Source organism: Streptomyces sp. SX-6 (assembly GCF_059089585.1).
Genome location: NZ_JBTHHU010000007.1, coordinates 228186 through 285655 on the forward strand (window position 1 = coordinate 228186; position 57470 = coordinate 285655).

The following is a 57470-nucleotide window of genomic DNA, read 5'->3' on the forward strand; positions in this document are numbered from 1 at the left end:
GGCCTCCTTGTTGCTTGCCTTGGTGATCTTCGGATGTGCACCAGGCTGCTGCCGCCGTACCGGAAGCGACAACTTTCGTTGCTGTATCGGCAACTCGGGTCACTGCCGTTCCGCCCCCGCGGCCAGGGGGCCGCGCCGCAGCAGGGCCCGGGTCGGGAGCCCCGTGGCGGCGAGGGCGAGCAGTACGGTCGCGGCCGCGAGCGGCAGGGCCGTGCCGGCCGGGATGTACGGGTCGGCGCCCGTGATGCCGCGGGTGATCGGCACCAGCGTCGTCCAGGCGATGGCGCCGCCCACGAGGAGTCCGGTGGTGACGACGAGCAGTGCCTCCCAGCGCATCATGCCGCGCACCTGGCGGCGCGTGGTGCCGGACAGGCGCAGCAGCGCGACCTCGCGGCGGCGGTCGAGCACGGTCATGACCAGGGTGTTGGCCGCGGCGACGGCGGCGAAGCCGCCGAGGACGGCCGCCATCACGTTGTTGGCCCAGGCGTTGAGCTCCTGGTTGCGGTCGGCCTGCGCGGCGAAGCCGGCGGCGTCCGTGACCCGGGTGCCGGGGGTGCCCAGTGCCTGGAGGCGGCGGGCGACGTCGGCGCGGTCGGCGCCGGGGGCATCGCGGACCAGGACCTGGGAGTCGAGGGCGGTGGAGGAGTGGGCGGCGACGGCGGCCCGGGGGAGCAGGATCTCGCCGAGGCCCAGGCCCCGTTCGTAGGTGGCGACCAGCTTCGGCCGGACCGACGTGCCGTCGCCGAGCCAGAGTTGGACGGTGTCGCCCGGCTTGACGTGCATACCGCGGGCGAGGGAGGCGTCGAGGGCGACCGTGCCGGTGCCGAGAGCGCCGAGGGAGCCGCTTGTGACGCCGAGGTCGAGCACCCGGGGCAGCTCGGCCGGGTCGCCGGAGACGCCGAGGGCGGTCGCGGGCAGCAGGACGCCGCTGGTGCGGTGGACCGCACCGGTGCGCAGGACACCGACGGCGGCCTCCACGCCGGGGACACGGGCGGCCCGGTCCGCGACGGCGGCCGGCAGGCCCGGGCCGTCGGGGGCCAGGACATGGTCGGCGACGATGCCGGTGCGGACATGGTCGTCGGCGACATGCCGGATGGTGCTCTGCAGGAAGACGAGCGTGCCGCAGAAGGCCGTCACCATGGCGATCGGGGTGATGGCGGAGGCCAACCGGTGCGCGTGCGCCCGGGTGTTGTCGGCGGCCAGCGAACCGGACGCGCCCGCGGAGCGCAGCGGCAGACCCAGCACGGTGGTGCACAGCCATGCCAGCGGCGGGCCGAGCAGGGCGACGGCCACCAGGAAGCACATGACCACGCCGAGCGCCGTGTTGGCCGCGTTGTCACCGCTCTGTCCGTTGGCGACACCGGCGAGGACGACGCCGCCGACCGCGGCGGCCAGGCCGAGGGCGGTACGGATGATGCCGGGACGGCGGCGTTCGACGGCGGCCTCGCCCAGCGCGAGGCTGGGACGGAGCTTGGCGGGGCGGCGGGCGGCGACGTAGCCGGCGATCAGCGCGGACACCAGGGTGGTGCCGATCGCCACCACCATCGGCACGACACCGATGTCGAGGGACACCTGCCCGGGGACGGCCCCGCGGTCGACGAGCTGGTCGAACCACCAGGAGGCCAGGGCCAGTCCGGGCAGGATGCCCAGGGCACCGGCGACGGGGGCCACGATCATCGCCTCGGTGGCGACGGTGCGGCGGATCTGCCGCGGGGTGGCACCGATGGCCCGGAGCAGGGCGAACTCGCGGGAACGCTGGCCGGTGGCAAGGGCGATGGTGCCCATGACGACGAAGACGGCCGTCATGACGGCGATGCCGCCGAAGGAACCGCCGAGCCCGGTGAGGACCGACTTCGCCTCGGTCAGCGCCGGCTCCTCGGCCCGTCCACGGGCGTCCCCGGTCAGGACCTGTGCCTTGTCGTCGACGGCCTGGCGGACCTCGTGGGCGAGGGCGGTGCCGGACGTGCCGGGGCGGGCCCGTACGGCGATCGCGTCCGCCGAACCCGGGTGGCCGGAGATCCGGTCCGCCGTGCGGTCGGCGAACCAGACGGCCGCACCGCCCTTGCCCGCCGGGGCGAGGCCCGAGACGCGGTAGGCGGCGATGCCGCCGGGGGCGACGAGCGAGACGCTGTCACCGGTGGCCAGGTGCGCGGCACGGGCGGAGGCGGCGTCGAGGACGACCTCGCCGGAGCGCGGGGCGCGGCCCTCGGCCAGGGCCGCGGTGCCGGAGGCGGTGTCGAGGCCGACGGTGGCGTAGGACCGTCCGGTCCAGGTCCCGTCCTTGGACGCGGTGCCCGACTGGACGGGGAAAGAGGGATCGGGCACGGCCGACGCCACGCCCGGCCGGGACGCTATCTTCGCGGCCAGCGCGGCGTCGACGCGGGGGCGGTCGGGCAGCGCGGCGTCGACGGTGTACCGGCCGTCGCCCTTGCCCGCGGTGATACGGACATGGGTGTCCCCGGCGACCACCACGGGGGTGTGCTCGTAACGCACGGGCGTGACGTGCGCGGTGACCCCGGTCTGCAGCAGAACACCACAGGCGGTGATGATCGCGGAGCTGAACAGCAGCGCGACGAGACTGCCCGCGAACGAGGCGGGGCGGAAGCGCACGGACGCCCGTGCGAGGCCGTTCATCATGCCGTCGCCCCCGCGTAACGGCCGCCGTGCGCGGCGGACTTGGCGGTCAGCACGACCATCCGGTCGGCCACGGTCTGCGGATCGGGCCGCAACAGCTCGTCGGCGAGAAGGCCGTCGGCGAGGAAGAGCACCCGGTCGGCGTGCGAGGCGGCCACCGGGTCGTGGGTGACCATGACGACCGTCGCGCCGAGCGCGTCGACCGCCCTGCGCAGCAGGCCGAGGACCTCCTGGGCGGAACGGGTGTCCAGCGCGCCGGTCGGCTCGTCGGCGAACACCACCTCGGGCCGGGTGATCAACGCCCGTGCGATGGCGACCCGTTGCTGCTGTCCGCCGGAGAGCTGGCCGGGACGGCGCCTGCCGTACCCGTCCAGCCCGACCTCGGCCAGCAACTCCTGCGCCCGCCGCCGGTCCTGGCGCTCCCCGGCGAGACGCTGCGGGAGCAGGACGTTCTGCAGCACGGTCAGCGAGGGCAGCAGGTTGAACGACTGGAAGACGAAGCCGACGCGGCTGCGCCGCAGCTTGGTCAGCCGGTCCTCGTTCAGCCCGGTGATCTCCTGGCCGCCCAGCAGCACCTGCCCCGCGTTCGGCCGGTCGAGCCCGGCGGCGCACTGCAGGAACGTGCTCTTGCCCGACCCGGACGGACCCATCACCGCCGTGAAGCTGCCGCGCGGCAGGGCGAGATCCACACCCCGCAGGGCGTGGACGGCGCCGTCACCGCGGCCGTAGGAGCGCCGTACAGCGCGTAGCTCGACCGAGGGGCCGTGCCCCGGGTACTGCTGGGTGGGTTCGGGGCCGCCGCGCGCCGCCATGGTGTTGCCTTCCTTTGTCCGTCGTGGTGCTTACAACGGTAGAAAAGACCAGGTCAACGGACCATGGAGGCAGCCGGGCAGTGTGGGGTGGGGTTTTCCCCACCCGCCACGCTCAGATCGCGTAGGGCGCCGGGTTCGGTGCGACGGGCCCCTGGTGCGCCTTCTCGTTCTGGAGGGCGGTGAGTCTGCGTACGAACAGTGCCGCGAGGACGGCGGCCGCGATGTCGACGACATCGGAGACGATCAGCACGCCGGTGGCGCGCCGGATCTCCTCGAAGGTATGGGCCCGGTCGTACATCCGCTCGCCCGCGCGGCTCAGGCACAGGGTGGCGATCCACAGGCCCCACCACCAGTTCATGACCGCGCGCGAGGCGTGGCGGAGGGAGCCGTCCGGCTCGTACGGCAGGCTCGCGTCCCAGATGTCGTTGGCGATCTTCTTCGGGAACCAGAAGTTCACCACCGGCACGATCCAGCCCCAGACCGTCCAGCCCCGGCGCATCCGGTGCCCGTCCGGCCGGAAGACCTCCGCGTTGGTCCGCACGCGGTGGAACCACACGATGAAGACGACGGCGGCGGCGATCAGTGCGAGCGCCTGCGCGATTCCGGCGATCGCCTGGAGCAGGTCGGCCCGGTCGGCGTCGCTCTGCGCCACGGTGCCGATGCCGTTGTCGATCCCCACGCTCGTCAGGCTGATCATGTTGAACCCGGCGAAGAGCGAGAAGACGTCGGTCAGGGCGCAGAGCCCCAGCAGTATGACGACGGCCCGCGCGAGCCCTTCGGGGGAGGACAGTCGCGGAGCGGGGGCGTACGGCTGGGGGTGGGGGTACGCGTGGGGATACGCAGGCGGTGGCATCGGCGGGATTCCTGCCCCTTCGCATGCGGCGCAACGCCCCGAAGCGCTCACGGCCGGCGCCGTCCGGCAGTTTGAACACAGCATGAAATGACCCCTTTTGAAATGGTTTAGGCGTGTGGTGTGTGCGATGCACCGGATCAGTGACGCGTATGGGGCCCATGGGGTTGTACGGCCACTGCCAGCCGGGGCAGCGTTCGTCCGGGGATGGAACCGGAGGGGGAGGAGCCGATGCGCGTGGCACCCATGGCCAGGTAGAAGGCCTCGGCGAAGGGGTCGGAGTCGATGGTGAGACGGGTGAAGCCATTGCCGTCCGCGGTGGCGACGGCGTGCTCGAAGAGGCGTCGGCCGACCCCTTGCCCTATGGCGTCCGGCTCGATGAACAGCATGCTCAGTTCGCCTTCCGGCGGGCTGCCGTCCAGCATGACGAAACCCAGGATCCTGCCGTCCGCCTCGGCGACGGCGGTTGTCTCGATCATCGAGGCCGAGAGGGTCAGCTCGGCCCGGCAGGCTGCCATGAAGGCGTCGTCGTAGCCCCAGTACGCCTTGGACCGGAGTGCCAGATCGCTCAGGGTCCCGGCTTCGTGCGTCTGCGCGGCTCTGATCAGCATGGCCTCGGTCTATAGGGCCGTACCCGTCGCCGCAACGGATTTCCGTGAGTGTTCGCTCCGTTACGGGAGTGCGGTAGAGTGCTGCGCCCAACTCCTGTGGCGGGAGCACGACATGCGCGAAGCGGATCTGTCGGCACTTCCCGGAACCCTGCGGAAGGCTCTTGCGGAGCCGGCCCGCACGTTGGACTCGCTCGACCGGATCGAGCACGTCATCTTCCTGATGCAGGAGAACCGGTCGTTCGACCACTACTTCGGCTCCCTGCAAGGCGTCCGCGGATTCGACGACCCCGACGCCATCACCCTGTCCACCGGGCGCTCGGTGTTCCACCAGCCGGACCCGCAGCACCCCGACGGCTATCTGCTGCCCTTCCACAACGACACGACGACCACCAACGCCGCGCGATACCACGGCACTAGCCACTCATGGCCCTCGCAGCACCGGTCCTGGAACAACGGCCGCATGGACAACTGGGTGCCCACGCACCGCGCCGCGGACGGGCCGGTCAAAGGCCCCTTCACCATGGGCTATTACACGCGCGACGACCTGCCGTTCCATTACGCGCTCGCCGACGCCTTCACGGTCTGCGACCGTTTCTTCTGCTCGGTGTTCGGCCCCACCCATCCCAACCGCGTCATGGCGATCAGCGGCACCATCGACCCCGACGGCCGACTCGGCGGCCCGGTCGTGGACAACCACTCCACGGGGTTCCGGTGGACCACGTACCCCGAGCGGTTGCAGGCAGCCGGCATCAGCTGGCGGTACTGCACCGCCAACCCGCTGGACACCGACATCGGCTGGTTCAAGGCGTACCAGGACGCCCGGCCGGGCGACGCGCTGTACGACAACGCCATGGTGCCGATGTCGCCGTCGGACGTCGCCGATGTCATCCGCAGAGACGAACTGCCCTCGGTCACATGGCTGGACGCGCAGTACCTGCCCTCCGTCTACGGGCTGCACGAGGCCGCCGAAGCACCCGAAAACCTTCCCGCGGGCGGCGCCGAGTACATCTACACCGTTCTCGACGCCTTGGGTTCGCGCCCCGATGTCTGGGCCAGGACCGTCTTCGTCATCAACTACGACGAGAACGACGGCCTGTTCGACCACGTACCGCCGCCGACCCCGCCCCCGGGGACGCCCGGGGAGTGGGTCACCGTCTCGCCGCTGCCCTCCGGTGCGGAGGGGATCGCCGGGCCCGTCGGGCTGGGCCTGCGTGTCCCGGCGCTGGTGATCTCGCCCTGGAGCCGCGGGGGGTGGGTGTGCGGCGAGACCTTCGACCACACCTCGACGCTGAAGTTCCTCGAACGGCGCTTCGGTGTGGCCGAACCCAACATCAGCGCCTGGCGCCGTCGGACGGTCGGAGACCTGACGTCGGCACTGCGTCTGTGCGACGCCGACCCGTCCTTCCCCGAACTGCCGGACCCGGCACCGCTCTACGCGCGCGAGGAGCAGGAGGCGGCCACGCTTCCTCCGCCTACCGTGCCGGTCGACCAGCGCATGCCGCACCAGGAACCCGGCTGCCGGCCGCACACGCCGCACGCGTCCTAGCGGCGGTCAGCGGGTGGGCGGGAGCCGGGCGAGGAAGACCTCGAAGGCGGTCGGTTCGACCTTGTTGACCCCGGAGAACGGGAAGTCCATCTCCTTGATGGCGATCAGCGAGAACGCGATGATGCAGGTGAGGGAGAGCACCATCGCCAGATGGGCCCAGGTGTTGGAGAGGCCGAAGAGGAAGGCGAAGCCCACGGTGAGCACCGCTCCGCCGAGCAGGGCGATCCACAACAGGGTGGGCACCACGTCCTCGATCTCGTTCAGGCGGGCCCGGCGCATGCTGGCCAGCGTCTCCGCATCGGCGACCGCATGGTCGTAGATGACCTGTTGCTGGGCGTCGGCGGGCTTGTAGGAGAGGACGGAGTCCCGGATCCCGTACATCAGGTCGGTGGCCTCCGGATCGCTCTTGTGGTCGCGCAGCATGGGCCACTCTTTGTCGATCACGGCATGCGCGTAGCGCAGCGTCTGCTGTTCCAGTTTGGCCCCCTGGGGGAGGGGCATCTGCCGGGACATCCAGTAGACCCCCGCCAGGGAATCGGCCTCCTTGAAGGTGCTGGCCTTGGCCGCGTCGGTGTTCTCCCAGACGGTGACGACCACGAACGCCAGCAGTACGGCGTACAGGACGCCGACGACGGCGTAGATGAAGCCCGCCACGTCGTTGTGGGGCTCACGCTTCGTGTGCGGTACGTGGCGGCTGAGCAGAAAGGTCACGGCGGAGACCAGGATCAGCGATCCGGCGAGTATGGCCAGGTCGACCCAGTTCACGGCTGGTTGCCTCCGAGGGCGTTGGCGCGATCACGGCTCGAACGGTGCGACGGAGCGGCCGACTTGGCATCGGCACCGGACCAAGTTCGCCCACCCCGGAGGGTGATGAACAGCGACTCCCGCCCACTTCCCCCGTAAGCGTGAAGAGACGGCGGCAAACCCGGTATTGCGTCCGGCCGGACGCAATACCGGGCTCGACTCTCTCAGCGGGCGCCCGCCGGGTTGGCGTCCTCGCCGAGGTACGTGCCGTATCCCTCGGCGACCAGCGGGCCGTCGAAGACCAGCACCTCGTTGACCAGACCGCCCTTCTGGTTGCGGTAGTTGATGACCAGACAGCCCACGCCGGCGTAGCTGCCGACCACCTCGAACCGAAGGTCGGGGATGCGCCGCAGGCCCTCGGCCCAATAGGCCCGCAGCGCGTCCTTGCCGCGTATGACCCCGTCGCCGCCGAGCAGTTGTGCCGCCACCGGCGACCGGAACGTCACGTCGTCGGTGAAGTGCGCCAGCACGGCTTCCACGTCGTGCGCGTTCCACGCCTTCGCCCAGGAGTCGGCGAATGCCTGTGCAGTTTCATGATCCATCCACGCATTATGCCGTTATGAGCAGCTTTCGCTCTCCCACAAGTCGGTGCTGTGGGCGCCGACGAGAGCGCCGATGCGGGTGAGGACGTAGCCCGCGGGCTGCGGAGGGAGGCGGCGTCCGTCGCGCAGCCGCAAGGAGACGAGGTCGTCGGCGGCTTCCTTCGCGCCGACGACGGCCTGGTACGGAACCAGGCGGGCCTCCCGGACGCGTGCGCCCAGAGTGCCGCGCTCCGGTCCGGCGATCTCGGCGCGCAGCCCGCGGTCGAGGCAACGGCGGGCGAGCGCCTCGGCGTTCGGCAGCTCGCTGTCCGAGACCGGGAGGATCACCAGCTGGGTGGGGGCGAGCCAGGCGGGGAAGGCGCCGCCGTGCTGCTCGACGAGATGGGCGACGGCCCGTTCCACGCTGCCGATGACGCTGCGGTGGACCATGACGGGACGGTGCTTCGCGCCGTCCGGGCCGATGTAGTGCAGGTCGAACCGCTCGGGCTGGTGCAGGTCGACCTGGACGGTGGACAGGGTGGACTCGCGGCCGGCGCTGTCGGCGACCTGGACGTCGATCTTGGGTCCGTAGAACGCCGCCTCGCCCTCGGCCGCCTCGTACGGCAGCCCCGAGCTGTCGAGTACCTCGGTCAGCAGGGCGGTGGAACGCTCCCACAACTCGGGCGCGGCAACGTACTTGCCGCCCGAGCCCGGCAGGGAGAGCCGGAAGCGGGCCGGGTTGATGCCCAGCGCCCGGTACGCCCGGCGGATCATCTCCAGGGCGCTTCGGGCTTCCTCGGCCACCTGGTCCATGGTGCAGAAGATGTGCCCGTCGTTGAGCTGGATGGCCCGTACGCGGGTCAGCCCGCCGAGCACGCCCGACAGCTCCGAGCGGTACATGCCGCCCAGCTCGGCCATGCGCAGGGGCAGTTCGCGGTAGCTGTGGGAGCGGGAGCGGTAGATCAGCGCGTGGTGCGGGCACATGCTCGGCCGCAGAACGACCTGTTCATCGCCCAGGTCCATGGGCGGGAACATGTCGTCGCTGTAATGCGACCAGTGCCCGGAGAGCTCGTACAGCTCGCGCTTGCCGAGCACGGGGGAGTACACATGCCGGTAGCCCGCGCGGCGTTCCTCGTCGCGGATGTACTCCTCCAGGGCATGGCGCACGGTCGCGCCGTCGGGCAGCCAGTACGGCAGCCCCGCGCCGATCAGCGGGTCGGTGTCGAACAGGCCCAGTTCGCGGCCGAGTTTGCGGTGGTCGTGCACGGCGGTCACGGCGTTCATGGCGTTCATGGCGGTCTCCTCGCGGGTGGCGGAGCGAGTGACCGGACCACGACGAAGCCCCGGGGCACTCGCCCCGGGGCTTCGGATCAGATCAGGTCGTCTGTCAGCGCGCCGGGACACTCTCCGGCGTCGTCGTGATCATGGCAGCGCGCTTCATGCGGGGAACCGTAGCAGAGGCCTCGCGGTGCGGTCGCGTCGTTATCGCTTCCCCTCGATGACCTCCGTCGGCCCGCCTTGGCCTGCGGGAACTCCTTTTCTGTCCGATTCTCGACTCCCTGACCGCGGGTAACTCACGTAGCGTCTGCGCGCGTCAGGAGAGGAAACCGAACGACCGGACGGGGGAGATTGTGTTCACTGGGGGCGCTGGGTGATGCCTGGGCAAGGCTGTCAGGGATCAGAATGCCAACGCCACGGATCCCCGGGCGGGTTCGCGTACACAACGTCCTCTCCGTGAAGCAGACGCGGGATGTCGGCTCCGCCACCGGGCGGGCCCCTTGCGTCTGAATGCTTCCGTGACCCCTTCCCCTTCACGAACCGGTGTGGAAAGCAGTCGCCCGCGCTGATGCCCGCTCCCATGGGATGCCGCAGGGTGCGGTGCGCCTTCACACCTTCGTACTGAATCGCTGCCGTTGAGACGGCGCGAGTTTTCCAGAAAGGCTCGAAATGACTTCGTCCGGCGTGCGCGCTGCCCGCCTGCCCTTGTCGGCGGCGCAACGCGAAGTGTGGCTGGCGCAGCAACTGGCGCCCACAAGCCTGCGCTACCGGGTCGCGGAATACCTGGACATCGCTGGTGCGATCGACACCGCGTTATTCGAAACGGCTCTGCGTGGTGCCGTCGAGGAGGCCGAGTTCCTTCGCGTGCGGTTCTTCGAGGAGGACGGGGAGAGTTGGCAGGTCGTCGAACCTTGCGCCGACTGGCATTTCACGGTCCTGGACCTCAGCGGCGAAGCGGATCCGCGTGCTGCCGCCGAGGCGTGGATGCAGGCCGAGACGGAACGGCCGATGGATCTGGGGCGCGACACTCTGTTCTCGTTCGCCCTTCTCCAGGTCGGCCCGCAGCGGTTCCTCTGGTACCAGGGCTACCACCACATCGCTGTGGACGGGTTCAGCCTGGCGCTCTTCGCGCAGAGGGTGGCCGAGTCGTACACCGCCCACGCCGCCGGATCCCGGGTCGCGGGCACCCCCCTTGCCCCCCTGAGCGCTCTGCTGGACCAGGACGCGGCGTACCGGTCCTCGGAGCAGTACGCCGGGGACCGGCAGTACTGGATGGAGCGCCTGGCCGACCACCCCGAACCGCCGCGGCTGGCCAACCGCCCGATCCGTCCGGCAAGCGCCCGGATCCGCCACTCGGCAGTTCTGCCCCGGGAGACGGAAGCGCGGTTGCGGGAGGCGGCGGACAAGGCCGGCGTCCGCATGGCAGCCGTCGTGATCGCTGCCGCGGCCGCCTTGACACACCGCCTGACCGGAGCGCCCGAGGTCGTGCTGGCTCTGCCCGTGTCGGCCCGGCCCGGCAGCGCCCTGCGCAGGATTCCCGGTATGGCCTCCAACGTGCTGCCTCTGCGCCTCGAGGTGTCTCCGCACACCACGCTCCGGGACTTGACGAGGGAGGCGGCAGGCGAGATCCGGCGCATTCTGCCGCACCAGCAGTACCGGATCGAGGACATGGTCCGGGACCTGGGTCGTCCCGGTGACGCTCATGAACTGACCGGGCCGCAGGTCAACTTCATGTCCTTTCCGTACGACCTGCACTTCGCCGGGCACCCGGCCACCGTCAGGAATGTGTCGACCGGGTTGTTCGAGGACCTGGGCATCAATGTGTTCGACCACGGCGGGGCCATTCTCATCACGCTCGACGCCAATCCCGATGTGTATGACGAAGACGAACTCGCCGCCCATTGCCGGCGGTTGTGCGTGTTGATCGAGAGCCTGATCAGCACCCCGGACCTGCCCGTGGGCGGGGTCGATGTGCTCAGTGCCGAGGAGCGGCAGGGGGTGTTGTCGGCCGGGTCGGGTGTGGTGCGTGATGTGCCGCGGGCGGTGTTGCCGGAGTTGTTCGAGGCGCAGGTTGTGCGTGATGGTTCGGCTGTTGCGGTGGTGTGCGGCGATGAGTCGTTGACGTATGCCGAGCTGGATGGTGCTGCCAATCGTCTGGCGCGGTTGTTGGTGGAGCATGAGGTGGGGCCGGACGGGTTGGTGGCGTTGGCTCTGCCGCGTACGCCCGAGCTGGTGGTCGCGATCCTGGCTGTGCTGAAGGCGGGGGCGGCGTATCTGCCGCTGGATGTGGATTATCCGTCCGAGCGGCTCGTCTTCATGGTCGGTGACGCCCGGCCCGCTCTCCTCCTGACCGTCGACGAACTCGCGGACAAGCTCCCCGGGTTCGATGTTCACCGGGTGGTGCTGGACGATCCGCTGACGGTCAAGCGGCTGGCCGACCTGTCCGGTGCCGTGGTGGCGGACGAGGAGCGGGTGGCACCCCTGCTTCCCGCGCACCCTGCCTATGTGATCTACACCTCCGGCTCGACCGGTACCCCCAAGGGCGTCGTGGTCACTCACGCCGGACTGCCCCACCTCGCCGGCGCACAGATCGAGCGCTTCGGCGTGAAGGCCGACAGCCGGGTGCTCCAGTTCGCCTCCACCAGCTTCGACGCCGCCGTATCCGAGATATGCATGACGCTGCTCTCGGGAGCGAAGCTGATTCTGGCCTCGCGTGACCAACTGCTGCCGGGGGAGCCGCTCGCGGACACCTGCACCGCGTTCGGCGTCACGCACGCCACCTTTCCGCCGAGCTCGCTGGCGGCGGTGACGCCCGGCAGCCTCCCCTCCGGGATGACCTTGATCGTCGCCGGTGAGGCATGCCCGGCCGCGCTGGTCGACACCTGGGCGCCGGATCACAGGATGATCAACGCCTACGGTCCCAGCGAGACCACCGTGTGCGCGTCCATGACCGACGCCCTCATACCCGGTTCCGGCGCACCCACGATCGGCCGTCCCAACCCCAACACCCGCGTCCACCTCCTCGACTCGAGCCTGCAGCCCGTTCCTCCGGGAGTGGCGGGTGAGCTCTATGTCGCCGGACCCGGGCTCGCGCGCGGCTATCTCGGCCGGCCCGGTCTCACTGCCTCGCGTTTCGTCGCCAATCCCTTTGCCGCCGGCGGCGAGCGCATGTACCGCACCGGTGACATGGCCCGCTGGCGCGACGACGGCCGGCTCGAGTACCTCGGCCGTAGTGACGACCAGGTCAAGATCCGCGGCTTCCGTATCGAACCCGGTGAGATCGAGTCCGTCCTCGCCGCCGCCCCCGGCGTCGCGCAAGCCGCGGTTGTCGTACGCGAGGACCAGCCCGGCAACCACCGGCTCGTCGGCTACATCACCCCCGCCACAGACATGCCCGAACTGGCGGCTTCGGTGCGTAACTTCGCCGCCGAGCGGCTGCCGCGGCACATGGTCCCGGCGGCCGTGGTGGTGCTTCCCGAGCTGCCGGTGACCGGCAGCGGAAAGCTCGACCGGCGTGCCCTGCCCGCCCCCGAACCGGCGGCCGGGACCTCGCGGCGTCCGCTCACTCCCGCCGAACAAGTCCTGTGCGATCTCTACGCAGATGTCCTGGGTGTCCCCGAGGTCGGTGCCGAGGACGACTTCTTCGACCTGGGCGGACACTCCCTGCTGGCCACCCGGCTGATCTCCCGGATCCGCACCACCCTCGGGGCGGAACTGCAACTGCGCACCCTCTTCCAGGCCCGCACACCGGCCCGGCTCGCCGAGGAACTCCACCGGACCCACGAAGCACGCCCCGCGCTGGTGCCGCAGGCGCGTCCGTCGCAGTTGCCGCTGTCGTTCGCCCAACAGCGGTTGTGGTTCCTGCACAAACTGGAAGGTCCGTCGGCCACTTACAACATTCCGCTGGCCGCCCGGCTCTCCGGCGAACTGGACGTCGACGCGCTCCGTGCGGCGCTGGCGGACGTGGTCGAACGCCACGAAGCCCTGCGCACCGTCTTCACCGAGGTGGGCGGCGTACCCTGCCAGCGCGTTCTCGAGGGCGCGGATGCCGTCCCGCCGCTGACCGAGGTGAAGCTGAGCGAAGCGGAGCTCGACAGCGCGGTGGCCACTGCGGCGGTTCACCCCTTCGACCTCGCCGGCGAGCTGCCGATACGGGCAACTCTGTTCACGCTGGACAGCGGCGACGATCACGTCCTGATGCTGGTGGTCCACCACATCGCCGCCGACGGCTGGTCGATGCGCCCGCTGTGGCGTGACCTGTCCGCCGCCTACGGCGCCCGCCGTGACAGCCGAACTCCGGACTGGGCGCCACTGCCGGTGCAGTACGCGGACTACACACTGTGGCAGCGCGAGCTCCTCGGGGAAGCCTCGGATCCGGACGGCCTCTGGACGAAGCAGGTGGCCTACTGGAAGGAGGCGCTGGCGGATCTGCCGGAACGCATCGAATTGCCGGCCGATCGCCCTCGCCCGGCACAGGCCTCCTACCGCGGGCAGATGGTCTCCTTCCAGTGGGACGCCGAACTCCACACCGCTCTGGCGGAGTTGGCCCGAACCTGCCAGGCCAGTGAGTTCATGGTCGTCCAGGCCGCGTTGGCGGCGCTGCTCTCCCGGATGGGAGCGGGCTCCGATGTCCCCGTGGGCATCGGCATCGCCGGCCGCCTGGACCAGGCCGCGGAGAGTCTGGTCGGGTTCTTCGTCAACACCCTGGTCCTGCGAGTGGACACCTCCGGCTGGCCCAGCTTCCGGGAACTGGTGGGCCGCGTACGGGAGAAGAGCCTTCAGGCCTACGCCCACCAGGACATCCCCTTCGAGAGCCTGGTCGATGTCCTCAACCCTGCTCGCACCCTCGCCCACCAACCGCTGTTCCAAGTCGCGTTCGCCTGGCAGAACGTGCCGCAGGGAGAGCTGTCCCTGCCCGGTCTGGAGACCACGGTCAGGCCGGTGTTCACCGGTACGGCCAAGGTCGACCTCTCCTTCCACCTGACCGAGCAGCACACCGCCGACCGGGTGCCGTCGGGTGTCGAGGGCTTCGTCGAGTTCAGCACCGACATCTTCGACGCGGCCACGATCGAGGCGTTGGTGGTCCGCCTGCGGTTGCTGCTGGAAGCGGCCGTGGCCGATCCCGACCGGTCTGTGGGCGGGGTGGATGTGCTCAGTGCCGAGGAGCGGGAGGGGGTGTTGTCGGCTGGTGCGGGTGTGGTGCGTGATGTGCCGCGGGCTGTGCTGCCGGAGTTGTTCGAGGAGCAGGTGTCGCGTGATGGTTCGGCTGTTGCGGTGGTGTGCGGCGATGAGTCGTTGACGTATGCCGAGCTGGATGGTGCTGCCAATCGTCTGGCGCGGTTGTTGGTGGAGCATGGTGTGGGGCCGGATCGTCTGGTGGGGCTGGCTCTGCCGCGTACGCCCGTGCTGGTGGTCGCGATCCTGGCGGTGCTGAAGGCGGGGGCGGCATATCTGCCGCTGGATGTGGACTATCCGTCCGAGCGGCTCGTCTTCATGGTCGGTGACGCCCGGCCCGCTCTCCTCCTGACCGTCGACGAACTGAGCGGCAGGCTCCCCGAGTTCGGCGTTCGCCGGGTGGTGATGGATGATCCGCTGACTGCCAAGCGGCTGGCCGACCTGTCCGATGCCGTGGTGACGGACGAGGAGCGGTTGGCACCCCTGCTTCCCGCACATCCCGCCTATGTGATCTACACCTCCGGCTCGACCGGCACCCCCAAGGGCGTTGTGGTCACTCACGCCGGACTGCCCCACCTCGCCGCCGCGGAGACCGAACGCTGGGGAGTGGGGCCCGGGAGCCGGGTGCTGCAGTTCGCCTCCACCAGCTTCGACGCCGCCGTGTGGGAATTGCTGGTGCTGTTGTCCGGCGCGAGCCTGGTTCTGGCCTCGCGTGACCGGTTGCTGCCGGGGGAGCCGCTCGCGGACACCTGTTGCGCGTTCGGCATCACCCACGCCATGTTGACGCCGAGCTCGCTGGCGGCGGTGACGCCGGGCAGCCTCCCCACCGGGACCTCCCTGGTCGTCGGTGCCGAAGCGTGCCCGCCCGGTCTGGTCGACGCCTGGGCACCGGGCCACAGGATGATCAACGCCTACGGTCCCACCGAAGCCACCGTGTCCGTGACCATATCCGACCCCCTCGTCCCCGGTTCCGGTACGCCCGCGATCGGCCGCCCCAACCCCAACACCCGCGTCTACGTCCTCGATTCGGGCCTCCAGCCCGTACCCCCCGGGGCGGCGGGCGAGCTGTACATCGCCGGACCCGGGCTCGCGCGCGGCTATCTCGGCCGTCCGGGCCTGACCGCCCAACGCTTTGTCGCCAATCCCTTTGCCGGTGACGGCGAGCGCATGTACCGCACCGGTGACATGGCCCGCTGGCGCGACGACGGTCAGCTCGAGTACCTCGGCCGTAGCGATGACCAGGTCAAGATCCGCGGCTTCCGTATCGAGCCGGGCGAGATCGCATCCACCCTAGCTGCCCACCCCGGGGTCGCGCAGGCCGCGGTTGTCGTACGCGAGGACCAGCCCGGCAACCACCGGCTCGTCGGCTACGTCACCCCCACCGCCCCCACGGCAGACGCCGACAACCCGCACAGCACGGAACACGTCGACGAGTGGCGGGACATCTACAACTCGGTCTACGGACAGGAACCCGATGCCGTCCCGCTGGGGGAGGATTTCTCCGGGTGGAACAGCAGTTATGACGGCGGGCCCATCCCGCTGGACCACATGCGTGAGTGGCGGCAGGGCACCATTGAGCGCATCAGTGCACTCGAGCCGCAACGGATTCTGGAGATCGGCGTGGGCAGCGGGCTGCTCTTCGCCCATCTGGCACCGCACTGCGAGACCTACTGGGGTACGGACATTTCCTCCGCGGTGATCGAGCGCCTCGGCCGGCAGATCTCCGGCCGGCCCGACTTGGCCGACCGGGTGCATCTGCACTGCCGGGCCGCCGACGACTTCAGCGGTCTGCCCGCCGGCTTCTTCGACACGATCGTCGTGAACTCGGTGATCCAGTACTTCCCGCACGCCGACTATCTGGCCGAGGTACTGGGCTCGGCGATCGAGCTTCTCGCCCCGGGCGGCCGGATCTTCGTCGGCGACGTACGCAATCTGCGGCTGGCCCGCTACCTGCGCACGGCGGCTCAGCTCCACCGCACGACCGCCACCGCGCAACCGGCCGACGTGCGCCGGGCAGCCGAGCACGATCTGCTCTTCGAGAAGGAACTGCTCATCGCGCCGGAGTTCTTCACCGGCCTGCGCTCACAGCTGCCCGCTGTCGCTGCCGTGGACATCCGTCTCAAGCGGGGCCGGAACCACAACGAACTCACCCGGCACCGCTACGACGCCATCCTCCACAAGAGCCCCGAAACCCCGGTTCCCGCCGTCCCGGCCCAGGAGCCCATGACGTGCCTGGCCTGGGGCGGAGAGCTGGGCAGCACAGAGGAGTTGAAGGACTTCCTGGCAACCCGGCGCCCCGCCGGACTGCGCATATCCGCCGTCCCCAATGCGCGGATCGCCGGTGAAGCGGCCGCATGGCGCGCGGTCCACGCCGCTCATCCGGTGGCGGAAGCACAGCGCGAACTCAACAGCTCCGAGCACCCGGGAAGCGTCGACCCCGAGACGGTGCACCAGTTGGGCGAAGAACTCGGCTACCGCACCATCACGACCTGGTCCGCCGAAGCCGACCACTTCGACGCCGTGTTCCTCGATCCTGACCACCCGGCCGGCGGAATACCCGTCGAGGCCTACCAGCCGACGGTCGTCCCCGGTGCTGCCCTCACCAACCACCCCTCGGCCACACAGCAGTTGGCGGCACTGGCGGCTTCGGTGCGCGACTTCGCCGCCGAGCAACTGCCCCAGCACATGGTCCCGGCGGCCGTGGTGGTGCTCCCCGAACTGCCCGTGACCGTCAGCGGAAAGCTCGACCGACGGGCGTTGCCCGCCCCCGAACCGGCGGCCGGTATGTCACGGCCTCCGCTCACCCCCGGTGAACAAGTCCTCTGCGACCTGTACGCACAGGTCCTGGGCGTCCCCGAGGTCGGTGCCGAGGACGACTTCTTCGACCTGGGCGGGCACTCGCTGCTGGCCACCCGGCTGATCTCCCGGATCCGCGCCACCCTCGGGGCGGAACTCCAACTGCGCACCCTCTTCCAGGCCCCCACACCGGCCCAACTCTCCAAGGAACTCAACCAGACCCAGGAAGCACGCCCCGCACTGGACACCCTGCTGCCCCTGCGCGAGCGCGGCAGCCGCCCCCCGCTGTTCTGCGTACATCCGGCCAGTGGGATCAGCTGGCCCTACGCGGGACTGCTGAGCCACCTCGGCCAGGACCGTCCGCTGTACGCCTTGCAGGCACGGAGGCTGATGGACCCGCAGGCTCTTCCCGCGACCCTGGAGGAGATGGCGGCCGACTACGTGCGTCTTCTGCGCACCGTCCAGCCGTCCGGCCCCTACCACCTGCTCGGCTGGTCCTTCGGCGGCATGGTGGCGCACGCCATGGCCACCCGGCTCCGGCAGGAGGGGGAGGAGATGGCGCTGCTGGTCATGCTCGACACCTATGTCCGTGCCGAGGAATCCGTGCCGGGAGTGCCCGAGGGCGGTGAGCAGCAGATCTTCGGACTCCTGCTCGACGCGGCCGGCTATCGCCGCGAAGACCTCGAGGGGAAGGACCTCACGCGCGACGTCGTGGCGGACCTTCTGCGCCGGACCAATCTCCTCCCCCCGGAGATCCTGGAGGACAGTGCCCTGACCGGCATGATCGACGCCTACAGCCACAACATCGGCCTGCAACGGAAGTTCACGCCGGAGCGGTTCGACGGCGATCTGCTGCTGTTCACCGCGGCATCGTCCGACACGGGCCCGGCCGTCACCGCGAAGGACTGGGAGCCGTATGTGGCCGGCACGGTCACCGCGCACCCGATCGTCGGCGAACACCACCATCTGATGCGGCCTCAGTCCCTGAGCCACATCGGACCGATCCTGCGTGCAGCGCTCGACCAGACCACCCAGAACTCTTCCACTCCCAGGAGCTGAACCATGAGCAACCCCTTCGACAACGAAAGCGGCACCTACGTCGTCCTCGCCAATGAGGAGGGACAACACTCCTTGTGGCCCGCTTTCGCCGAGACCCCCGGCGGCTGGAGCATCGTCCACCCGGAAGGGTCCCGTCAGTCCTGCCTCGCCTACATCGAGGAGCACTGGACCGATCAGCGGCCCAAGAGCCTGGCCGAGGCCATGAACGGCGCTGCCACCGGCTCGTGATGAGGTGATCCCCGGCGGCCGCCGACGGCTTGTGGAAGCGTCGGCGGCCCCCGCTTGTCCGGGGAATGATCCGTGGTGTAAACCTCGTACATCACCTCCTTTCAAAGGACTGTTCGTGACGCTTGGCATGGTTCTCGGCTGATTACGCCTCTCGCGCTTCGACGCGGGAGCGTGGTTTCGCATGCCCTGACGCACGCACCTTTTTCTTCTCCCTCGTCGAAGTGCTCTCCGTGCCCCTGCACGTTCACATCACGAGGAGAGCGTCGTGTCCACGACGTCGATACCGCATGAGCCCGAAGCCCGCTGGCACTCCGAGAACGGAACCCCCATGCCCCGCCGGGTCGTTGTCGCCGACGACCGGATGACGGCGGCCACCGCCCACCGCATGGCCTGCGAGGGCACCGCGTTGCTGTGGCGGGGCGACTTCCACAATGCCCGGCAGCTGCTGCTAGCCATGGGCCGCCGCATCGACCGCAAGCCCCCGCGGCCTGGTAGCAGTCCCGCCGAGACCTTCCACCTGCACCGCAGGGCGCGGGCGCACCGTGCGCGGGTGCTCGGCATGGTGCTCGTACGGCTGGAGGAGGACCACACCCTGGCGCTGCGCAGGGCGCCCGATGTCCGTCGTGCGTGCGCGGAGGCGTACGGTCCGCCGCGTCACGCCACCGTGGTCTCGCTCAGGGAGCTGCTCGGGGTGATCGGGGCGCGGCAGTGGCGTGACAAGGGGGTCCAAGTGCCCGCTCTGCGGGCCCGGATACACCCGCACTACGGGGTGTTCTCCCCGGTCCGGGGCGAGTACGTGGACCTGGTGGCGAAGGCGCCGCTGCCCGTGGTCCACCGCACGGCGTTCGACCTCGGTACGGGGACCGGCGTGCTGGCCGCCGTTCTGGCCCGGCGGGGAGTCGGCCGGGTGGTGGCCACCGACATCAACTCACGGGCCCGTGCGTGCGCCCGCGAGAACGCCCGGCGGCTGGGGTTCGGCGGAAGGATCGACGTGGCGGCGGGACCGGGGCTGTTCCCCGAAGGCCGCGCCGAGCTTGTGGTGTGCAACCCGCCCTGGCTGCCCGCCCGTCCGGCCTCCGGCCTCGAGCAGGGTGTCTACGATCCGGGCGGCGCGATGCTGTACGGGTTCCTGGACGGGCTCGCGGGCCATCTGCTGCCGGGCGGCGAAGGGTGGCTGATCCTCTCGGACTTGGCCGAGCACCTCGGGCTCAGAGCGCGCGGCGAGCTGGCGTCCGCCATCGAGGCGGCGGGCCTGCGCGTCGTGGACAGGATCGGCGTCAGGCCCAGGCACCCGAGGGCGGGCGACATCACCGACCCCTTTCACGTCGCCCGGGCCGCCGAGGTCACCTCGCTGTGGCGGCTGAGCCCGTGAAAGACGCTTCCCTCGGCACGCGGACTGCGCCATTCTGCCGCCCATGCGGACAGAGCTGAGCGAACAACTGGGCATCGAGCACGCCATTTTCGGCTTCACGCCCTTCCCCGCCGTGGCCGCCGCCATCACCCGCGCCGGAGGGCTCGGCGTGCTCGGCGCGGTGCGCTACCGCGCACCGGCCGACCTCGCCCGCGACCTCGACTGGATGCAGGAGCACACCGACGGCAGACCCTACGGGCTCGACGTCGTGATGCCCGCCCGGAAGGTCGAGGGCGTGACCGAGGCCGAGGTCGAGGAGATGATCCCGGACGGACACCGCCGGTTCGTCCGGGAGACCCTCGCCCGGTACGGCGTTCCCGAGCTCCCGGAGGGCGAGGAAGGCTCGTGGCGCATCGTCGGATGGATGGAGGAGGTCGCCCGCAGCCAGCTCGAGGTCGCCTTCGACTACCCCGTCAAAGTGCTGGCGAACGCGCTCGGTTCACCGCCCGCCGATGTGATCCGGCGCGCCCACGACCGCGGCGTCCTTGTCGCCGCGCTCGCGGGCAGCTCCCGGCACGCCCTGCGGCACGCGGCAGCGGGGTGCGACATCGTCGTCGCCCAGGGGTACGAGGCGGGCGGTCACACCGGCGAGATCGCCACGATGGTGCTGACGCCCGAGGTCGTACGGGCCGTCGACCCGCTGCCGGTGCTGGCCGCGGGCGGTATCGGCAGCGGCGAGCAGATCGCCGCGGGGCTGGCGCTCGGAGCGCAGGGGGTGTGGCTGGGGTCGGTCTGGCTCACCGTGGAGGAGGCAGGGCTGGGTTGCGAGGCGCTGACGGCCAAGCTCCTCGCGGCCGGTTCCGGGGACACCGTGCGCTCGCGGGCCCTCACCGGCAAGCCGGCCCGCCAGTTGCGGACGGCCTGGACCGACGCGTGGGACGACCCGGCCGGGCCGGGCGCTCTGCCGATGCCGCTCCAGGGGCTGTTGGTCGCCGAGGCGCTGTCCCGGATCCGGAGGTACGAGGCCGTACCGCTGCTCGGCACTCCGGTCGGCCAGATCGTCGGACGGATGGACTCCGTACGCGGGGTGCAGGCCGTGGTCGACGACCTGACGGCGGGATTCGAGCGGGCTGTTGACCGCATCAGCCGCATCGCCGGGCGGGTGTGACGCACGAAATCAGCACGGAATCAGCACGACATCAGCACGGAATCAGCCCGTCCAGGGGCGCTTCCCGGCCGGGGGCGCACATCGCGCTCCGGGCTCTGGCTAGATATGTGACGTCTAGTCAGACGCAAGCGGAGGGAACCGTGATGAACGGATTCATCGCCAAGAGCGCCACGACACTTGTCGCCCTGTCCGTCGCGGCCGTGCTCGGCACGGCGGGAGCGGCACAGGCGCAGACGCACACGCAGAAGCAGACGCACACGCAGACCTCGGCCGACGCGGCCAGAGCGAAGGCGAGAACCGACGGCCGCGCGGTGTGCTACCGCGCCCACGTCGCCGGCATCGGCTGGCAGAGCCCGGTCTGCAACGGGGATGTCGCGGGCACCACGGGCCAGAGCAGGGCCATCGAGGCGCTCGAGATCACGACCTACGGCGTCGGCGGCATCTGCGCGCAGGCGCACGCCGCCTACATCGGATGGCAGAACGTACGGTGCGGCGCGGACGGCCAGACCGTCACCGTGGGCACCACGGGCGAGTCCCGGCGGATGGAGGCCCTCTGGCTCAGCGTCTCCACCGGCACCGTGGGCGCCCAGGCGCATGTGCAGAACTACGGCTGGATGGGCTGGCAGAACGGCAACCCGATCACCGTCGGTACGACGGGGGCATCCCTGCGGCTCGAGGCGGTCCAGATCACGGTCTGACGCCGTCCCGCACGCGATGCGCCGCGCTCCGGAAGAGCGCGGCGCATCCGTGTCCGTCAGTACAAGGTCAGTGCTCGCTCACGCGCACCACGCGCAGGTGCGGGGAGGCCATGATGTCCTTCTCGCAGAACCGGCCCTTCACCATCCGCCCGGCCGAGAACAGCTCGGTCTGGTCGCTGTAGTGCGGGGATGTGGGGTCGGTGGACTGGGAGTAGGTCAGCAGCGTACGGGCCACGGGGCAGGGGCCGCCGTCGAAGCCCACCGCCTGGATGTAGCTCGAGCCCGAGTTCACCTCGGTGTAGGCGCCGTGCTTCGCGTCCCACTGCGCCTGGATGATGTTCCAGATGCCCAGGGCGTTCGAGCTGCCGGGGATCGGGATGCGCTTGCCGTTGCGCACCACGAACTGGTGCTTGCCCAAAGGCGCGTCGAGCGGCACGCCCGCCGTGCGCAGCGCGGAGACCGTGTCGGCCAGCGCCCGGGCGAATTCCGGCGCGGCGGTGTTGGCCGAGCGCGGGGTGGTCACCGGGGACTTGGGGGAGAAGGGCACCCGCCACAGCTTGTCCTGGGGCACGGAACCGCTGAACGTGCGCCAGAAGCGGTCGAAGAGCAGTGCGCCCTTGCTCGAGGTGCGTACGGTCCTGTCCCAGTGGGCGATCACGCCGCAGGCCGCGGAGATGTCAACGTCCTTGCCCTTGCTGTCCTTTGCCTTGCCGCCGGGCAGCTTCGCGCAGGCCTTCGCCGTGTCGGCGGCGGCCAGGTCGCCGATGGGGGCGCGGTTGGCGAACTGCTGCCGCTCCAGGTCGGCCACGGTCAGCCTGCCGCGCTTCGCCATGGCCGACACATCCTCGATCGCGCCGCGGGTGCGCGGCGCACGGGGCGTGCCGATGTCGCCGAAGACCCTCGGGTAGCCGGTGAGCGGACGGTCCGCGTTGGCGAGCCAGGGGCTGTTGTTGGAGTTCTCGGCGTAGGGCGCGTCGACGAGGGTCGGCATCGAGGACGGTCCGAAGATCCCGGGCTGCAGGGCATCGGCGTCCTTGCCGGGGACACAGCCGCTGCGCGAGCCGTCCAGCACCGCGAGCCCGGAGCCCGGATAGATCTCGCGGCCCAGGGGAGTGGAACAGCGCCGGGCGAGGTCGTCGGTGATGCGCGGCAGGACCTGCGACTGGGTGTAGAGGCTGTGCCCGGCCGAGTCCGCGGCGACGGTGTTCACCCAGGGGAGTCCCTGGGCGCGGGCCAGCGCCTTTCGTACGTCCGCCACGCTGCGGGCCTTGCTCAGGCCCAGCGAGGCGTCCACGAAGCGCAGTTGGGACGCGTTCGGGTCGGACAGGACGTACGCCGAGGTTCTGGTCCACGGCAGGGGCATGTCCTTGCCCAGCGTGGTGACCACCGGGCCGTAGCGGGTCCACCACTCGGTGCGGGTCACCGGGGTGACGCGGCCGTCCTTGCCCCGTACCGGCACAGTGACCTTGCGTTCGGTCATCCGCTCCCGCTTGCCGTCGACGAGATAGGCACGCGGGTCGCCCGGGGCGGTCTTCACCTCGAACAGGTTGACCGGCACGCCCGTGGCGACGGTGTGGCTCCAGGCGTTGTACGCGTTGTGCCCGATCGAGATCATTGGATCGCCGAGCAACGAGCCGCCCGAGACGTTCAGTTCGCCGGGGATGGTCAGTTGTGACTGCCAGAAGCGGCGGCCGCCGTGCCAGGGGTAGTGGGGGTTGCCGAGCAGCAGGCCGCGCTTGTTCGCGGTGACCGCGCCGGAGAACGCCACGGCGTTGGATCCCAGGTCCGCGTCCGGGTCGGCGAACACCTTCCGGGCGGCAGCGGCCGGGTCGGCGGGCAGCGCGGTACGGGGCGCGTCCTTGCCCGGCGGCTGTGCGCCCGGCGGCTGTGCGGAGGTGATGCTGTCCGCCAGCTGGCCCTGTCCGGCCAGCACGCTGACCGCGTAGGCGCGCCGCGCGACGTCGAGGGAGGTGACGGGGCGGACCCAACCGGCGCCGCGGCAGGCCGGATCGGTGATCCGGTTCTGCTTCAGCCAGGCGTTGTAGCCGGCGGCCCAGCCGCGCATTAGGTCCCTGGCCTGGCGGCTCGGACCGGCCGGTGCGGGCTGGTCGAGGAGCTTCTCCACGGTCCGTGCGTCGCGGATGCCGTGGAAGAACACATCGCTGGCGAGGTTGGTGGAGGCGCTGGACAGGGAATCGTCGGGCCTGGCGTCGGCGCCGAAGTGGCGTGAGCGTTCTCCGGCCAGCGTGACGAACCCGTCGGCGAGGACACACACGTTGTCCGCCGCCTGGGCCCAGCCGTTCCCGAAGCCGAGGCCGGCGTAGTCCTTGGCGGTGATGTGCGGAATGCCGAGTTCTGTGTAACGGATGGTCGCTGTCAGGCCTTTGCCGTCCGGGCGGTCCGTGGCGGCCGTGGCCGGCAGGGCCGTGGCGCCCGTGAGCAGGGCAAGCCCACCAATGGTGAGGGCGCGCAGGCTGTGGCGTAAGCGCAAAATGACTCCCCTCGGGAAGACGATCGATGAATGGTCGTGTGAAGAGACTCCCGTAAAGGGGCGGGGGGTTGAGGCGGTTTCACATTCGAGTGCCGGATGTCCGCTCGTCGATGATGCGCTTGATCTTGCCGACCGACCGCTCGAGCGTCTCCGGGGCCACGATCTCGACCCGTACCGACACCCCGATGCCGTCCTTCATCCGACGGGTGATCTCGCCGACGGCGGCGGCGCGTTGCTCCGGGGTCGCCTCCGGGCGCGCCTCGGCACGGATGGTGAGGCGGTCCATCCGGCCCTCGCGGGTCAGCCGGAGCTGGAAGTGCGGTGCGACGCCGGGTACGCGCAGGACGATCTCCTCGACCTGCGCGGGGAAGAGGTTGACCCCGCGCAGGATGATCATGTCGTCGCTGCGGCCGGTGATCCGCTCCATCCGGCGGAAGGCGGGCACGGCCGTGCCGGGCAGCAGCCGCGTCAGGTCACGGGTGCGGTAACGGACGACCGGCATGGCCTCCTTGGTGAGCGAGGTGAGGACCAGTTCGCCGGGGGAGCCGTCGGGCAGTACCTCGCCCGTGACCGGGTCGACGATCTCCGGGAGGAAGTGGTCCTCGAAGAGGTGCGGCCCGTCCTTGGTCGCTGCGTACTCCTGGGCTACGCCGGGGCCCATCAGCTCCGAGAGCCCGTAGATGTCGACCGCGTCGAGCGCGAAGCGCTCCTCGATCTCGCGGCGCATCTCCTCGGTCCACGGCTCGGCGCCGAAGATGCCGACCCGCAGGGAGGTGGAGCGGGGGTCGATGCCCTGGCGCTCGAACTCGTCGAGCAGGGTGAGCATGTAGGACGGCGTCACCATGATGATCTCGGGGCGGAGGTCGTGGATGAGCCGCACCTGGCGTGCGGTCATGCCGCCGGAGGCGGGGATCACCGTGCAGCCGAGCCGCTCGGCTCCGTAGTGCACGCCCAGGCCGCCGGTGAACAGGCCGTATCCGTACGCCACATGGACCTTGTCGCCCGGTCGCCCGCCGGCGGCCCGGATCGCGCGGGCGACCAGGTCCGCCCAGGTGTCGAGGTCGCGTTCGGTGTAGCCGACGACGGTCGGCTCGCCCGTGGTGCCGCTCGAGGCGTGGATGCGGCGCAGGCTCCGCTCGGGCACGGCGAGCATGCCGAAGGGGTAGTTGGCGCGCAGGTCGGCCTTGGTGGTGAACGGGAAGCGGGCGAGGTCGGCGAGAGTGCGGCAGTCCTCGGGCCGTACGCCGGCTGCGTCGAACGACCGGCGGTAGAAGGGGACGTTGTCGTAGGCGTGCCGGAGAGTGGTGTGCAGGCGCCGGAGTTGCAGCGCCTGCAGTTCCTCGCGTGGGATCAGCTCTTCCGCCGCGTCTGCCATGACGTGTCACCGCCTTGCCACTTGGTGCCGACCGATCATTCGGTATGTTGTGGGGAGCCAATCAGTGAAGGGGCGTGGACGTCAAGGGCGTCGTGGCCCTACGGTGAAGGTGCAGAACGCACCCCGGTCGCAGCGACCGGGTGTACCCAAGGGGCGGGGAGAAAGGTGCGTGCCCGATGTCTGTCGGGCTGCTGTCTGCGATCGTTGCCGCGCTCTACGCGGTATTGGTGTTCATCCTTGCGCTGACCGCGACCTTCGCGCGACGCGCCGTGCTGAGGCGCGAAGCCCGCACCACGCTGGCGGTCCTCGTCCCGGCCCGTAAGGCGGAGCGGACAACAACCGGAAGGTAAGAGCGCTGTGCTCCCCCGTGGATCCACGGGGGAGCACCACGTCTGTCAGCCCCCGGCCACCGAACGGGCCCAGCGGTAGTCGGCCTTGCCGCTCGGCGAGCGCTGGATCCTTTCGGTGAGGACAAGGCCGCGCGGCAGCTTGTAGCCCGCGAGCCGGGTGCGGCAGTGCCTCTGGAGGTCGTCGAGGGTCGGCGAAGGCGTCCCCTTCCGCGGCTGGACGACCGCCGTGACGCGCTGGCCCCACCGCTCGTCGGGGACGCCCGTCACCAGGGCGTCGTACACCGCCGGGTGGGCCTTGAGCACCTGCTCGACCTCCTCCGGGAACACCTTCTCCCCGCCGGTGTTGATGCACTGCGAGCCGCGCCCGAGGACGGTGACCACGCCCTGCGCGTCGACGGTCGCCAGGTCGCCGAGCATGACCCACCGCTCGCCCCGCGCCTGGAAGAAGGTCTCCGAGGTCTTCTTGGGGTCGTTGTGGTAGCCGAGCGGCACATGGCCGCGCTGGGCGATCAGGCCCGTCTCGCCCGGTGCCACCGGGCGGTGCGTCAGCGGATCGACCACGGCCGTACGGTCGTTGACGCGCAGCCGCAGTCCGGTCCGCGAGTCCTCGGTGGCCGTGCCGTTGAAGCCCGTCTCCGACGAGCCGAAGTTGTTCACCAGCGTCACCCGCGGCAACAGCGCGGTGAACTGGGCCCGTACGGCCTCCGAGAGGATGGCGCCCGAGCTGCTGACGCTCAGCAGCGACGAGCAGTCGGTGTCCCGCATCGGCCCGGCCAGCGCGTCCGCGAGCGGGCGCAGCATGGCGTCGCCCACGAGCGAGATGTTGGTGACCCTCTCCCGTTCGATGGTGCGCAGGACCTCCTCGGGCACGTAGCCGCGGTGAATCACCACCTTCTGCCCGTAGTCGAAGGCGATCAGGGCGGTGAACGTCGATGTGCCGTGCATCAGCGGCGCGGTGGGGAAGAAGACGAGTCCGTCACCGGCCGCCGCCACCCGCTCGGCCAGCTCCTGGGGACGCTGCACCGGTCTGCCCCGGGGGGCGCCGCCGCCGAGCGCGGAGAAGAAGAGGTCCTCCTGCCGCCACACCACACCCTTGGGCATGCCGGTGGTGCCGCCCGTGTAGACGATGAACCGGTCGTCCCCGGAGCGCGGCCCGAAGTCGCGGCCGGACGCGCCGGATTCCGCCTCCGCGAAGGGGACGGCGCCGGGCGGGCCCGCGTCGGGCGCGTCACCGGCCCGTACGAGATGACGCAGCTTCTCCGCGGTGGGCAGGGCCGCGGCGACCCGGGGGCCGAACTCGGCGTCGAAGACCAGGGCCACGAGGTCGGCGTCACGGTAGAGGTAGGCCAACTCATCCGCGACATAGCGGTAGTTGACGTTGACCGGGACGGCGCGGATCTTCAGGCAGGCCCACAGGGTCTGGAGGTACTCCACGCCGTTGTACAGGTGGAGCCCGACGTGCGTGCCCGGGCCGACGCCGTGGTCCCGCAGATGGTGGGCGAGCCGGTTCGCGGCGGCGTCCAGCTCGGCGTACGTCAGCCGGCGGCCCGGCCCGGGATGGACCAGCGCCTCCCGGCCGGGCACCGCGTCGACGACCGACTCGAAGAGATCGGCGAAGTTGAAGTCCATGAGACCTCAGTAGAGCGCTCGGGTGCGGTGCGCGGAAGGGAGGCGGGCAAGAAATCTGACGGGAAGTCAGAAAACTATTGAACCCCGCCCTCCCCTCCTGCACGCTGGTCCGCGTGACCCGACATCTGACCGTGGAACGGGTCGGTGCGACCCTCGTCCTCACCCTCGACCGCCCCGAGGCGAGGAACGCCCTCTCGCTCCCCATGCTCGCCGCGCTCCACGACGCCTGGCTTGCCGCCGACGCGGACGACGATGTCCGCTCGGTCGTCCTCACCGGCGCGGGCGGCGCCTTCTGCTCCGGCATGGACCTCAAGTCCCTCGCCGCCGGGGGCTCCGGCGACGACGACCCGGTGCGGGCCCGCTTCCGGGCCGACCCCGACCTGCACTGGAAGGCGATGCTCCGCCATCACCGGCCGCGCAAGCCGGTCATCGCCGCCGTCGAGGGCCCCTGCGTCGCGGGCGGTACCGAGATCCTCCAGGGCACCGACATCCGTATCGCCGGACAGGGCGCCGTCTTCGGCCTGTTCGAGGTGCGGCGCGGACTCTTCCCGCTCGGCGGCTCCACCGTCCGCCTCGCCCGCCAGATCCCCCGCACCCACGCCCTGGAGATGCTGCTCACCGGCCGCCCCTACACCGCCGCCGAGGCCGAGCGCATCGGGCTGATCGGCCGCGTGGTCCCCGACGGCACCGCCCTGGCCGAGGCCCTGCGGACCGCCGAACTCGTCAACGCCAACGCCCCGCTCGCCGTCGAGGCCGTCAAGGCCTCCGTGTACGACACCGCCGATCTCCCCGAGGAGGAGGGGCTGCGCCGCGAACTCGCCCACGGCAAGCCCGTCTTCGACAGCGCGGACGCCCGCGAAGGGGCCCGCGCCTTCGCCGAGAAGCGTCCCCCTGTCTACCGGCGCGCCTGAGGGGAGTGGTCCGCCATGCCGGAGATCACGCCGGAGTTCCTCACCGCACCCCTGGCCGTCTCCTTCCCCTTCACCCGCTCGCTCGGCCCCGTCCAGAGCGCCTTCCTGACCGGCCTGCGCGAGCGCACCGTCCTCGGCGTGCGCACCGAGGAAGGCCGGGTGCTCGTACCGCCCGTCGAGTACGACCCCGTCACCGCCGCCGAGATCCGCGAGCTCGTCGAGGTCGGCACCACCGGCCGCGTCACCACCTGGGCCTGGAACCCCGCACCGCGCACCGGCCAGCCGCTCTCCACCCCCTTCGCCTGGGTGCTCGTCCGGCTCGACGGCGCCGACACCGCCCTGCTGCACGCCCTCGACGCCCCGGGGCCCGAGGCGGTGCGGAGCGGCATGCGCGTACGGGTCCGCTGGGCCGCGCCGCGCACCGGCGCGATCACGGACATCGCCTGCTTCGAGCCGTACGAGGGCGATGAAGCCCCGGCCCAAGCGGCGCCGCACGACGGTCAGTTCGCCGATCCCGTCACCACGCTCGCCGCACCCGCCCGCCTCGACTACACCTACAGCCCCGGGCAGGCCCAGACCCGCTACCTCGAGGCCCTCGCCCGCCGCCGCATCGCCGGCGAACGCTGCCCCTCCTGCCGCAAGGTCTCCGTACCGCCCCGGGGCGCCTGCCCGACCTGCGGCGTCGCCACCACCGAACAGGTGCCGGTCGGCCCCCGCGGCACCGTCACCACCTTCTGCGTCGTCAACATCAAGGCCCGCGGCCAGCACATCGACGTGCCGTACGTCTACGCCCACATCGCCCTCGACGGCGCCGACCTCGCCCTGCACGGACGCATCGCGGGCCTGCCCTGTGACCAGGTACGCATGGGGCTGCGGGTGGAACCCGTCTGGGCCGAGGACAGCCGCCATCCCGCGTACTTCCGGCCCACCGGTGAACCCGACGCCGACTACGACACCTACAAGGGGCTGTTGTGACGACCGGCATTCCCGACATCGCCATCGTGGCCTTCGCCCAGAGCGACCACCGGCGCACGACGGCCGAGGTGTCCGAGGCCGAGATGCTGCTGCCCGTCCTGCGCGAGGTCCTCGACCGGGCCCAGCTCGCCTCTGGTGAGGCCGACTTCACCTGCTCCGGATCCAGCGACTACCTCGCCGGCCGCGCCTTCTCCTTCACCCTGGCGCTCGACTCCGTCGGCGCCTGGCCGCCCATCGCCGAGTCCCATGTGGAGATGGACGGGGCCTGGGCGCTGTACGAGGCATGGGTGAAACTCCGCACCGGCGAGGCGCGGACCGCGCTCGTCTACGCCCACGGCAAGTCCTCGGCCGGCCCGGTGCGCGACGTCCTCTCCCGGCAGCTCGACCCCTACTACGTCGCCCCGTTGTGGCCCGACTCCGTCGCCCTGGCCGCCCTCCAGGCCCAGGCGCTCATCGACGCGGGCGAGACCGACGAACAGGACCTCGCCGCCATCGCGGCCCGCAACCGCACCGCCGCCGCGGCCAATCCGCACGCCCAACTGCGCGGCCCCGTACCGTCCGGCGCGTACGTGGTCCGGCCGCTGCGCACCGGCGACTGCGCCCCGGTCGGCGACGGCGCCGCCGCCGTCGTCCTCGCCGCCGGGGACACCGCCCGCCGGATGTGCGCCCGCCCCGCCTGGATCCGCGGCATCGACCACCGCACCGAGGCCCACGGCCTCGGCGTACGGGACCTCACCGACTCGCCCTCCACCCGGCTCGCCGCCGAACGCGCCGGAGCGCACGACGCACCTGTCGATGTGGCCGAGCTGCACGCCCCGTTCAGCGCGCAGGAAGTCGTCCTGCGCAAGGCGCTGCGACTGGGGGAAGGGACGGCGGTCAACCCGTCGGGCGGCGCGCTCGCCGCGAACCCCGTCATGGCCGCGGGCCTGATCCGGCTGGGCGAGGCGGCCTCCCGCATCCACCGCGGCGAGGCCGACAGGGCGCTCGCACACGCCACTTCGGGGCCCTGTCTGCAGCAGAACCTGGTCGCCGTCCTGGAGGGAGACGCACCGTGAGCGCCGACCCCGTCGCCGTCGTCGGCATCGGACAGACCCGGCACGCCGCCGCGCGCCGCGACGTCTCCCTCCCCGGCCTCGTCCGCGAGGCCGCCCTGCGGGCGCTCGAGGACGCGCGACTCGGCTGGGCCGACATCGAGGCCGTCGTCATCGGCAAGGCGCCCGACTTCTTCGAGGGCGTCATGATGCCCGAGCTCTTCCTCGCCGACGCCCTCGGCGCCGTCGGCAAACCCCTGTTGCGCGTGCACACCGCCGGATCCGTCGGCGGCTCCACCGCCCTGGTCGCCGCGAACCTCGTCGCGGGCCGCGTCCACCGCACCGTCCTGGCCCTCGCCTTCGAGAAACAGTCGGAGTCGAACGCCATGTGGGCGCTCTCCCTGCCCGTCCCCTTCCAGCCCCCGCTGCTCGCCGGCGCGGGCGGCTTCTTCGCCCCGCACGTCCGCGCGTACATCCGGCGCACCGGAGCGCCCTCCGGTGTGGGGCCGCTCGTCGCGTACAAGGACCGCCGCAACGCCCTGAAGAACCCCTGCGCCCACCTCCACGAGCACGACATCACCCTCGAGTCGGTGTGCTCCTCGCCCATGCTGTGGGACCCCATCCGCTACGCCGAGACATGCCCCTCGTCCGACGGCGCCTGCGCGATGGTCCTCACCGACCGTACGGGGGCGGCCCGTTCACCCGGTCCGGCCGCCTGGGTCCACGGCGGTGCGATGCGCAGCGAGCCCACGCTCTTCGCGGGCAAGGACTGCGTCTCGCCGCGGGCGGGCCGCGACTGCGCCGCCGAGGTCTACCGCCAGGCGGGGATCACCGACCCGCGCCGGGAGATCGATGTCGCCGAACTGTACGTCCCGTTCAGCTGGTACGAGCCCATGTGGCTGGAGAACCTCGGCTTCGCCGCCGAGGGCGAGGGCTGGAAGCTCACCGAGTCCGGGGCGACCGCGCTCGACGGCGACCTGCCCGTCAACCCCTCGGGCGGGGTGTTGTCCACCAACCCCATCGGCGCCTCCGGAATGCTCCGGTTCGCCGAGGCGGCGCTCCAGGTGCGCGGCGCCGCGGGCGAGCACCAGGTCGCGGGGGCACGGCGGGCGCTCGGCCACGCCTACGGAGGCGGTGCGCAGTTCTTCGCCATGTGGCTGGTGGGGGCCGAACTCCCGGCGTCCTGAGGGGGATGCGGGCGGTCTGTCAGCCGTCGTCCGTGCTCGCTAGGGTGGGCAGGGGACGGCGACACGGGAGGAGCGGCGGACGTGGCGAACAGCGGCACTCGGCAGGTGGCGGGCTGTATGAAGCCGGATCTGGATCTCGCGCGGGCCACCTGGCAGCCGCACGGTCCGGAGGGCGGCGTCCAGATCGGCTTCATCGAGGGCTGGATCGCCATGCGGGACCGGCGCAGGCCGGACGCGCGGGCGCTGATCTTCACCCCTGAGGAGTGGCGCGTCTTCGTGGCCGGGGCCCAGGGGGGTGACTTCGGCCAGGTCTAGGTCAGCACGACGCAGCCGCGTTCTCGCAGCGCTGCGATGATGCTGCACCGGGAGCCGATCGCGTTCCAGCGCAGGTCCAGCTTCTCCAGGCTCGGCAACTCGGCCAGCCAGTGCGGGAGTTCGGTGAGCCGGTTGGCGCGCAGGTCGAGGTGGCGCAGCAGCGGCAGTCCGCGCAGGGCCTCGGGCACGGTGGCGAAGGCGTTCTCGCGCAGCTCGAGGGTGCGCAGCTCGTGCAGTCGGCCCAGCTCCTGCGGGAGGGCGGTCAGGGCGTTGCCGCGCAGCCACAGCTCGCGCAGCGCCGCGAGCCGTCCGAGCGATTGCGGCAGCCGCCCGAGCCGGTTGTGCTGGGCGCGCAGTTCCACGAGGGCGCTCATGTCGCCCAGGGCGTCGGGGAGTTCGCGCAGCTCGTTCTCGCCGATGTTGAGGTAGCGCAGGAGGGTGAGCCGGCCCAGCGTGGCGGGCAGCTCGGTCAGGGCGTTGTCGTGCAGATAGAGATAGCGGCTCAGTCCGGTCAGCCGGCCCAGCTCCGCCGGGAGTCCGGTCAGGGCGTTGTGGCCGAGGTCGAGCGTGTGCAGGTCCGTCAGCCGGCCGACCTCCGGCGGCAGCTCGGTGAGCCCGTTCCCGGCCAGGATCAGCACCCGCAGGCCGGGCGTCTCCCACACGGTCCCGGGCACGCTGCCGAGTCCGTGGTTCCAGTGGTCGAGCGTGCGGGTCGTCATGGCTCCGGCCTCCCCTTCTCTCCTCTTCCGGCTCTTCGGTGCGGCAGCGTATCCGTGGGCCCGGCACGAGTTCCCCCGGGGGCATGCAGCACTGCCGGGCACGTACGATGTGGGCATGTCCTTCCTCCGCCGCCGCAGCGCCGCCACTCCCGCCGGCCCGGACTTCGACGTCCTCGCGATGGACCCCGGCGACTGGCCGGGCGACCTCGGTGCCGGGCTCCTGCCCGCCGCCGACGGCAGCTGCCAGGGCGTCTTCCTCCGCTACGACCTCTTCGGCGGGCGCGGCCCGGCGATGATCATCGGCAATCTCCCGGAGGGATCCCCCGCACGGGAGCTAGCCGAGGGCCAGGTGCCGTTCGAGGTGGCACAGCTGCTCGCCGCGCTCGGCAACGAGGAGCCGGTCGAGGTGCTGGAGACCGAGGACATGCCGGTCATGCACGAGGACAACCTGCTCATCGTGCGGCGCCTGAAGTGCTCCGAGAGCCGGATCTCCTGCACGCAGTTCGACCGCAGCGACGGCGTCCTCGTCACCATCGCGAGCTGGGACCGCCCGATCACCGACGATCTCTACCAGCTGCTCAAGCCGCTGCCCGCCGAGATGTTCCAGGCGGGCTGACGCCGTCCGCACCGGGGCCCGGCACGTTCACCGTGCCGGGCCCCGTGCGCTACCAGCTGCTGGAACGCACCGTCACATCGGAGGCCTTCACGAACGCCACCCGGTGCCCGAACTGGATCTCGTAGTACGTCTCCTTGCCGCGCACCACCCGGTGGCCGGCCGGGTCGAAGGTCGTCGCCCACAGATACTCGCCCGGGGCCTTCTGGCCCAGCGCGTACGACTGGCCGGCGAGCAGCCGGTACGGCAGCGAGGTCACGGCCTGCACCGGCACACCGGCCGGATACGCCTCCTTCTCCGGGTACGCGCGCCCGTACACCGGGATCTCCTTCAGGCCCGCGCGGGGCGTGACGAGCTTCCCGGCGGAGCCCACCGTCGTCGGTGCCCACCACGGGTCGCGGAACCAGGCCTTCTGGCCCAGGTACCAGACGGCGGTCCAGTTGCTCCGGCGGTCGGCGACGGCGAACTGCTGCCCGGTGGAGGCGCGGGCCCCGGTGTCGTTGACGTCGGTGGTCGACGGTTCGCCCGCGGGATGCAGGCCGACGTCCTTGACCAGCGGGGCGTCGTCCTTCGGCTCGGTGTGCAGCCGGACGGCGCCGGAACCGTGCGCCGGACACGCCTGGCCCGCCTTCTCGCAACCCGTGTAGAGCGGCCGGTTCGCGTCGTAGTCCGGCAGGACCGTGACCAGGTCGCTGAACGGGCTCGCCGTGGGGTGGAAGGGCTTGCCCATCAGCTCGAAGTAGTGCGCCCAGTCCCAGTACGGGCCCGGGTCGGTGTGCATGCCCTTGATCGTCGAGGGCAGGGTGCCCGGGACGTTGTCATGGCCGATGATGTGCTGCCGGTCCAGCGGGATGTCCAGCTTCGACGCCAGATACCGCACCAGACGTGCGGACGTGCGGTACATCTCCTCCGTGTACCAGGCGTCGGGGCGGGCGAGGAAGCCCTCGTGCTCGATGCCGACCGACTTCGCGTTCACGTACCAGTTGCCCGCGTGCCAGGCCACGTCCTTCGTCGGCACGTGCTGGGCGATGTGCCCGTCCGCCGAGCGCACGGTGTAGTTCCACGACACATACGCCGGATCCTTGATCAGCTTCATCGTCGTCTCCCACGGCCCCTCGGTGTCGTGGATGACGATGTAGTTCACCGTCTGGGATGTGGGCCGGTCCGCGAGGTCGTGGTTGCCGTAGCTGTCCTTGCCCTCGAGCTGCTGGTACGGCGCCCAGACCGCCTCGCAGGCCACGGAGGAGGGGCACTCGACGCCCTGCGCCGCGGGCGCGGCGAGCCCCAGCCGCCCGACCTGCTCGGTGCGGGGCGCCACCTTCGGTTCGGCGGGGAGACCGACGCGCGCGCCCGAGTCGGTGGTGCGCTGCCCGCCGGAGCGGATCACCTGGAAGACGTCGTCGGCGAAGGTGGCGGCGGTCGCCGAGTCGGAGGCGCCCGGGTAGCTCGCCACCGCCCCGTACCAGTCGGCGGCATCGCGCCCGGCCGGCAGACCCAGCCGCTTCTGCGCGTCGGCGAGCAGCGCGGCGCCGCCCCGGAGGTTGGCCGCGGTGTCCTGGCGCAGCGCCGCCGGGGACAGTCCGGTGAGGGCGGCGGCCCGCTCCAGCGTGCGCAATCGCTGCGGGAGTACGCCGGGTTCGGGCGCCGGCGTCCCGGCGGTGGCGGGCGGTCTCGCGCCGTCGCCGCGGGCGTCCTCACCCTCGCCACCGGGCTGCGGGGCGTCGGCCAGGGCGGTGGCGGCGTCGGTCAGGTGCATGGGGCCGTAGCCCCCGGTCACGCTCGGGGCGCCGCCGTGGGAGTCCCAGCGCGACTCCACATAGGCGACACCGAGCAGGACGCTCTGCGGGATGTGGTACATGGCCGCCGCCTCGGCGAACTCCCGCTGCAGGCCGCTGGTGCGGGGCTGCGCGGCAGTCGCCGTGGGCACGGCCGACACCACCGGCAGCAGCAGGGCGGCCGACGCGAGCGCGCCGGCCGCCCGTCCGATGTGGCGGCTTCTTCGCGGAGATCTCCGCGGAACGTTCCATGACTCTTCCGGGGCGGGTCCTCGCAATGCAGCCTCCTCGGTACGGGCCGTGCCGTGCGGTGGAGCAGAACCTACCAAGCACCCATGGTCGGCAGACGAACCGTCAATCAGACTGTAGTGCGGGTGTTGGGCCCGTCAACGCCCGCGCCACGGGAGGCGTTTCGGGCTGGGCTATGGGGGAGGGTGAACGCCGCTGCAACGCCGATACGCCGCGCTCCTGGCGCGGCGTATCGGCAAGGGGTGTGCCCGGCCTCAGCGGGTTCCGACGGCCGCGCGGACCGCGCGCCTGGCGAGCGCGCAGTCGTCGTGCAGCCGACGGAGCAGAAGCCGCTGTTCCTCTCCGGTGTCGGCCGCACCCGGGGGTGCGGGGTCCTGCAGGGCGCGCTGCAGAGCCGTCTCGTAGGTGCGGATCTCACGGGTCAGGACGAGCATCAGATTCACCAGAAAGGCGTCACGGGAAGCGGTCCCGCCGGCCTGTGCGTACTGGCTGATCTGCCGGCGGGCCACCGGGGCGTCGCCCAGGACGGTCCACAGCGTCGCCAGGTCGTAACCCGGGAGGTACCAGCCGGCGTGGTCCCAGTCGACCAGCACCGGTCCGGCGGGGGAGAGGAGGATGTTGGACAGCTGGGCGTCGCCGTGGCAGAACTGCCCCTGGACATGGGCCAGTCCGTGCAGCAGCTTCTGCAGGTCGCCCAGGTCGCGGTCGGTGAGCAGGCCCAGCTCGTGGAAGCGCGCGATGCGCTTGCCGTAGTCGAGCGGCATGTCGAACATGCCCGCCGGCGGGCGCCAGAGGTTGACCCGGCAGATCGCGCCGAGTGCCACCCTGACATCGGCACGCGGCGGGGCCTCCACCGGGTGCCGCCGGTCGGCTGCCGGCCGGCCCGGCATCCGCTCGATGACGAGTGTGCCGTTGTCGGGATCGGCGGCGATCAGGCGCGGCACCCGCACCGGCGGGCGGTGCCTGACGAACGCGCGATATGTCGCTATTTCGTGCTGGAACCGGCCGGCTCCGGCGGGGGAGTGGTCCAGTAAACACTTCGCCACGGCGCTGTTGCGGCCGGCGGTGCCGATCAGCAGGACGGACCGGCCACCACGGCGCAGCACCTGGACGGGGGCGAACTCCGGGCAGATGCGGTGCACCGATGCGATCACCGAGCGCAGCTGCGCGCCCTGGGGTCCGGACAGGTCGATTCTTCCGCTGAGCGGTCGCGTGTCGAGCCCCGGCCCCCTTCGCGTCCGTCCGGCCCCGAACGCGGCTCCCACGGCATGGGAGGGGTCGAGATACGGCCCGCCACCGCTCTGCTGCGGCGGCCGGATCTGCTGCGGCCGCGGCGGCCGGAGCGGAGCGGACACGGAGGTCGATGCTGCATACATGGGCGGTACAGATCCCTTCGTGTGCCGGCGAATTGCGGCGCGCCCCGGTCCCCCGGGCCTGTGCACCCTGGGGTAATGCGCCGGTTGCCGGGTGACCGGGGTGACGCGTTCCTACATCACACCCGGCCGCGGGTGGCACACCATGTGGCGCACCCTGGCGAACCCTGGCGAATACTCGCTTGGCCCATGACGGGCCCGATACCTTCAAGTCAGCCGAGAACCTGGGGGCTTGACGTGACGAGGGAACCCAACACCCGCCTCGCGGATCTGTTCGGCCTGGCCGGATGGTCCAAGGGCGAGCTCGCGAGGCTGGTCAACCGGCAGGCGGCGGTCATGGGACATCCGCAGCTGGCGACCGACACCTCGCGGGTGCGGCGCTGGATCGACATGGGGGAGTCCCCGCGCGATCCCGTGCCCAAGGTGCTGGCAGCCCTCTTCACCGAGCGACTCGGCCGTGTCGTGACCATCGAGGACCTCGGGTTCGGCCGGCGAGGGCGCGCGGCCAGACAGTCCCACGACGGGCTGCCCTGGCCGCCCGAGCGGACCGCCGCGGTCCTCACCGAATTCACGGGAATGGACCTCATGCTCAACCGACGCGGCTTGGTGGGTGCGGGCGCCGTGCTCGCCGCAGGCTCAGCACTGACCGGAGCGATGCACGAGTGGCTGCACACCGACCCGGTGCTGGCCTCCGACGCCCCCCGGCTCGACGATCCCCTTCGCGACTCCCTGCACGCCGACCCGGCGGGGTACGACCGCTACGAGGCGGCCCCCGTGGGCTCCACCGAGATCGACGAGCTGGAGCGCTCGGTCGATGTCTTCCGCGCCTGGGACGCCGCCCGTGGCGGCGGGCTCCAGCGCAAGGCGGTGGTGGGCCAGCTCAACGAGGTGGGGGGCATGCTCTCCTACCGCCACCCCGACCATCTCCAGCGCAGGCTGTGGGGGGTCGCGGCGAACCTCGCGGTGCTGGCCGGCTGGATGTCCCACGACGTGGGCCTCGAACCCACCGCCCAGAAGTACTTCGTCATCGCCGCGCACGCCGCCCGCGAGGGCGGTGACCGCCCCCGGGCGGGCGAGGCGCTCTCCCGTGCGGCCCGGCAGATGGTCCATCTCGGCCGTCCCGACGAGGCGTTGGACCTGATGAAGCTCGCCCAGTCGGGATCCGGGGGCGAGACGCTGCCCCGTACCCGGGCCATGCTCTGCACCGTGGAGGCGTGGGCCCAGGCCTCGATGGGCCGCAGTCAGGCCATGCGCCGCAACCTGGGTGAGGCCGAGGAGCTCTTCGTCTCGGACAAGGCCGATGCGGAGCCGCCGAGTTGGATGCAGCACTTCGACGAGGCCGACCTGCACGGAATGCAGGCCCTGGCCTACCGGACCCTCGCGGACCACGACCCCTCGGCGGCGGTCATCGCCCAGCGGCACGCCAAGGAGGCGCTGCGGCTGCGCAAGGGCGGCCACCAGCGGTCCATGATCTTCGATTACATCTCCCTGGCCTCGGCCTGTTTCATCAGCGACGATCCCGAACAGGCCGACACCTATGCCCGGCTGGCCCTGGTGACCATCGGGGAGACCTCCTCGCACCGCACCTGGGACCGGCTGCGCGAGATGTACCGGCTCACCGGGAAGTACGCGGGCTTCGCGCGCATCGCCGATCTGCGCCAGGAGATCCAGGCGGCGCTGCCGAAAGGCCCCGGGAGGGGAAGGGTGGCGCCGGCCTGACGGCCGGCCCCGGCGGGGGCGTCAAGCCCGTCAGGCCGGTGCGTCCGGCCCGGCACCGACGCGGGCGATCAGCACACAGGCATCGCCCTCGCGCGGGTGTCCGCCGAACTCCTCCACCACGGTGCGTACACATGCGTGGGCGTTCTCCGCCTCGGCGAAGCGGGGGGCGAGCCCCAGCAGACGGTCCGCGCTCGTGTCCTGCCACGGCTCGGCATCGCGCGGCGACAGGCCGTCGGTGTGCAGCAGGAGCACATCACCGGGGAGCAACTGCTCCTCGGCCTGTGCGTAGGTGGCGTCCGCGACCGCCCCGAGCAGGACGCCCTCCGGGGGCCGCAGGGCCCGTGCCGCCCCGGCGCGGTAGAGGACCGGGGCGGGGTGCCCGGCCTGTGCCCAGCACAGGACCCGGGTCCGGGGGTCGTAGCAGCAGCAGACCGCGCTGCCCAGGGCGGGCTGCGCCGAGGTGTCGAGCAGCCGGTTGAGCCAGCCCATCAGGGGGCCGGGCTCGGCACCCGCGACGGCCATGCCGCGCATCGCGCCGAGCAGTACGGCCATGGTGGAGGTGGCGGTCACGCCGTGCCCGGCGAGGCCGCCCACGCTCAGCAGCGTCCGCCCGTCGGGCAGCGGCAGCGCGTCGAACCAGTCACCGCCGATGAGGGAGCCGGCGGCGGAAGGGAGGTACTGCGCGGCCAGCTCGAGGTCGCCCCCGGCCTCGAGCAGGCCCGAGGGCGCCGGGCCGCCGTCGAATCCGGGCAGCAGAGGGCCGTGCCACGGGGGCAGCACGGCCTCCTGCAGCTCGGCCGCCACGCGGTGCTCCGCGCTGGCGAGGCGCCGCCGGTGGCGCAGCGCGTCACCGGTCTCGTGCACGGCCTCCCGGCTGCGGCGCAGATCGCCGACGTCCCTCAGCACGGCCCACATGGAGGCCGTGCAGCCGTCGCCGTCGAGCACCGGCTCGGCCAGCATGTGCACCGTGCACCGGGTGCCGTCGGCTCGCAGGACGCGGAACTCGCAGTCGATCGGCTTGCCGTCCACGAGACAGTCGGTGACCAGCGCGGCCAGCAGCTCCGTGTCCTCGTCGGCCAGCCACGAGGGCAGCTCGTCCAGGGTCAGGGGGCCGTCCTCGGGGCGGCGCCCGAAGAGCTCGAAGATCTCGTCGGACCAGGTGACGTCGTCGGTGAGGAAATTCCACTCGGCGCTCCCCACCCGGCCGGGCGGGACGTCCGGGGCGACCCCGGCCGGCTCTTGCGGCGGTTCCTCCCCGCTCATGTCCGGCATCCCCTCACGTAGCTGTCCCAGCTGCCCGTCGAGGTCCGCTAAGTGGTGCGCGGCCAGCTCGCACAGGGCGCGCTGCCAGCGCGAGCGGGGGTCGTCCGCCCGCTCGGCCTCCTGCGTCGCGCGGCGTACCGCGTCGACATCGCCCCGGAGCCGCCGCGTCTGGGTGATCAGGGCATCGACGGCTCCGTGCTGGGGCGGCTCGATCGCGGAACGGTCCGCGGGGAATGGCGACGGCATCGCGTACTCCGATACGGGCGGGGCGCGGCCGAACGCCGGTGGTTCCGTGGATACGGCCGGGAAGAGTGCGGTAACGACTCTTGCACAGCGAGCGACGGCTCGTAACCACTTTGGCAATACCCGATCCGGTGGTGCGCTCGACATATGACACCGGTCTTACGGTCATATCGGGCGGGACTCGGCGGAATGCTCAACTCCGGGTAGGCTGCGGGCGCCCGGGGACCCCGAGTCCCCACGATTCGCCCGGCATGGTCCGGGTGAGCAGCGGCAAGAATGCCGTCCGTAAGGAAATCCCGTTGCCAGCCGACTCCCCGCACCGGATGCTGACCTCATGTTCGATCCAGACATAGCGCCCAGCGGCACCCTGCTCGGCCTCCTCCAGCGAGGCCGTGGCGACGGGACCCTGCATGCCCTCGCGGCGCCCCGGGCCGAGGCGCTCGAGGCACTGAGCCGCTGTGTGCTCCACGACCCCCGCCGCGACTGGCAGGTCGAGAACCGCTCCCTCTATTACGCGCGGCTCCACTTGGACCTCGACAGCGGACTCCAGGCGATCGAACAGCACCTCTTCCACCCGGACGACCTGCTCGACACCGCCGAGGAGCGCACCGGGCTCGCCCTCGCGGTCCTCGGCCACCTCGCCTCGTACGGCCGCGAGGACGCCCTCCTGCTGCTGCGCCGCTACGCCTGCACCGGGGCGAACTGGCGGTGGGCCCTCGACGAGCTGGCCCTCCGCGACGACGACGCCTCCCTGGCGGCCCTCGGCGAGGCCGTCGTCGCCAGGTTCCCGCTCACTCCCGAGGGCGAAGCCGAGCTCGCCGCCGCCGCGCGCGATGCCTTCGAGCCCCGCCCGTGGCGGATCTGGGCGGACGACCAGTACGCCCCCGCGACCGCCGAACGGGTGCGCGCCGCGCAGGAGCGGGGTGCGTTCGACCGCTGGCAGCGCCAGCTGCGTCCCACCGGGCCGCGGCCCGGCTGGAGTGTGCGCGAGGTACTCGACTGGGCCCAGCAGGGGCTCGACCAGTACCCCTCCCAGCAGCGGCACGTGGCCGCCGCCCGCTGCCTGACCGCCGTCGCCGGCCCCGAGGACCGGCTGGAGATCATCGAGGCCGCCGCCTTCGGCCCCGGCGGCGCCGCCCGGGCCACCGCCCTGCGCTACCTCGCCGAGCACGACGACCCGCAGGCCCTCGACCTCCTCGAGGGCGCCGCCGCCGATGCCTCCGAGCTCGTCGCGGACGCCGCGGTCACCGCCTTCGAGCGCATGCGCGGCCCCGCGGCCCTCGAGCGCGCCCGCACCTGGGTCCACCGGTCCGACGCCCTCGGCGCGGCCGCCGCCGGGATGCTCGCCTGCCGGGGCGCGGAGTACGACTCCGCGCTGGTGCTGAGCGCCCTGCGCCGCGCCGTGCGGACCGAGGGACCCGACGCCCCGGTGCTGTGGGACCTGGTGGACGGCGCCGGGCGGCTCGCGATCCGGTGCGCCGCCCCGGTCCTGCGCCATATTTACCGCGAGACGTCCTCCTCCCACCTCCGCGGCCGCGCGGCGCGGGCGCTGGCGGCGACGGACCCGTCCTTCGCCGCGGGGTTCGCCGTCGAATGCCTCTGGGACTGCGAGGAGTCCACGCGCGAGCTCGCCGCGCATCACGCGGTCACCGCGGACGCCCGCGTCATGGACCGGCTGCGCAGACTCGCCGCCGATCCGGCGGAGGAGGCGGAGGTCCAGACGGCGGTCCGCAGCCGCTTCGGCCCGGACGCGTCCGCGGTGTGACCCAGCGGTGTGACCTAGGGGCCGACAGCGCCCCCGCCATGTGCGAAGCTGTGGCGAAGACCGGTACGGCCAGGAGGTTTTGATGACGGATACAGGAGCCCAGGAAGGCGCGGAAAGCGCCGGGGACGATGTGAAGCGCAAATTCCGCGAGGCGCTGGAGCGCAAGCGCGGCCGGTCCGCCGACGCGGGCTCGGGTGGCCGGGGGCAGGACGGTGCCAAGATCCACGGCACGCACGGCAAGGCCGGCGGCCAGCGCTCCTTCCGCCGCAAGAGCGGCTGAGGCCGCAGAGTCTCCGGCGTCCGCTACTGGACGTCGAATTCATTGCCCTCCGGGTCCGCCATGGTGACCCAGCTGCCGCCGTGCTCGCGTACGACGTGCAGCACGGTGGCGCCCAGGCCCTTGAGCCGCTCCACCTCGCCGTCCCGGGCCTCCGGCCCCGCGTGCAGGTCGATGTGGAGGCGGTTCTTGGTCCCCTTGGGCTCGGGGACGGCCTGGAAGAGCAGGCGTCTGCCCAGGCCCGCGCCGGTGGCCTCGTCGACCGGGTCCGTCGGGTGCCGTACCGCCGCCAGCTCGCGCCAGGCCTTGCGGCCCCCGATCTCGGTGACGTCCTTTTCGCCGACGGCGCCGGCGGCGAGCAGACGCTCGATCAGCGCGCTGTTGTCCTCGACCTCGTAGCCGAGAGCCGCTCCCCAGAACGCGGCCAGCCCGTTCGGGTCCGTGCAGTCGACGACGAGCTTCCAGTCCAACGCCATGGTTCTCTCTCCTTGCTGACGGCCTGTCCGCGCCGGGGCCGCCTCGGTGAAACCCTTTATAGTGGTTACGCGATCGGACGGGCAACCGCACCCGGCGGCGTGCGGTCCGGGGCATGCGCCCTGCTGGGCACGTCCCGGGTGTGCGGATAATGGGAACCCGACAGTCAATCAGCACCACAACACAGGGGGCGTCGATGAAGAGCGAGCAGAAGCACGAGGGTCGGTACCGGGGGCGTCTTGCCCGCCGGATATCCGCCGTCGTGGCTCTCGCGCTGGGTACCGCTCTGCTGGCCACGCCCGCGTCGGCCGTGAGCACCCACGCTTCGGTCCGGACCGCGCAGCACGTCGTCGTGGCGGAGTCGTCCGCGACGGGCACCGCCGCACAGCACACCTCGCACACGGCGGCGCGGACGGTGGCGTACACGCAGCACACCGACCGGCAGACCGCCACGCATCAGCAGCTGGCGAAGACCAAGAAAAAGAAGGGCTTCTTCGCGAAGCTGGGGAAGTTCCTGCTCATCCTGGTGATCATCATCATCCTCTTCGTGATTCTGGTGATCTGGCTGATCGTGCACTTCGTGCGCAAGGCGTTCCGGCGCCGCTGACGCCGCGTCACGCCGGAGGCCGCCGTCGCGGGAGCGAACGGCGGCCTCCGGTGCGTGTGCGTCCGGTCAGCTCGTCCGCGCCACCCAGGCCAGCGCCAGCCAGGGCGTGAGCGCGGCCCCGGCCGCGAGGCTCCAGCCCGTGCCGGTGCCGGGGAAGCCGGTGAGCAGCGGGGTGATGAGCCCGGCCCCGAGCAGCAGAACGGCCGCCGCGGGCAGGTGCGTCCACGGCTCGAAGCGGCGCGCCCGGCGGACCCCGGCCTCGCGCAGGCGCAGGAAGAGGCCGGTGACGAAGCCCGCGGCGAGACCGAAGATCCAGATGGCGGGCAGTGCGATGTAGCGGCCCACGAAGGTGTCGATGTCGCGGTCCGGGGTCTGTCGTACGCCGAGGTCGGGCCGGGCGGGTGCGTACAGCAGGCGCACCGTGCGCCCTGTCTCGAGCGTGCCGGCGGAGCGTATGCCGTCCACCGTGACCCGGCGCGGGCCGGAGTCGAACAGGACCGTCGCCACGATCGTGGAGGCGTACTCCGCGGTGCCGTTGACCTCGACGTGGGTGGGACGTGGCGTGCCCACCACCTTGGCGACGCGCACATCGCGGGTGTGGCCTCCGGCCGCGTCGACCTTCGCCAGCCAGGCGCCGTCCGCGCCGTCGGGGCCCACTCCCTGGCACAGTGCCGCCGCGCTGGTGAGCGCGACGCCGAAGCCCGTCACCCAGCACAGCAGACGGGAGGGGCGCGGCGCGGGCCAGGGCTCATGGCGCCGGCGCCAGGTCTTCCTGCGCAGTGCCGCCCGCCTGCGCGCCCGGACCGCGGAGGAGGTCAGGAACCAGCTCAGGGCGCATGCCGCGGTGATGCCGAGCCATCCCAACTGCTCCCGTTTGGGCGGCAGTTCGCGGAACGGCGCCAGGCCGAGCAGTACGGTCGCGTACCCGGCGAGCAGCGTTGCCCAGCCGGTGATCCGCGTCCACCATCCCATGCCCCGCCAACCCCGCCCCACCGCTTGATGATCTTGACGTGCACAGCGTAATCGCCGTGCACGGCACCGGCATCGGAGGGGCTGCGGACGTCAGGAGTGGGGCGCGAGGAATCTCTCCGGCTGGCACGCGTCGCACGGGCGCACGTCGTGCGTGGCGATCTGGATGCGGGCCTCGGCCGTCGTCAGGGTCTCCTCGCCGCCCTTCGGCACCCAGCAGCCGGCGTGGTGCAGCTCCTGCAGCACGCCCCCGGAGCGACGGTGCAGGGTGACGGGCCAGACGGCGTCCTCGAAATCGGCCCTCATGGTGCGTCGATGCGAAATGTGCGTGCGATCGGAGTCGCCGGAAAGGCGTTTGAGCACGATGTCGCGCACCCAGTCGCGCGCGGAATGGCCGGTGCGTTGTGCAGCGGCCTCAATACGGACGAGTTCGTCAGGGGAGAAGAGCTGCTCCATGCCGCGCGACAGTAGCAGCGGACGGCCGTCGGCGACCCGGGTTCCGGGGGATCTCCGGGCTGTGCTGACCTGCGGGTTGACCAAGCGGTACGGTGCGTCGGAGTGCACCGTGGCGAGGGGCGCGCACAGGCCGCGCAGGTCCTTCCGCGCGCACCTCGACTGGCATAGGACAGGCGCCTATTCGGGGTGGCATCGGCGGGATAGCCGATTACCCGCCCTTGGGATTCCCGGATATCACCTGTCTTCGTGAATACCGCCCGCTCCGGCCCCGGACCGGTGTCGGAGCGCGGTGTCAGTGCGAGGCGTGCGAACCCAGGTAGAAGAGCAGCCAGATGAACCCGGCGAGCAGGTGTCCGAGGACGATGTAGATCAGCACCCGCCAGCCGATCGCCTTCTCCGCGTACTTCTCGTTCTGGCTCATCGTCGTGCTCCCGTCGTACCCGTTCCGTCCCCGTCGCCCCGCAGCTCCGACAGCAGCTCCTCCTGGCCGGTCAGTACCTGGGCCAGGATGCGCCGGGCGGCCGCCAGCAGCTCCGCGACGTCGCCGCCCGCCAGGGCGTAGACGACGGTGGAGCCCTCGCGGGTCGCGGTCACGATGCCCGAGCGGCGCAGCACCGCGAGCTGCTGGGAGAGGCTGGACGGCTCGATCCCGATCGCGGTGAGCAGGTCGCGCACCGGCTTCGGGCCGTCCTGCAGGAGCTCCAGCACCCGGATGCGCACGGGATGTCCGAGCATCCGGAAGAACTCGGCCTTCGCCTGGTAGAGCGGTACTCGCACCCCGTTCAATCCCTGCTCCGTCCTTCTTCCGCGTCGTCGGTGCCGACGCCGTGCTCCCATGCGATGCGCAGCGCGTCCTCCAGTTCGTCCTCCGCCGTGGCCACCGCGAAGACGTCCCCCGCCGCCCGGGCCGCAGCCAGGGCGGCGCGCGCCGCGCGCACCCGTTCCCGCATCGCCTCGGCGAACGCGCTCACCGCTGCCCCCAACGTGGCTCGACCGATTGCCCGCACAACTGGTGAATTGAAGAACTCTGCACATTCTAACCGCGCCGCCACCTGGGGTTCCGCCGTCGGTGCACGGGGGTGCGTCGGTCATGTGGGCGACTCGGGGTGTGTTCGCTGTGTTTGTCACATGATCCTAGGGTCCGCTTTGTTAGCTTTTCTCCACTTCTCTGGCGGTTTCATCGAGCGGTGGCAGGGGGTGCGGTGGTGGCGGTTTCGGCGAGTGAGGCCGGGCTGGTGGCGGCCCGCGAAGGCCCGGTCACGAATTCCTCCGGCTCCTCCGGCAGGAAGCGGCACGGGGGCGCGCCGCGCGGGCCGGCCGTCCGCGGCCAGGGGGGTACGGGGCCCGTACCGGACGGCGTCCCGCCGCGCTACGACTACGCCGCGTTCAGCAGGCTGGCGGGGGAGCTGACGGAACCTCCCGCCGGGGCCTACCGGGTGGCCTACCGCCGGCTGATCGGCCGCGGGATCGGGCTCACGGCGGGGTCGTGCCTGCTGGCGGCCTCGGCCCCCCTGGTGTCGCTGACGCTGCTGCTGTGGCTGATGATGCCGGAGCACTGGGCGGACCGGCCGTACGCCGCCGGCTGGGAGCGGGCCGCGGATGCCGTGATGACGGTGTCGATCGTGCTCATCGAGGTCTTCCGGCTGGTCAACGTCGTCTCCAACGCCCACGCGACCTGGGCGGCGCGGGACCCCGTGCCGGTACGGGAGCAGTCCGGCACCCGCGTGGCGTTCGTGACGACGTACGTGCCCGGCAAGGAGCCCTTCCCGATGGTGCGCGCGACCCTGGAGGGTGCCGTCCGCATCACGCACGACGGCCCGCTGGACGTCTGGCTGCTGGACGAGGGCGACGACCCCGAGGCGAAGCGGCTGTGCGAACGGCTGGGCGTACGGCACTTCACGCGCAAGGGCGTCGAACGCTGGAACCGGCCCTCGGGGCGCTTCCGGGCCCGTACGAAGCACGGCAACTACAACGCCTGGTTCGACGTGCACGGGAACGACTACGAGTTCATGGCCTGCGTGGACACCGACCATGTCCCGCTGTCCAACTTCCTCGAGCGGATGCTCGGTTACTTCCGCGACCCGGACGTGGCCTTCGTCGTCGGCCCCCAGGTCTACGGCAACTACACGACCGTCGTGACGAAGGCCGCCGAGAGCCAGCAGTTCCTCTTCCACGCGCTGGTCCAGCGGGCGGGCAACGCCTACGGCGCACCGATGTACGTCGGCACGAGCAACTGCGTGCGCACCAGCGTGCTGCGGCAGATCGGCGGGCTCCACGACTCGATCACCGAGGACATGGCGACCGGCATCGAGATCCACCGGCGCCGCAACCCCGCGACCGGCCGCCGCTGGCGCTCCGTGTACACCCCGGACGTGCTCGCCGTGGGGGAGGGGCCGTCCACCTGGACGGACTTCTTCTCCCAGCAACTGCGCTGGTCGCGCGGGACGTACGAGGCACTGCTGCGGCAGTTCTGGCGCGCGATGTGGTCCATGCCGCCGGGGCGGGTGCTCAACTACCTGCTGTTGGTGACCTATTACCCGATGGCGGCGCTGAACTGGGTGCTGGGAGCCCTGTCGTGCGTGCTGTTCCTCGGGCTCGGCGCCTCGGGCATCGACGTCGACTCCGAGCTGTGGCTGATGCTCTACGCCGACGCCCTGGGCCTCCAGGCCGGGCTGTACATCTGGAACCGGCGGCACAACGTGAGCCCCCACGAGCCCGCCGGCTCCACGGGGATCGTGGGGATGCTGATGTCCGTGCTCGCGGCGCCCATGTACGCGCAGTCGCTGGGCCAGGCCCTGCTGCGGCGGCGCTCGCGCTTCGTGGTGACGCCCAAGGGGTCCTCCGCCAGCCCGGACAGCATGGCGACCTTCCGCACCCATCTGGCGTGGGCGGCCGTGTTCCTGGTGTCCCTGGCCGCCTCGCTGGTCCTCGGCCACGCGCACACGGCGATGCGCGTATGGGCGCTGATGGCGCTCGGGGCGGCACTCGTGCCGCTCGCGGTGTGGCGCAGGGACCAGTGGCGCGGGCGGAACACCCCGGCGGCGGACGGCGCCGCCGGTGACGGGGGGCTGGCGCCATGGTGAGGTTCCGCCTCGACGCGAAGGCGCGCCGCACGCTGCTCGTCGCCGCCGCCCTGGTGGCGCTGGTGGCGGCCAACGGCCCGGCCGCCATCGGGTTCGCGGAACGGACCTGGCACGAGTACACCGTCAACCGGACCGCGTACAAGGAGCGTTACGGGCACTGGGACCTGGTGGACGTACCCCGCAGGTTCCGGGTCAACGCGATCCACGCGGCCCTGCTGCACACCGGCAAGGTGCTCCTGGTCGCCGGATCGGGCAACGACGAGAAGAGTTTCCGCGCCGGGACGTTCCGGAGCGTGCTGTGGGACCCGGAACGCAACACGTTCAAGGACGTCCCCACGCCCAAGGACATGTTCTGCTCTGGCCACGCCCAACTCCCGGACGGGCAGCTGCTGGTGGCGGGCGGCACCGCGCGCTACGAGAAGCTGACCGGCGACGTGCAGCGCGCCGGCGGGGCGATGCTGGTGAAGAACGAGAACCCGGACGCCCCGCGACTCTTCCGCGCCGGGACCGTCTTCGAGGGCTCGGGCGGCAAGCGGTACCGGACGCAGTTCCCGGTGCTCGTGCCCCGCGCGACGAAGACCATCGCCCCGGGCGTCGGCGGCGGCCAGAAGGTCACGGTGGCCGCCGCCCAGGCGCGGGTGTACGTCGAGTCGGTCGTCGAGGGGGAACAGGGCATCGCCCACACCGCCGACCAGTACCGCGTCGCCGGCCTCACCGGCAAGGACGCCCGCGACTCCTACGGGATCGCCGCCAAGCTGGGCCTCGACAAGAAGGACTTCCAAGGGCTCAGGGACGCCTACGAGTTCGACCCCGTGACCGAACGGTACGTGCGCGTCGACCCCATGGCCGAGGCCCGCTGGTACCCCACCCTGGTCACGCTCGACGACGGCAGGGTCCTGGCCGTCTCCGGGCTGGACGACATGGGCGAGATCATCCCGGGCAAGAACGAGATCTTCGACCCGCGGACCCGAACGTGGAGCACCGGCCCCAACCGCTACTTCCCCACCTACCCCGCCCTGTTCCTCACCCGTGGCGGGCGCCTGTTCTACTCCGGTTCCAACGCCGGTTACGGGCCCGCCGACCAGGGCCGTATCCCGGGGCTGTGGGACGTGCGCACCAACGCCTTCCTCCCGGTGCCGGGACTGGGGGACCGCACCATGACGGAGACGTCGGCCTCCGTACTGCTGCCGCCCGCCCAGGACCAGCGGGTGATGATCCTCGGCGGAGGCGGGGTGGGCGAGTCCCACGACTCCACCAGGCGTACCGCCGTCGCCGACCTCGGCGCGCCCGCGCCGCGCTGGACCCCCGGCCCCGAGCTGCCGACGGGCACCCGCTACCTCAACGCCGTGCTGACGCCCGACGACACCGTCTTCACCACCGGCGGCTCGGGCGACTACCGGGGCAAGCGGGCCTCGGACATCCTGCGGGCCCAGTTCTACGACCCCCGCACCCGAGCCTTCCGCCCCGCCGCCGATCCCACCGTCGGGCGCGACTACCACGCCGAGGCGCTGCTGCTGCCCGACGGGCGCATCGCGGTGTTCGGTTCCAACCCGCTCTTCGCCGACAAGGACGACACGACGCCCGGCACGTTCGAGCAGCGCATCGAGGTCTACACGCCGCCCTACCTCTACCGCGAGCGGCGCCCCGAGGTGCGGGCGGCCGTCGTCGAGGCCCGGCGCGGGGCGACGCTGACGCTGCCCGTGGCCGCTCCCCGCGGCATCGCCGCGGCGCGGCTCATGCGGCCGAGCGCGGTCACCCATGCCACGGACGTGGAGCAGCGCTCCGTCGCCCTGCGGACGGAGGTCCGCGGCGGCGCGCTGTCCGTGACCGTCCCGGCGGACCCGTCCCTGGTGCCGGGAGGCTGGTACATGCTCTTCCTCACCGACCGGTCGGGGACGCCGTCACGGGCGGTGTGGGTGCGGGTGAGCTGAGGCCGGCGGGGGCCGGGTCGAAGAACGTGATCTCCACGCGGGCACCCAGGGAAGCGGCGGCCGCGGCGAGGGAGTCGACCGTCAAGGTCCCGTCGTCGCGGAGGACTTGGCCCGGCGGGACGCCCATGCGCTCCGCCAGGTCCTTGCGCGTCATCCCGCGTTCCGCCAGCAGTCCCGCGAGTGATGCCGTGGCCTGCCGGGCCAGCCTGGCCCCGGACTCGTCGGCGGTGCGTCCGCTCATGCCGTTCCCCCTGCTACCGGGTGGTCGAGGTGCGCCGCCGGGCGGGCCGGCCGCTACCGGTCAGCATGCCACCTTTAGGCATAGCTAAAAGCACGCTTCCGGGCAAAGACCGGGTCATGCCGGGGGCTTGGTGGCGGGAGTCGGCGGGAGGGCGGGGGCGCGGGAACTCGCCGGTGCGGGTGGCGCAGCCGGTGTGTGCGGTGCGGCCGACGTGGGTGGTGCAGGCAGTGCGTGCGGTGTGGGCGGTGTGGCCGGTGTGGGTGGTGCGACAGGGGTCGGCGGAGCCGGTGGTGCCGGAGCCGGCGGGGACACCGGAGCCGGCGGCGTCGGCTGTGCCGGGAACGGCGGTGTCTCCGGTGCCTGTGTCGGGACGGTCGTGGCCAGGCCGAGCGCGTACTCGGCCCACCACTGACCCGCCGGCGGCGCCCCCCGGCATGTGCCGTCCGACTCGCCCGGCCGCTTCACCCACACCAGCGCGTCGACGCGCGCGTCACCGGTGACGGTGGTGGGCGGCGCCCCCAGCGCCCGGCCGGGCGGGTTGCACCACGGCTCGTCCCCGCCGGACTGCGCCTCGCGCGGCAGCGGGCCGTTGCCGTTGCGGCTGGTGTCGATGATGTAGTGCGCCCCGCCCAGCAGGGCGGACAGCCGGTCGCCGTAGTCCCGTGTCACCGACGTGGTGTGGAAGTTGGAGACGTTGAGCGCGAACCCGTCGGCCCCGCCGACCCCCGCCTGCTTCAACGCCGCGGCCAGCCGCGGCAGATCGGGGATCCAGCCGGCGTTGCCGGCGTCGAGGTACACCGACGCGCCGGGGTGGGCCTTGAACGTCCGTACGGCCTCCGCCAGGAGCGGCAGGCGCTCCTGAGCCACCGTCGCGGGGACACAGCCCGACACCCACTGCGCGATGGCGTCGGGCTCGAGGACCACCCACGCCCGGCGCCGGCCGATCCCCTGCGCGGCCCGCGCCACCCAGGCCCGGTACGCGGCGGCGCCGGACGCGCCGCCGGAGGAGTACTGGCCGCAGTCGCGGTGCGGGATGTCGTACGCCACCAGCAGCGGGACGCGGCCCGCCCGTTCGGCCTGCCAGGTGACCGCGTCGGCCTGTGCCGCGGGGTCGCCCGAGGTCAGCCACACGGCGGCCGGCTGCTCGGCGATGCGTTGGACGGCCGCCGCGTCCTCCTCCCGGCCCCGCTCCTGCCAGATCCGTACCTGCCGGGCGGCCCGGCCCAGGGGCTCCACCCAGAACGGCGACCCGGTGGCTGCGCCGCCACCGCCCGTCATGCCCGCGTGTGCCGTGCGGACGACCACCAGCAAGCACACCGCACCCGCGCATGCCCACAGCACGGCACGGGCCGAACGGGCCCCGGACATGAGCTCCACCTCATTCACCTGGGCGTTGGCAGTTGCCTCCAGGCTCAGATGTGAAGCACCGTCAGGTCCTGTTCTGCTGCGCCGTACGGGGAGCGCACTGCTCCGCGCGGGTGCCCGCGGCCCGGATCAGGCGCCGAGGACCTGCGCCAGGTCGTAGCTCACCGGCTCCTCGAGCTGTTCGTACGTGCACTGGCTCGGTTCCCGGTCGGGGCGCCAGCGCCGGAAGCGGGCGGTGTGCCGGAAACGGCCGCTCTGCATGTGGTCGTAGGCGACCTCGCACACCCGCTCCGGGCGCAGCGCGATCCACGACAGGTCCTTGGTGCCGGTCCAGCGGCTGGGCGCGCCCGGCATCCGGCCGGTGGCATGGGCCTCCTCGCTCGCCCAGTGCTCCCAGGGGTGACCCTCGGCGGTGGGCATGCGCAACTCGTCCAGTTCGTCCATCAGTTGCTCGCGCTGCCGCATGGGGAAGGCGCCGCACGCGCCGACGTGCTGGAGCCGGCCGGAACGGTCGTACAGCCCCAGCAGCAGGGAGCCGACGACCGGGCCGCTCTTGTGCAGCCGCAGGCCGGCGACGACGCAGTCGGCGGTCCGCTCGTGTTTGACCTTGACCATCACGCGCTCGCCCGGCCGGTAGGGGAGACCGGGCGGCTTGGCGACGATGCCGTCCAGGCCCGCGCCCTCGAAGTGCTCGAACCACTCCTGCGCCGTGGCGAGGTCGTAGGTGGCGGGGGCGGTGAAGACCGGGGCCTTCGCGTCGCGCAGCGCGGAGACCAGTGCCTCGCGGCGTGCCCGCTGCTCTGTCTCCAGCAGCGACGCGTCGCCGAGGGCCAGCAGGTCGAAGGCCACGAAGCCCGCCGGGGTCACCTGGGCCAGATGGCGTACCCGGGAGGCGGCCGGGTGGATGCGCTCCAGCAGGGCGTCGAAGTCCAGGCGTTCGCCTCGCACGACGACGATCTCGCCGTCCAGCACACAGCGCGGCGGCAGGTTGCGCAGCAGGGCGTCGACGAGTTCGGGGAAGTAGCGGGTCAGTGGCTTCCCCGAGCGGCTGCCCAGTTCGACCTCGTCGCCGTCGCGGAAGACGAGGGCCCGGAAGCCGTCCCACTTGGCCTCGTACAGCATCCCCGGCGGGATGGCCGCCGCGGGCTTCGCCAGCATCGGCGCCACGGGGGGAAGCACCGGGAGGTCCATGATGCCGATTGTCGGTGCGCCCCGGCGGCCCTGCCCGCCGACGGGCGGCCGCTGTGGCCGCGGCCTAGCGTGGCCGCATGGCACAGGCGCTGGAGCTCACCGTCGGCGAGCGGACCGTACGGCTGTCCAACCCGGAGAAGGTCTACTTCCCCCAGCGCGGCTTCACCAAGTACGACGTCGCCCGCTACTACCTGAGCGTCGCCGACGGCATCGTGCGCGCGCTGCGGGACCGGCCGACGACGATGGAGCGCTACCCCGACGGCGTCGAAGGGGAGTCGTTCTTCCAGAAGCGGGCGCCCAAGAACCTGCCCTCATGGATCCCCACCGGCCGTATCGCCTTCCCCAGCGGACGGTACGCCGACGAGATCTGCCCCACCGAGGCCGCGGCCGTGCTGTGGGCCGCCAACCTCGGCTGCCTCACCTTCCACCCCTGGCCCGTACGGCGCGCCGACACCGACCACCCCGACGAGCTGCGCATCGACCTCGACCCGCAGCCCGGCACCGGATACCCCGACGCCGTGCGGGCAGCGCTCGAACTGCGCGAGGTGCTGGAGCAGCTGGGCCTGGCCGGCTGGCCCAAGACCTCCGGCGGACGCGGGCTGCACGTCTTCGTGCCCATCGCCCCGCGGTGGACCTTCGCCCAGGTGCGGCGCGCGGCGATCGCCGTCGCCCGCGAGCTCGAACGGCGGGCGCCCGGACGTGTCACCACCGCGTGGTGGAAGGAGGAACGGGGCGCCAAGGTCTTCGTCGACTACAACCAGACCGCCCGCGACCGCACCATCGCCAGCGCCTACTCCCTGCGCCCCCGCCCGCATGCCCCCGTTTCCGCGCCCCTGTTGTGGGAGGAGGTGCCCAGCGCCCTCCCCGAGGACTTCGACCTCGTCACCATGCCGGACCGCTACGCACGGCTCGGCGATGTGCACGCCGGCATGGAGCGGCACGTCTGCGGGCTGGAGGCCGCACTCGACCTGGCGGCCCGCGACGAGCGCGAGCACGGCCTCGGCGATCTGCCCTATCCCCCGGAGCACCCGAAGGTGAAGGGCGAGCCGCCGCGCGTCCAGCCCAGCCGCGCCCGGCAAAGACCGACCGGTTCCGCCTGATGCAAGGCGACATGTCGCTATATCAGCTGTTTGTACGCGTTTATATGATCTTTGTGGGTGGAACTTGGGCATTGCGTTGTTCACCTCGCACCAAGGAGTTCACCCTCATGTTCAGGACACTCGTGCATCGCGGCGGCAAGGTGGTGGCCGCCGTGGCCGTGACCGCCGCGCTCGGAGGCTCACTGCTGGCCGTCGCTCCCGCCCACGCGGTACCGAAGCCGGCACCGCATGGGCCGTACGGCACCGTCAACGCCTCGACGGGCGTCAACGAACGCACCTACCCGAGCACCGATTCGCCGTCGCGCGGCATCTTCAGATTCCGCACCCAGATCACCCCGCGGTGCAAGGTCCACGCCCAGGAGATCGGCGGCAACTCCGTCTGGTACCTCCTGCGCGACCGCAACACCTGGGTCTCGGGACGGTACGTCGACCCCAACGGCGACGTCCCGCTGTGCAGGGCCCTCAACCGCACCGCGGCCGACATGAGCCTCGAGTCCCGCAACGCCATGGGATGACCTTCCCCGGCCCCGGGTCCCGTCCGCATCCCGGACGGGACCCTCGCCGTGCGCGGAGCAGGGACCGGGGGTCCGGGGGTGTCCCCCGGAAAAGCACAGCGACGGTCCCGAGTCAGGTACCGGCGCCTACAGTTGCTTCACGCACGTCACGGACGCCGGAAGGAAACGCATTGGACCACCTGACCCATGGTTGTGTTCTGCTGCTGGACGGCACTCCTGACCGGCGGCGGGGCACCCTGCCGAACCCGACCGCACACGCCGTGGCCGGAGCCAACCCCCGCACCCTGCTCGCCGCGGGCCAGACCGACGTGGTCCAGCTTCCCGCCATGGCCGGCCCCCAGAGCGTGCTCGCCTACCTCCGGCACGCCGTCACGGTGCCGGGCCCGCTGCTCGTCTGGGTCACCGGGCATCTGATGGTCCCCACCCGCCGTGGCAGAGAACTGCACCTCGCGCTGCGGGAGAGCACACCCGCCACCGTCCGCTACAACGGCCTGCCGTGGGAATGGCTGACCCGGACCCTGGCCGAGCACACCGGCCCGACCCTGTTGCTGCTCGACGTCGAGGCCGACGCCCAGACCTGGCCGTCCGTCGCCGCCGCGGTGGGCGACGGACAACTCGCCGGAGGGCTGCCGGTCTGCGGCGCCGTCACCCCCAGCCCGTCCCGCCCGCCCGTCGAGGCCGGGCCCTACACACGAGCCTTCCTCACTGCCCTCAGCGTGGGCCACCCCACCGCGGGACCCGTCCTCGACCCCGCGCTGCTCCACCACCTGGCCCTGGGTCAGGCCGTCCTCCCCGAGGGGCTGCTGGCCGTCCAGCACGGCACGGCCGGTCCCGTCCTCGCCAACCCCGTCTACGCACCCCCCGCGCCGTCCGTCTCGTCCGCCCCTCCTGCCCCGTCCGCCCCGGCCGAGCCTCCCGCCGACATGGTGCCCGCCCCCGCGCCGCCCCCGGAGGAGGACCCGCTGCCGCGCATCCTCGCCGCGGCCAACGCCGGCCGGCACAACGAGGCGGCGGCCATGGCCGCCGCCTGGGAGCAGCAGGTGCTGCGCCGGCACGGTCCGCAGAGCGCCGAGGCCGGACTGTGGGTGGAGGTGCGTGCGGATCTCGCGCGCCTGGCGGGCGACCATCCCCGCGCCGCGGAGCTGTGGATGTCCGCCGCCGCGGGCCGCCTGGCCCGCGGCGGCCCCACGGACACCGAGGCCGTCGCCGCGCTGAAGCGCGCCCACTACTGCTGGCGGCACAGCGGCGACCGGGCCCGTCCCCTCGCGCCCGCCCTGCTGGCACTGTGGGAACAGGTGCCCGACAGCATCGACGCCGCCGCCGACGTCCACGCCCGCCTGGGGGAGACGCCGCGCCCCGTCCCCCGGTGACCGGCTGTCAGCCCCGGCTGTCGGCCCACCAGCGGGCCTTGTACATCGAGCCGTGCAGCAGCGTGCGGGTGCCGTCGGGCTGATACAGGGTCAGGGTGGCGGTGCACCAACTGCACGCGTTGCCGCGCTCGGGGCGGGCGACCAGGATCTGCCCGGTCTTCGGGTCGTCCCCGATGCTCTTGACGTCCGGGGCGCTGATCCGCGACTGGAGCGGATAACTGACGAACCGCCGCTTCGCCGTCGCGTACTGGTACACCCCCGAGCCGGTGGTCACCCACATCCGGCCCGGCGTGTTCGCCACCGGCGCCAGGTCGTGGCCGTTGCGCGTGGGCAGAGCGGCGCGGTGGACGACCGTGAGCTCCGGGTCGTCGTCCGGGCCGCTCACCCGCAGCGCGATCAGCTCCCGGCTGCCCAGCGCCCACAGCAGCCGGGTGCGCGGATCCCAGTGCACCCCGTGCGCCCCGGACAGCGGCACCTCGGCGTGCTCGGTGACCCGGGACCCGGCCGAGGCGGCGTACACGCGGACCCAGCCGGCGGTGCTGGCCGCCACCGCGACATTGCCGTCCGGCAGCAGGTCGATGCTGTGCGTATTGCCGCTGCCGGTGTCGGCCGCCCAGTACACGCTCCGGCCCGGATACCCGATCACCGCGGCGAGCCCGCCGGAGGCGGTGGTCAGCAGATAGCGCCGGCCGCCGTGCTCCCGGAGCTTGGCCTCGCTCGGATTGGTCCACGTGGTGGCCGGGTCCAGGTCGGCCAGCTCGTCGCGCCCGTCCGCGCTCCACGACCACAGGATCCCCGCGTCGTCCCGCCCCGTGTCCCACCGCGCCTGGTCCCCCTTCAGCACATGGACGGCGCGCGTCGCCTGGTCGGCCGTCACGATCGGCGACGACCGCGCGAGCCTGCCGCGCCCGGGCGCCGGGCGCGCGCTCGCCGCGGTCGGCACGGCGAGCAGGAGAAGCGCGGCGAGCGCCGCCGCCCACAGGCGTCCCCTGGCGGGCACGGTCGTCTTCTGCACGCGGAGCTCCTTCGCCGGGACGGGACGGGACGGGGGCGGGACGCGCCCGACCGCTCGCCGGCCGTACGCGCGGCCAGGATCGGGCAGCCCGTCGCGCGTCCCGGGGAGCCACGCGCGGCACTCAGCCGTACGGCCGCAGCGTCACGGACGGAGCAGCCGCTCGCTCTTGGCGATGGGGACGTCGTTGATGCTCGCGAGCCGGCGCCGCATCAGACCGTTCTCGGCGAACTCCCAGTTCTCGTTGCCGTGACTGCGGTACCAACGGCCTTCCGCGTCGTGCCACTCGTACGTGAAGCACACCGCGATGCGGTTGCCGGTGTGGGCCCACAGCTCCTTGCGCAGCCGGTAGTCCAGCTCGCGCTTCCACTTGGCGCGCAGGAACTCCACGATGGCCGCCCGGCCGGTCAGGAACACATCGCGGTTGCGCCACTCGCTGTCCTCGGTGTAGCCCAGCGCCACCCGCTCGGGATCGCGGCTGTTCCAGGCGTCCTCGGCGGCCTTGACCTTCCGCAGCGCCGTCTCGGTGGTGAACGGCGGGAACGGGGGCCTCTGTTCGGACATGTCGCAACTCCTTCCCCAGTGGAGAACGGTCGTTCTCCGTGGTGTGCGGTAGCCTAGGAGAACGATCGTTCTCGCGCAACGGGAGAGGGAGAAGGGAGATGGGGACGGAGATGGAAGAGGACAAGGTTCTCGACGCGGCCGAGGAACTCTTCTACGGCCGTGGGCTGCAGGCCGTCGGCATGGACGCGATCCGGGCCGCGTCCGGGGTCTCGCTCAAGCGGCTCTACCGGCTCTACCCGTCCAAGGACGCGCTCGTCGAGGCGTATCTGCTGCGCCGCGACCGGCGCTGGCGCGAGGCCCTGGAGCAGTACGCCGACGCACGCCCGGCCGGCCACGACCGGGTCCTCGCGGTCTTCGACTGGCTGCACGACTGGTTCGGCGAACCCGGCTTCCGGGGCTGCGCGTTCGTCAACTCCTACGGGGAACTGGGCGCGGCGCACCCCGGGGTGGCGGAGGCCGCGCGGTCCCACAAGGCGGCCTTCCGGCAGTACCTCGCGCGTCTGGTCGACGAGGCGGGTGCGTCCGCCCCGGTCGCGGACCAGCTCGCGCTGCTCGCCGAAGGCGCGATCACCACCGCCGCGATCTCCGGCAGCCCCGAGCCGGCACGGCAGGCCCGGGAAGCGGCCCGGGTGCTGCTGGGCGGTGTGACACGATGAGCGCATGGACGAGGGAGAGTTCCCGGGGTTCGTCGCTGTTTCCGTGTTGCTGACCGGAGTTGACGAGGCGACCCTGCGGGCCACCGGCAACGTGCGGCGGTATCACGAGATCACCCTCGACCGTGCCGGGCGCCCGGCCGTGGGC

At 71.8% G+C, this 57470-nt stretch carries 48 protein-coding genes and 1 pseudogene (1 of these 49 only partly in view); 24 read left to right on the forward strand and 25 right to left on the reverse strand.

The genetic code is table 11. From position 1 onward, the window contains the following. Positions 1-99 precede the first annotated feature (99 nt). The 4 genes from ACV530_RS11340 to ACV530_RS11355 form a co-directional block, all read right to left on the reverse strand. On the reverse strand, positions 100-2637 hold the full coding sequence (locus tag ACV530_RS11340) for an FtsX-like permease family protein (protein WP_494332228.1): 2538 nt from the start codon (positions 2635-2637) through the stop codon (positions 100-102). Then, entirely contained in the window at positions 2634-3446 is an 813-nt protein-coding gene (locus ACV530_RS11345; RefSeq protein WP_494332229.1) for an ABC transporter ATP-binding protein, read from the reverse strand. Before ACV530_RS11345 ends, ACV530_RS11340 begins: the two co-directional genes overlap by 4 nt. A gap of 112 nt (positions 3447-3558) precedes the next feature. Beyond that, positions 3559-4299 (reverse strand): DUF4328 domain-containing protein, encoded by a 741-nt coding sequence (locus ACV530_RS11350; RefSeq protein WP_494332230.1) that lies wholly within the window; start codon positions 4297-4299, stop codon positions 3559-3561. 137 nt (positions 4300-4436) lie between these two features. Next, complete coding sequence (locus ACV530_RS11355; RefSeq protein WP_494332231.1) at positions 4437-4907, reverse strand: GNAT family N-acetyltransferase; 471 nt, start codon at positions 4905-4907, stop codon at positions 4437-4439. Between the two features lie 112 nt (positions 4908-5019). Here ACV530_RS11355 and ACV530_RS11360 point away from each other — a divergent pair, with 112 nt between their 5' ends. Then, on the forward strand, positions 5020-6453 hold the full coding sequence (locus ACV530_RS11360; RefSeq protein WP_494332232.1) for an alkaline phosphatase family protein: 1434 nt from the start codon (positions 5020-5022) through the stop codon (positions 6451-6453). Positions 6454-6459: 6 nt separating this feature from the next. Here the strand turns inward: ACV530_RS11360 and ACV530_RS11365 are convergent, their stop codons facing one another. The 3 genes from ACV530_RS11365 to thrS form a co-directional block, all read right to left on the reverse strand. After that, positions 6460-7218, reverse strand: coding sequence for a bestrophin-like domain (locus ACV530_RS11365; RefSeq protein WP_494332233.1), 759 nt, complete (start codon positions 7216-7218; stop codon positions 6460-6462). Positions 7219-7421: 203 nt separating this feature from the next. Next, on the reverse strand, positions 7422-7799 hold the full coding sequence (locus ACV530_RS11370; RefSeq protein WP_494332234.1) for a YybH family protein: 378 nt from the start codon (positions 7797-7799) through the stop codon (positions 7422-7424). A 15-nt stretch (positions 7800-7814) separates the two neighbouring features. Then, the gene (gene thrS / locus ACV530_RS11375; RefSeq protein WP_494332235.1) at positions 7815-9071 is read right to left on the reverse strand and encodes a threonine--tRNA ligase; all 1257 of its coding nucleotides are present in this window, start codon (positions 9069-9071) and stop codon (positions 7815-7817) included. A gap of 654 nt (positions 9072-9725) precedes the next feature. Here thrS and ACV530_RS11380 point away from each other — a divergent pair. The 5 genes from ACV530_RS11380 (at position 9726) to ACV530_RS11400 (ending at position 21531) form a co-directional block, all read left to right on the forward strand. Next, positions 9726-18086: a non-ribosomal peptide synthetase gene (locus ACV530_RS11380; protein ID WP_494332236.1), complete on the forward strand. Its 8361-nt coding sequence runs from the start codon at positions 9726-9728 to the stop codon at positions 18084-18086. A gap of 3 nt (positions 18087-18089) precedes the next feature. Then, the gene (locus ACV530_RS11385; RefSeq protein WP_494332237.1) at positions 18090-18314 is read left to right on the forward strand and encodes an MbtH family protein; all 225 of its coding nucleotides are present in this window, start codon (positions 18090-18092) and stop codon (positions 18312-18314) included. Positions 18315-18579: 265 nt separating this feature from the next. Next, positions 18580-19686, forward strand: a complete 1107-nt coding sequence (locus ACV530_RS11390) for a methyltransferase (protein WP_494332238.1) — start codon at positions 18580-18582, stop codon at positions 19684-19686. A gap of 43 nt (positions 19687-19729) precedes the next feature. Continuing rightward, positions 19730-20833 (forward strand): NAD(P)H-dependent flavin oxidoreductase, encoded by a 1104-nt coding sequence (locus tag ACV530_RS11395; RefSeq protein WP_494332239.1) that lies wholly within the window; start codon positions 19730-19732, stop codon positions 20831-20833. A 143-nt stretch (positions 20834-20976) separates the two neighbouring features. Continuing rightward, positions 20977-21531, forward strand: a complete 555-nt coding sequence (locus tag ACV530_RS11400) for a hypothetical protein (protein WP_494332240.1) — start codon at positions 20977-20979, stop codon at positions 21529-21531. Between the two features lie 67 nt (positions 21532-21598). Here ACV530_RS11400 and ACV530_RS11405 read toward each other — a convergent pair whose 3' ends face one another. Both ACV530_RS11405 and paaK read right to left on the reverse strand, forming a co-directional pair. Beyond that, positions 21599-24022: a penicillin acylase family protein gene (locus tag ACV530_RS11405; protein ID WP_494332241.1), complete on the reverse strand. Its 2424-nt coding sequence runs from the start codon at positions 24020-24022 to the stop codon at positions 21599-21601. Between the two features lie 79 nt (positions 24023-24101). Beyond that, entirely contained in the window at positions 24102-25397 is a 1296-nt protein-coding gene (gene paaK / locus ACV530_RS11410; RefSeq protein WP_494332242.1) for a phenylacetate--CoA ligase PaaK, read from the reverse strand. Between the two features lie 176 nt (positions 25398-25573). On the opposite strand from paaK, the gene ACV530_RS11415 reads away from it, so the two are divergent. Further along, positions 25574-25747 (forward strand): hypothetical protein, encoded by a 174-nt coding sequence (locus ACV530_RS11415; protein WP_494332243.1) that lies wholly within the window; start codon positions 25574-25576, stop codon positions 25745-25747. Positions 25748-25792: 45 nt separating this feature from the next. Here ACV530_RS11415 and ACV530_RS11420 read toward each other — a convergent pair whose 3' ends face one another. Beyond that, positions 25793-27376, reverse strand: a complete 1584-nt coding sequence (locus tag ACV530_RS11420; RefSeq protein ID WP_494332244.1) for an acyl-CoA synthetase — start codon at positions 27374-27376, stop codon at positions 25793-25795. Positions 27377-27489: 113 nt separating this feature from the next. On the opposite strand from ACV530_RS11420, the gene ACV530_RS11425 reads away from it, so the two are divergent. The 5 genes from ACV530_RS11425 to ACV530_RS11445 all read left to right on the forward strand — a co-directional run bounded on the left by ACV530_RS11425 (position 27490) and on the right by ACV530_RS11445 (position 31795). Further along, positions 27490-28287 carry a crotonase/enoyl-CoA hydratase family protein gene (locus ACV530_RS11425; RefSeq protein WP_494332245.1) on the forward strand — a complete coding sequence of 266 codons (798 nt, stop codon included), beginning with the start codon at positions 27490-27492 and terminating at the stop codon, positions 28285-28287. A 15-nt stretch (positions 28288-28302) separates the two neighbouring features. Next, complete coding sequence (locus tag ACV530_RS11430; protein ID WP_494332246.1) at positions 28303-29262, forward strand: Zn-ribbon domain-containing OB-fold protein; 960 nt, start codon at positions 28303-28305, stop codon at positions 29260-29262. Positions 29263-29270: 8 nt separating this feature from the next. Beyond that, the gene (locus ACV530_RS11435; protein WP_494332303.1) at positions 29271-30317 is read left to right on the forward strand and encodes a thiolase family protein; all 1047 of its coding nucleotides are present in this window, start codon (positions 29271-29273) and stop codon (positions 30315-30317) included. Further along, positions 30314-31480, forward strand: a complete 1167-nt coding sequence (locus ACV530_RS11440; RefSeq protein ID WP_494332247.1) for a thiolase family protein — start codon at positions 30314-30316, stop codon at positions 31478-31480. The genes ACV530_RS11435 and ACV530_RS11440 overlap by 4 nt, the downstream gene beginning before the upstream one ends. 117 nt (positions 31481-31597) lie before the next feature. Then, positions 31598-31795, forward strand: a complete 198-nt coding sequence (locus ACV530_RS11445; RefSeq protein WP_494332248.1) for a DUF397 domain-containing protein — start codon at positions 31598-31600, stop codon at positions 31793-31795. On the opposite strand, the gene ACV530_RS11450 is transcribed toward ACV530_RS11445, so the two are convergent. Next, positions 31792-32514: a leucine-rich repeat domain-containing protein gene (locus tag ACV530_RS11450; protein WP_494332249.1), complete on the reverse strand. Its 723-nt coding sequence runs from the start codon at positions 32512-32514 to the stop codon at positions 31792-31794. The genes ACV530_RS11445 and ACV530_RS11450 overlap by 4 nt on opposite strands. 115 nt (positions 32515-32629) lie before the next feature. Here ACV530_RS11450 and ACV530_RS11455 point away from each other — a divergent pair, with 115 nt between their 5' ends. Beyond that, a complete protein-coding gene (locus ACV530_RS11455; RefSeq protein ID WP_494332250.1) occupies positions 32630-33130 on the forward strand; it encodes a hypothetical protein in 501 nt (166 codons plus the stop codon). A gap of 49 nt (positions 33131-33179) precedes the next feature. Here ACV530_RS11455 and ACV530_RS11460 read toward each other — a convergent pair whose 3' ends face one another. Together ACV530_RS11460 and ACV530_RS11465 are read right to left on the reverse strand one after the other, a co-directional pair. After that, on the reverse strand, positions 33180-35180 hold the full coding sequence (locus ACV530_RS11460) for an N-acetylmuramoyl-L-alanine amidase (RefSeq protein WP_494332251.1): 2001 nt from the start codon (positions 35178-35180) through the stop codon (positions 33180-33182). A gap of 225 nt (positions 35181-35405) precedes the next feature. Beyond that, complete coding sequence (locus tag ACV530_RS11465) at positions 35406-36527, reverse strand: aminoglycoside phosphotransferase family protein (RefSeq protein ID WP_494332252.1); 1122 nt, start codon at positions 36525-36527, stop codon at positions 35406-35408. Positions 36528-36761: 234 nt separating this feature from the next. On the opposite strand from ACV530_RS11465, the gene ACV530_RS11470 reads away from it, so the two are divergent. Then, a complete protein-coding gene (locus ACV530_RS11470) occupies positions 36762-38243 on the forward strand; it encodes a DNA-binding protein NsdB (protein WP_494332253.1) in 1482 nt (493 codons plus the stop codon). A gap of 30 nt (positions 38244-38273) precedes the next feature. Here the strand turns inward: ACV530_RS11470 and ACV530_RS11475 are convergent, their stop codons facing one another. Continuing rightward, positions 38274-39752, reverse strand: a complete 1479-nt coding sequence (locus ACV530_RS11475; protein WP_494332254.1) for a PP2C family protein-serine/threonine phosphatase — start codon at positions 39750-39752, stop codon at positions 38274-38276. 331 nt (positions 39753-40083) lie between these two features. On the opposite strand from ACV530_RS11475, the gene ACV530_RS11480 reads away from it, so the two are divergent. After that, positions 40084-41514, forward strand: coding sequence for a HEAT repeat domain-containing protein (locus ACV530_RS11480; RefSeq protein WP_494332255.1), 1431 nt, complete (start codon positions 40084-40086; stop codon positions 41512-41514). A gap of 82 nt (positions 41515-41596) precedes the next feature. Further along, positions 41597-41794, forward strand: a complete 198-nt coding sequence (locus tag ACV530_RS11485) for a DUF5302 domain-containing protein (protein ID WP_494332256.1) — start codon at positions 41597-41599, stop codon at positions 41792-41794. A 23-nt stretch (positions 41795-41817) separates the two neighbouring features. On the opposite strand, the gene ACV530_RS11490 is transcribed toward ACV530_RS11485, so the two are convergent. Further along, a complete protein-coding gene (locus tag ACV530_RS11490) occupies positions 41818-42267 on the reverse strand; it encodes a VOC family protein (protein WP_494332257.1) in 450 nt (149 codons plus the stop codon). Between the two features lie 194 nt (positions 42268-42461). Here ACV530_RS11490 and ACV530_RS11495 point away from each other — a divergent pair, with 194 nt between their 5' ends. Next, positions 42462-42872: a hypothetical protein gene (locus tag ACV530_RS11495; RefSeq protein WP_494332258.1), complete on the forward strand. Its 411-nt coding sequence runs from the start codon at positions 42462-42464 to the stop codon at positions 42870-42872. 66 nt (positions 42873-42938) lie between these two features. Here ACV530_RS11495 and ACV530_RS11500 read toward each other — a convergent pair whose 3' ends face one another. From ACV530_RS11500 to ACV530_RS11520, 5 genes are all read right to left on the reverse strand, one after another. Further along, a complete protein-coding gene (locus tag ACV530_RS11500) occupies positions 42939-43844 on the reverse strand; it encodes a hypothetical protein (protein ID WP_494332259.1) in 906 nt (301 codons plus the stop codon). 90 nt (positions 43845-43934) lie between these two features. Then, positions 43935-44297, reverse strand: a complete 363-nt coding sequence (locus ACV530_RS11505; RefSeq protein WP_494332260.1) for a DUF6233 domain-containing protein — start codon at positions 44295-44297, stop codon at positions 43935-43937. 292 nt (positions 44298-44589) lie between these two features. Beyond that, positions 44590-44718, reverse strand: coding sequence for a DUF6126 family protein (locus ACV530_RS11510; protein WP_494332261.1), 129 nt, complete (start codon positions 44716-44718; stop codon positions 44590-44592). Then, on the reverse strand, positions 44715-45074 hold the full coding sequence (locus tag ACV530_RS11515; protein ID WP_494332262.1) for an ArsR/SmtB family transcription factor: 360 nt from the start codon (positions 45072-45074) through the stop codon (positions 44715-44717). The genes ACV530_RS11510 and ACV530_RS11515 overlap by 4 nt, the downstream gene beginning before the upstream one ends. Before the next feature lie 5 nt (positions 45075-45079). Then, complete coding sequence (locus ACV530_RS11520; protein ID WP_494332263.1) at positions 45080-45268, reverse strand: hypothetical protein; 189 nt, start codon at positions 45266-45268, stop codon at positions 45080-45082. 216 nt (positions 45269-45484) lie between these two features. On the opposite strand from ACV530_RS11520, the gene ACV530_RS11525 reads away from it, so the two are divergent. Both ACV530_RS11525 and glxA read left to right on the forward strand, forming a co-directional pair. Then, on the forward strand, positions 45485-47380 hold the full coding sequence (locus ACV530_RS11525; protein WP_494332264.1) for a glycosyltransferase family 2 protein: 1896 nt from the start codon (positions 45485-45487) through the stop codon (positions 47378-47380). After that, on the forward strand, positions 47377-49311 hold the full coding sequence (gene glxA / locus ACV530_RS11530) for a radical copper oxidase GlxA (RefSeq protein ID WP_494332304.1): 1935 nt from the start codon (positions 47377-47379) through the stop codon (positions 49309-49311). The genes ACV530_RS11525 and glxA overlap by 4 nt, the downstream gene beginning before the upstream one ends. Here glxA and ACV530_RS11535 read toward each other — a convergent pair. The 3 genes and pseudogenes from ACV530_RS11535 to ACV530_RS11545 all read right to left on the reverse strand — a co-directional run bounded on the left by ACV530_RS11535 (position 49259) and on the right by ACV530_RS11545 (position 52108). Continuing rightward, complete coding sequence (locus ACV530_RS11535) at positions 49259-49552, reverse strand: helix-turn-helix domain-containing protein (protein ID WP_494332265.1); 294 nt, start codon at positions 49550-49552, stop codon at positions 49259-49261. The genes glxA and ACV530_RS11535 overlap by 53 nt on opposite strands. A gap of 378 nt (positions 49553-49930) precedes the next feature. After that, a pseudogene (locus tag ACV530_RS11540) lies at positions 49931-50920 on the reverse strand (glycoside hydrolase family 6 protein); the annotation flags it as partial. Positions 50921-51046: 126 nt separating this feature from the next. Next, complete coding sequence (locus ACV530_RS11545) at positions 51047-52108, reverse strand: ATP-dependent DNA ligase (RefSeq protein WP_494332266.1); 1062 nt, start codon at positions 52106-52108, stop codon at positions 51047-51049. A gap of 77 nt (positions 52109-52185) precedes the next feature. On the opposite strand from ACV530_RS11545, the gene ligD reads away from it, so the two are divergent. From ligD to ACV530_RS11560, 3 genes are all read left to right on the forward strand, one after another. After that, positions 52186-53208 carry a non-homologous end-joining DNA ligase gene (gene ligD / locus ACV530_RS11550; RefSeq protein ID WP_494332267.1) on the forward strand — a complete coding sequence of 341 codons (1023 nt, stop codon included), beginning with the start codon at positions 52186-52188 and terminating at the stop codon, positions 53206-53208. 107 nt (positions 53209-53315) lie between these two features. Beyond that, positions 53316-53723 carry an SH3 domain-containing protein gene (locus ACV530_RS11555; protein ID WP_494332268.1) on the forward strand — a complete coding sequence of 136 codons (408 nt, stop codon included), beginning with the start codon at positions 53316-53318 and terminating at the stop codon, positions 53721-53723. A 170-nt stretch (positions 53724-53893) separates the two neighbouring features. Further along, positions 53894-55093 (forward strand): hypothetical protein, encoded by a 1200-nt coding sequence (locus tag ACV530_RS11560; RefSeq protein ID WP_494332269.1) that lies wholly within the window; start codon positions 53894-53896, stop codon positions 55091-55093. 7 nt (positions 55094-55100) lie between these two features. Here ACV530_RS11560 and ACV530_RS11565 read toward each other — a convergent pair whose 3' ends face one another. Then, complete coding sequence (locus ACV530_RS11565; protein WP_494332270.1) at positions 55101-56108, reverse strand: DUF6528 family protein; 1008 nt, start codon at positions 56106-56108, stop codon at positions 55101-55103. A 141-nt stretch (positions 56109-56249) separates the two neighbouring features. Further along, entirely contained in the window at positions 56250-56669 is a 420-nt protein-coding gene (locus tag ACV530_RS11570; RefSeq protein ID WP_494332271.1) for a DUF1348 family protein, read from the reverse strand. A 98-nt stretch (positions 56670-56767) separates the two neighbouring features. On the opposite strand from ACV530_RS11570, the gene ACV530_RS11575 reads away from it, so the two are divergent. Both ACV530_RS11575 and ACV530_RS11580 read left to right on the forward strand, forming a co-directional pair. Continuing rightward, on the forward strand, positions 56768-57325 hold the full coding sequence (locus ACV530_RS11575) for a TetR/AcrR family transcriptional regulator (protein ID WP_494332272.1): 558 nt from the start codon (positions 56768-56770) through the stop codon (positions 57323-57325). A gap of 4 nt (positions 57326-57329) precedes the next feature. Beyond that, a protein-coding gene (locus ACV530_RS11580; RefSeq protein WP_494332273.1) for a hypothetical protein crosses the window boundary here: on the forward strand, positions 57330-57470 show its 5' portion. 126 nt of this gene lie beyond the right edge of the window; 141 of the gene's 267 nt are visible here — the first part of the coding sequence; the start codon lies at positions 57330-57332; the stop codon falls past the right edge of the window.

Coding starts and splice junctions, on each gene's coding strand:
- ACV530_RS11340 (WP_494332228.1), bottom strand. CDS start 2,637: ATGATGAACGGCCTCGCACGGGCGTCCGTGCGCTTCCGCCCCGCCTCG.
- ACV530_RS11345 (WP_494332229.1), bottom strand. CDS start 3,446: ATGGCGGCGCGCGGCGGCCCCGAACCCACCCAGCAGTACCCGGGGCAC.
- ACV530_RS11350 (WP_494332230.1), bottom strand. CDS start 4,299: ATGCCACCGCCTGCGTATCCCCACGCGTACCCCCACCCCCAGCCGTAC.
- ACV530_RS11355 (WP_494332231.1), bottom strand. CDS start 4,907: ATGCTGATCAGAGCCGCGCAGACGCACGAAGCCGGGACCCTGAGCGAT.
- ACV530_RS11360 (WP_494332232.1), top strand. CDS start 5,020: ATGCGCGAAGCGGATCTGTCGGCACTTCCCGGAACCCTGCGGAAGGCT.
- ACV530_RS11370 (WP_494332234.1), bottom strand. CDS start 7,799: ATGGATCATGAAACTGCACAGGCATTCGCCGACTCCTGGGCGAAGGCG.
- thrS (WP_494332235.1), bottom strand. CDS start 9,071: ATGAACGCCATGAACGCCGTGACCGCCGTGCACGACCACCGCAAACTC.
- ACV530_RS11380 (WP_494332236.1), top strand. CDS start 9,726: ATGACTTCGTCCGGCGTGCGCGCTGCCCGCCTGCCCTTGTCGGCGGCG.
- ACV530_RS11385 (WP_494332237.1), top strand. CDS start 18,090: ATGAGCAACCCCTTCGACAACGAAAGCGGCACCTACGTCGTCCTCGCC.
- ACV530_RS11395 (WP_494332239.1), top strand. CDS start 19,730: ATGCGGACAGAGCTGAGCGAACAACTGGGCATCGAGCACGCCATTTTC.
- ACV530_RS11400 (WP_494332240.1), top strand. CDS start 20,977: ATGAACGGATTCATCGCCAAGAGCGCCACGACACTTGTCGCCCTGTCC.
- paaK (WP_494332242.1), bottom strand. CDS start 25,397: ATGGCAGACGCGGCGGAAGAGCTGATCCCACGCGAGGAACTGCAGGCG.
- ACV530_RS11415 (WP_494332243.1), top strand. CDS start 25,574: ATGTCTGTCGGGCTGCTGTCTGCGATCGTTGCCGCGCTCTACGCGGTA.
- ACV530_RS11420 (WP_494332244.1), bottom strand. CDS start 27,376: ATGGACTTCAACTTCGCCGATCTCTTCGAGTCGGTCGTCGACGCGGTG.
- ACV530_RS11430 (WP_494332246.1), top strand. CDS start 28,303: ATGCCGGAGATCACGCCGGAGTTCCTCACCGCACCCCTGGCCGTCTCC.
- ACV530_RS11445 (WP_494332248.1), top strand. CDS start 31,598: ATGAAGCCGGATCTGGATCTCGCGCGGGCCACCTGGCAGCCGCACGGT.
- ACV530_RS11450 (WP_494332249.1), bottom strand. CDS start 32,514: ATGACGACCCGCACGCTCGACCACTGGAACCACGGACTCGGCAGCGTG.
- ACV530_RS11455 (WP_494332250.1), top strand. CDS start 32,630: ATGTCCTTCCTCCGCCGCCGCAGCGCCGCCACTCCCGCCGGCCCGGAC.
- ACV530_RS11465 (WP_494332252.1), bottom strand. CDS start 36,527: ATGTATGCAGCATCGACCTCCGTGTCCGCTCCGCTCCGGCCGCCGCGG.
- ACV530_RS11475 (WP_494332254.1), bottom strand. CDS start 39,752: ATGCCGTCGCCATTCCCCGCGGACCGTTCCGCGATCGAGCCGCCCCAG.
- ACV530_RS11480 (WP_494332255.1), top strand. CDS start 40,084: ATGTTCGATCCAGACATAGCGCCCAGCGGCACCCTGCTCGGCCTCCTC.
- ACV530_RS11485 (WP_494332256.1), top strand. CDS start 41,597: ATGACGGATACAGGAGCCCAGGAAGGCGCGGAAAGCGCCGGGGACGAT.
- ACV530_RS11490 (WP_494332257.1), bottom strand. CDS start 42,267: ATGGCGTTGGACTGGAAGCTCGTCGTCGACTGCACGGACCCGAACGGG.
- ACV530_RS11495 (WP_494332258.1), top strand. CDS start 42,462: ATGAAGAGCGAGCAGAAGCACGAGGGTCGGTACCGGGGGCGTCTTGCC.
- ACV530_RS11500 (WP_494332259.1), bottom strand. CDS start 43,844: ATGGGATGGTGGACGCGGATCACCGGCTGGGCAACGCTGCTCGCCGGG.
- ACV530_RS11505 (WP_494332260.1), bottom strand. CDS start 44,297: ATGGAGCAGCTCTTCTCCCCTGACGAACTCGTCCGTATTGAGGCCGCT.
- ACV530_RS11510 (WP_494332261.1), bottom strand. CDS start 44,718: ATGAGCCAGAACGAGAAGTACGCGGAGAAGGCGATCGGCTGGCGGGTG.
- ACV530_RS11535 (WP_494332265.1), bottom strand. CDS start 49,552: ATGAGCGGACGCACCGCCGACGAGTCCGGGGCCAGGCTGGCCCGGCAG.
- ACV530_RS11545 (WP_494332266.1), bottom strand. CDS start 52,108: ATGGACCTCCCGGTGCTTCCCCCCGTGGCGCCGATGCTGGCGAAGCCC.
- ligD (WP_494332267.1), top strand. CDS start 52,186: ATGGCACAGGCGCTGGAGCTCACCGTCGGCGAGCGGACCGTACGGCTG.
- ACV530_RS11555 (WP_494332268.1), top strand. CDS start 53,316: ATGTTCAGGACACTCGTGCATCGCGGCGGCAAGGTGGTGGCCGCCGTG.
- ACV530_RS11570 (WP_494332271.1), bottom strand. CDS start 56,669: ATGTCCGAACAGAGGCCCCCGTTCCCGCCGTTCACCACCGAGACGGCG.
- ACV530_RS11575 (WP_494332272.1), top strand. CDS start 56,768: ATGGGGACGGAGATGGAAGAGGACAAGGTTCTCGACGCGGCCGAGGAA.